This window comes from Azospirillum sp. SYSU D00513 (genome assembly GCF_017356015.1).
GTDB lineage: Bacteria > Pseudomonadota > Alphaproteobacteria > Azospirillales > Azospirillaceae > Azospirillum.
Map to the genome: position 1 here is coordinate 55,898 of NZ_JAFIQV010000009.1, position 51,335 is coordinate 107,232.

General features: G+C 68.7%; 47 protein-coding genes and 1 riboswitch (1 of these 48 cut by a window edge). Of the genes, 19 read left to right on the forward strand and 28 right to left on the reverse strand.

Annotation, left to right across the window (positions count from 1 at the left end; all coding sequences use genetic code 11):
* The 4 genes from fabI to JUB11_RS09035 all read right to left on the reverse strand — a co-directional run.
* Window positions 1-494: the 5' portion of an enoyl-ACP reductase FabI gene (gene fabI / locus JUB11_RS09020; protein ID WP_207458189.1), read on the reverse strand. 295 nt of this gene lie to the left of the window's left edge; only the first 494 of its 789 coding nucleotides appear in the window; the start codon lies at window positions 492-494; its stop codon lies off the left edge, out of view.
* Window positions 495-528: 34 nt separating this feature from the next.
* The gene (locus tag JUB11_RS09025) at window positions 529-1,782 is read right to left on the reverse strand and encodes an acetate/propionate family kinase (protein ID WP_207458190.1); all 1,254 of its coding nucleotides are present in this window, start codon (window positions 1,780-1,782) and stop codon (window positions 529-531) included.
* A 4-nt stretch (window positions 1,783-1,786) separates the two neighbouring features.
* Window positions 1,787-3,199, reverse strand: a complete 1,413-nt coding sequence (locus JUB11_RS09030; RefSeq protein WP_247886940.1) for a bifunctional enoyl-CoA hydratase/phosphate acetyltransferase — start codon at window positions 3,197-3,199, stop codon at window positions 1,787-1,789.
* Window positions 3,200-3,429: 230 nt separating this feature from the next.
* Window positions 3,430-4,632: an aminotransferase class V-fold PLP-dependent enzyme gene (locus JUB11_RS09035; protein ID WP_207458191.1), complete on the reverse strand. Its 1,203-nt coding sequence runs from the start codon at window positions 4,630-4,632 to the stop codon at window positions 3,430-3,432.
* Between the two features lie 146 nt (window positions 4,633-4,778).
* Here JUB11_RS09035 and JUB11_RS09040 point away from each other — a divergent pair, with 146 nt between their 5' ends.
* From JUB11_RS09040 to JUB11_RS33155, 7 genes are all read left to right on the forward strand, one after another.
* Window positions 4,779-5,567 carry a GntR family transcriptional regulator gene (locus tag JUB11_RS09040; RefSeq protein ID WP_207458192.1) on the forward strand — a complete coding sequence of 263 codons (789 nt, stop codon included), beginning with the start codon at window positions 4,779-4,781 and terminating at the stop codon, window positions 5,565-5,567.
* 229 nt (window positions 5,568-5,796) lie between these two features.
* On the forward strand, window positions 5,797-6,783 hold the full coding sequence (locus JUB11_RS09045; protein WP_207458193.1) for a tripartite tricarboxylate transporter substrate-binding protein: 987 nt from the start codon (window positions 5,797-5,799) through the stop codon (window positions 6,781-6,783).
* Window positions 6,784-6,870: 87 nt separating this feature from the next.
* Entirely contained in the window at window positions 6,871-7,365 is a 495-nt protein-coding gene (locus JUB11_RS09050; protein ID WP_207458194.1) for a tripartite tricarboxylate transporter TctB family protein, read from the forward strand.
* A gap of 9 nt (window positions 7,366-7,374) precedes the next feature.
* The gene (locus JUB11_RS09055; protein ID WP_207458195.1) at window positions 7,375-8,901 is read left to right on the forward strand and encodes a tripartite tricarboxylate transporter permease; all 1,527 of its coding nucleotides are present in this window, start codon (window positions 7,375-7,377) and stop codon (window positions 8,899-8,901) included.
* 89 nt (window positions 8,902-8,990) lie between these two features.
* Window positions 8,991-11,960: an FAD-binding and (Fe-S)-binding domain-containing protein gene (locus JUB11_RS09060; protein WP_247886941.1), complete on the forward strand. Its 2,970-nt coding sequence runs from the start codon at window positions 8,991-8,993 to the stop codon at window positions 11,958-11,960.
* Window positions 11,957-13,201, forward strand: coding sequence for an aminotransferase class I/II-fold pyridoxal phosphate-dependent enzyme (locus tag JUB11_RS09065; protein ID WP_207458196.1), 1,245 nt, complete (start codon window positions 11,957-11,959; stop codon window positions 13,199-13,201). Before JUB11_RS09060 ends, JUB11_RS09065 begins: the two co-directional genes overlap by 4 nt.
* Before the next feature lie 5 nt (window positions 13,202-13,206).
* On the forward strand, window positions 13,207-13,338 hold the full coding sequence (locus JUB11_RS33155; RefSeq protein WP_282189035.1) for a hypothetical protein: 132 nt from the start codon (window positions 13,207-13,209) through the stop codon (window positions 13,336-13,338).
* Here the strand turns inward: JUB11_RS33155 and JUB11_RS09070 are convergent.
* The 6 genes from JUB11_RS09070 to JUB11_RS09095 all read right to left on the reverse strand — a co-directional run bounded on the left by JUB11_RS09070 (window position 13,335) and on the right by JUB11_RS09095 (window position 20,236).
* Window positions 13,335-14,378, reverse strand: a complete 1,044-nt coding sequence (locus JUB11_RS09070) for an ABC transporter ATP-binding protein (RefSeq protein WP_207458197.1) — start codon at window positions 14,376-14,378, stop codon at window positions 13,335-13,337. The genes JUB11_RS33155 and JUB11_RS09070 overlap by 4 nt on opposite strands.
* Window positions 14,368-15,423 (reverse strand): oligopeptide/dipeptide ABC transporter ATP-binding protein, encoded by a 1,056-nt coding sequence (locus JUB11_RS09075; protein WP_207458198.1) that lies wholly within the window; start codon window positions 15,421-15,423, stop codon window positions 14,368-14,370. Before JUB11_RS09075 ends, JUB11_RS09070 begins: the two co-directional genes overlap by 11 nt.
* On the reverse strand, window positions 15,420-16,313 hold the full coding sequence (locus JUB11_RS09080; protein WP_247886942.1) for an ABC transporter permease: 894 nt from the start codon (window positions 16,311-16,313) through the stop codon (window positions 15,420-15,422). Before JUB11_RS09080 ends, JUB11_RS09075 begins: the two co-directional genes overlap by 4 nt.
* A gap of 49 nt (window positions 16,314-16,362) precedes the next feature.
* Entirely contained in the window at window positions 16,363-17,313 is a 951-nt protein-coding gene (locus tag JUB11_RS09085; RefSeq protein WP_207458199.1) for an ABC transporter permease, read from the reverse strand.
* 67 nt (window positions 17,314-17,380) lie between these two features.
* Window positions 17,381-19,000, reverse strand: coding sequence for an ABC transporter substrate-binding protein (locus tag JUB11_RS09090; RefSeq protein ID WP_207458200.1), 1,620 nt, complete (start codon window positions 18,998-19,000; stop codon window positions 17,381-17,383).
* A 39-nt stretch (window positions 19,001-19,039) separates the two neighbouring features.
* The gene (locus JUB11_RS09095; protein WP_207458201.1) at window positions 19,040-20,236 is read right to left on the reverse strand and encodes an amidase; all 1,197 of its coding nucleotides are present in this window, start codon (window positions 20,234-20,236) and stop codon (window positions 19,040-19,042) included.
* A 487-nt stretch (window positions 20,237-20,723) separates the two neighbouring features.
* Here JUB11_RS09095 and JUB11_RS09100 point away from each other — a divergent pair, with 487 nt between their 5' ends.
* Window positions 20,724-21,614, forward strand: a complete 891-nt coding sequence (locus tag JUB11_RS09100; RefSeq protein ID WP_207458202.1) for a MurR/RpiR family transcriptional regulator — start codon at window positions 20,724-20,726, stop codon at window positions 21,612-21,614.
* A gap of 9 nt (window positions 21,615-21,623) precedes the next feature.
* Here the strand turns inward: JUB11_RS09100 and JUB11_RS09105 are convergent, their stop codons facing one another.
* Window positions 21,624-22,541: an AraC family transcriptional regulator gene (locus JUB11_RS09105; RefSeq protein ID WP_207458203.1), complete on the reverse strand. Its 918-nt coding sequence runs from the start codon at window positions 22,539-22,541 to the stop codon at window positions 21,624-21,626.
* Window positions 22,542-22,714: 173 nt separating this feature from the next.
* On the opposite strand from JUB11_RS09105, the gene JUB11_RS09110 reads away from it, so the two are divergent.
* Both JUB11_RS09110 and JUB11_RS09115 read left to right on the forward strand, forming a co-directional pair.
* Complete coding sequence (locus JUB11_RS09110) at window positions 22,715-23,470, forward strand: SDR family oxidoreductase (RefSeq protein ID WP_207458204.1); 756 nt, start codon at window positions 22,715-22,717, stop codon at window positions 23,468-23,470.
* Window positions 23,471-23,504: 34 nt separating this feature from the next.
* Window positions 23,505-23,924: a cupin domain-containing protein gene (locus JUB11_RS09115; protein ID WP_207458205.1), complete on the forward strand. Its 420-nt coding sequence runs from the start codon at window positions 23,505-23,507 to the stop codon at window positions 23,922-23,924.
* Window positions 23,925-23,939: 15 nt separating this feature from the next.
* Here JUB11_RS09115 and JUB11_RS09120 read toward each other — a convergent pair whose 3' ends face one another.
* From JUB11_RS09120 to JUB11_RS09140, 5 genes are all read right to left on the reverse strand, one after another.
* Window positions 23,940-24,716: an MBL fold metallo-hydrolase gene (locus JUB11_RS09120; protein ID WP_207458206.1), complete on the reverse strand. Its 777-nt coding sequence runs from the start codon at window positions 24,714-24,716 to the stop codon at window positions 23,940-23,942.
* Between the two features lie 51 nt (window positions 24,717-24,767).
* A complete protein-coding gene (locus JUB11_RS09125) occupies window positions 24,768-25,466 on the reverse strand; it encodes an isochorismatase family cysteine hydrolase (RefSeq protein ID WP_207458207.1) in 699 nt (232 codons plus the stop codon).
* Between the two features lie 70 nt (window positions 25,467-25,536).
* On the reverse strand, window positions 25,537-26,643 hold the full coding sequence (locus tag JUB11_RS09130) for an extracellular solute-binding protein (RefSeq protein ID WP_207458208.1): 1,107 nt from the start codon (window positions 26,641-26,643) through the stop codon (window positions 25,537-25,539).
* A gap of 103 nt (window positions 26,644-26,746) precedes the next feature.
* Window positions 26,747-26,869, reverse strand: a riboswitch (guanidine-I (ykkC/yxkD leader).
* 163 nt (window positions 26,870-27,032) lie between these two features.
* Window positions 27,033-27,491 carry an RES family NAD+ phosphorylase gene (locus JUB11_RS09135; RefSeq protein WP_207458209.1) on the reverse strand — a complete coding sequence of 153 codons (459 nt, stop codon included), beginning with the start codon at window positions 27,489-27,491 and terminating at the stop codon, window positions 27,033-27,035.
* Window positions 27,488-27,925, reverse strand: coding sequence for an antitoxin Xre/MbcA/ParS toxin-binding domain-containing protein (locus tag JUB11_RS09140; RefSeq protein ID WP_207458210.1), 438 nt, complete (start codon window positions 27,923-27,925; stop codon window positions 27,488-27,490). Before JUB11_RS09140 ends, JUB11_RS09135 begins: the two co-directional genes overlap by 4 nt.
* A gap of 178 nt (window positions 27,926-28,103) precedes the next feature.
* On the opposite strand from JUB11_RS09140, the gene JUB11_RS09145 reads away from it, so the two are divergent.
* On the forward strand, window positions 28,104-28,526 hold the full coding sequence (locus JUB11_RS09145) for a hypothetical protein (RefSeq protein ID WP_207458211.1): 423 nt from the start codon (window positions 28,104-28,106) through the stop codon (window positions 28,524-28,526).
* 33 nt (window positions 28,527-28,559) lie between these two features.
* Here the strand turns inward: JUB11_RS09145 and JUB11_RS09150 are convergent, their stop codons facing one another.
* Genes JUB11_RS09150 through JUB11_RS09160 form a run of 3 tightly spaced genes read right to left on the reverse strand, consistent with a single transcriptional unit; the run spans window position 28,560 to window position 32,216 of the window.
* Window positions 28,560-29,834 carry an amidase gene (locus tag JUB11_RS09150; RefSeq protein WP_207458212.1) on the reverse strand — a complete coding sequence of 425 codons (1,275 nt, stop codon included), beginning with the start codon at window positions 29,832-29,834 and terminating at the stop codon, window positions 28,560-28,562.
* Window positions 29,831-31,030 (reverse strand): CaiB/BaiF CoA-transferase family protein, encoded by a 1,200-nt coding sequence (locus tag JUB11_RS09155; protein WP_207458213.1) that lies wholly within the window; start codon window positions 31,028-31,030, stop codon window positions 29,831-29,833. Before JUB11_RS09155 ends, JUB11_RS09150 begins: the two co-directional genes overlap by 4 nt.
* Window positions 31,031-31,034: 4 nt before the next feature.
* Window positions 31,035-32,216 carry an acyl-CoA dehydrogenase gene (locus tag JUB11_RS09160; RefSeq protein WP_207458214.1) on the reverse strand — a complete coding sequence of 394 codons (1,182 nt, stop codon included), beginning with the start codon at window positions 32,214-32,216 and terminating at the stop codon, window positions 31,035-31,037.
* Between the two features lie 143 nt (window positions 32,217-32,359).
* Between JUB11_RS09160 and JUB11_RS09165 the strand changes: the two genes are divergently transcribed.
* Window positions 32,360-33,280 (forward strand): LysR family transcriptional regulator, encoded by a 921-nt coding sequence (locus JUB11_RS09165; protein ID WP_207458215.1) that lies wholly within the window; start codon window positions 32,360-32,362, stop codon window positions 33,278-33,280.
* 545 nt (window positions 33,281-33,825) lie between these two features.
* Here JUB11_RS09165 and JUB11_RS09170 read toward each other — a convergent pair.
* The 5 genes from JUB11_RS09170 to JUB11_RS09190 all read right to left on the reverse strand — a co-directional run bounded on the left by JUB11_RS09170 (window position 33,826) and on the right by JUB11_RS09190 (window position 39,899).
* Window positions 33,826-35,211, reverse strand: a complete 1,386-nt coding sequence (locus JUB11_RS09170; RefSeq protein ID WP_207458216.1) for a dicarboxylate/amino acid:cation symporter — start codon at window positions 35,209-35,211, stop codon at window positions 33,826-33,828.
* Window positions 35,212-35,348: 137 nt separating this feature from the next.
* Window positions 35,349-35,756 (reverse strand): DUF1850 domain-containing protein, encoded by a 408-nt coding sequence (locus JUB11_RS09175; RefSeq protein ID WP_348771397.1) that lies wholly within the window; start codon window positions 35,754-35,756, stop codon window positions 35,349-35,351.
* Window positions 35,753-37,903 (reverse strand): TRAP transporter permease, encoded by a 2,151-nt coding sequence (locus JUB11_RS09180; protein WP_207458217.1) that lies wholly within the window; start codon window positions 37,901-37,903, stop codon window positions 35,753-35,755. The genes JUB11_RS09175 and JUB11_RS09180 overlap by 4 nt, the downstream gene beginning before the upstream one ends.
* Before the next feature lie 113 nt (window positions 37,904-38,016).
* Window positions 38,017-38,979 (reverse strand): TAXI family TRAP transporter solute-binding subunit, encoded by a 963-nt coding sequence (locus JUB11_RS09185; RefSeq protein ID WP_207458218.1) that lies wholly within the window; start codon window positions 38,977-38,979, stop codon window positions 38,017-38,019.
* Between the two features lie 143 nt (window positions 38,980-39,122).
* Window positions 39,123-39,899, reverse strand: a complete 777-nt coding sequence (locus JUB11_RS09190) for an FCD domain-containing protein (RefSeq protein WP_207458275.1) — start codon at window positions 39,897-39,899, stop codon at window positions 39,123-39,125.
* Window positions 39,900-40,045: 146 nt separating this feature from the next.
* Here JUB11_RS09190 and JUB11_RS09195 point away from each other — a divergent pair, with 146 nt between their 5' ends.
* The 4 genes from JUB11_RS09195 to JUB11_RS09210 all read left to right on the forward strand — a co-directional run bounded on the left by JUB11_RS09195 (window position 40,046) and on the right by JUB11_RS09210 (window position 43,986).
* The gene (locus tag JUB11_RS09195) at window positions 40,046-40,828 is read left to right on the forward strand and encodes a (Fe-S)-binding protein (RefSeq protein ID WP_207458219.1); all 783 of its coding nucleotides are present in this window, start codon (window positions 40,046-40,048) and stop codon (window positions 40,826-40,828) included.
* On the forward strand, window positions 40,818-42,242 hold the full coding sequence (locus JUB11_RS09200) for a LutB/LldF family L-lactate oxidation iron-sulfur protein (protein ID WP_207458220.1): 1,425 nt from the start codon (window positions 40,818-40,820) through the stop codon (window positions 42,240-42,242). Before JUB11_RS09195 ends, JUB11_RS09200 begins: the two co-directional genes overlap by 11 nt.
* Window positions 42,235-42,903 (forward strand): lactate utilization protein, encoded by a 669-nt coding sequence (locus tag JUB11_RS09205; RefSeq protein WP_207458221.1) that lies wholly within the window; start codon window positions 42,235-42,237, stop codon window positions 42,901-42,903. The genes JUB11_RS09200 and JUB11_RS09205 overlap by 8 nt, the downstream gene beginning before the upstream one ends.
* 90 nt (window positions 42,904-42,993) lie before the next feature.
* Window positions 42,994-43,986: an aldo/keto reductase gene (locus JUB11_RS09210; protein WP_211112475.1), complete on the forward strand. Its 993-nt coding sequence runs from the start codon at window positions 42,994-42,996 to the stop codon at window positions 43,984-43,986.
* Window positions 43,987-44,100: 114 nt separating this feature from the next.
* Here the strand turns inward: JUB11_RS09210 and JUB11_RS09215 are convergent, their stop codons facing one another.
* Window positions 44,101-45,867 carry a vanadium-dependent haloperoxidase gene (locus JUB11_RS09215; protein ID WP_207458222.1) on the reverse strand — a complete coding sequence of 589 codons (1,767 nt, stop codon included), beginning with the start codon at window positions 45,865-45,867 and terminating at the stop codon, window positions 44,101-44,103.
* A 54-nt stretch (window positions 45,868-45,921) separates the two neighbouring features.
* Here JUB11_RS09215 and JUB11_RS09220 point away from each other — a divergent pair, with 54 nt between their 5' ends.
* Entirely contained in the window at window positions 45,922-46,332 is a 411-nt protein-coding gene (locus JUB11_RS09220) for a hypothetical protein (protein ID WP_207458223.1), read from the forward strand.
* 255 nt (window positions 46,333-46,587) lie between these two features.
* Window positions 46,588-47,514, forward strand: coding sequence for a glycosyltransferase (locus JUB11_RS09225; protein ID WP_207458224.1), 927 nt, complete (start codon window positions 46,588-46,590; stop codon window positions 47,512-47,514).
* A 16-nt stretch (window positions 47,515-47,530) separates the two neighbouring features.
* Here JUB11_RS09225 and JUB11_RS09230 read toward each other — a convergent pair whose 3' ends face one another.
* From JUB11_RS09230 to JUB11_RS09240, 3 genes are all read right to left on the reverse strand, one after another.
* Entirely contained in the window at window positions 47,531-48,637 is a 1,107-nt protein-coding gene (locus JUB11_RS09230) for an MFS transporter (RefSeq protein ID WP_207458225.1), read from the reverse strand.
* 139 nt (window positions 48,638-48,776) lie between these two features.
* A complete protein-coding gene (locus tag JUB11_RS09235) occupies window positions 48,777-48,974 on the reverse strand; it encodes a hypothetical protein (protein WP_207458226.1) in 198 nt (65 codons plus the stop codon).
* A gap of 118 nt (window positions 48,975-49,092) precedes the next feature.
* A complete protein-coding gene (locus tag JUB11_RS09240) occupies window positions 49,093-49,458 on the reverse strand; it encodes a hypothetical protein (protein ID WP_207458227.1) in 366 nt (121 codons plus the stop codon).
* 587 nt (window positions 49,459-50,045) lie between these two features.
* Between JUB11_RS09240 and JUB11_RS32680 the strand changes: the two genes are divergently transcribed.
* The coding region (locus JUB11_RS32680) for a HAMP domain-containing protein (protein ID WP_247886943.1) at window positions 50,046-51,335 on the forward strand (1,290 nt) is incomplete at its 3' end.

The window sequence follows — 51,335 nt, forward strand, 5'->3', positions numbered from 1 at the left end:
ACGCCGTAATGGTCCACCACCCGCTCGGCGCCGAAATAGCTCATGCAGAAGAGCGAGCCGCCCTCGGTCATCAGCGGCTCGGCCAGCCGCGCCATGCGGATGAAGCTGTGGCAGCTCACGTCCATGGCCGCCAGGAAGCCGTCGCGCGAGCAGTCGGTGACGCGGCCGTGCAGGTCTTCCATGCTGCAGAAGGCGATGGAGTGCAGGACGATGTCCACCTTGCCCCACTGCTTCTCGACCGCGGCGAAGACCGCCTCCAGCTCGCCCTCCTGCTGGACGTTGAGGGGCAGGATCAGCTCGGCGCCGAGGCCTTCGGCGAGCGGGCGGACGTATTTCTCCGCCTTGGCGTTCAGGTAAGTGACGGCCACGTCCGCACCCCAGGCGCGGAAGGCGCGGGCGCAGCCGTAGGCGATGGAATGCTCGTTGGCGATGCCGATGACCAGCGCCTTCTTTCCGGCGAGGCTGGGCGGGGTGGGCAGGCTGGCGGTGGTCATGCTGTGTGCTCCGGGAAAAGGGTTCGTTTTCGGGTCAGGCCGCGTGGGCTTCGGCTTGCGCCGGCTCATGGGCCATCGCGGATACGGGCGCGTTTTGGCCGGTGAGCTGTTGGGTGAGCTGGCGCGTGTGGGTGGCGATCATCGCCTCCTCGTCGGTCGGGATGACCCAGACGGCGACGCGGGAGCGGGCGCTGGAGATGCGGGCGTCCTGCGTGCCGTCGGCGGCGCGGTTGGCCTCCTCGTCCAGCTCCACGCCGAGGAAGGCGAGGCGGGCGGAGACCCGCGCGCGGATCTCCGGCGCGCGTTCGCCGATGCCGGCGGTGAAGACCAGCGCGTCCAGCCCGCCCTGGGCGGCGGCGAGCGAGCCGGCCTCCCGCACGACGCGGTTCACGAACAGATCGACGGCGAGGCGGGCGCGCGGCTCCTCGCTGCCCAGCAGGTCGCGCATGTCGTTGCTGGTCCCCGACAGGCCGAGCAGGCCGGAGCCGTTGTAGAGCAGCCTGGTCACCTCGGCGGGGCTCATCCCCTCGCGCTCGATCAGGTGCAGCACCACGCCGGGGTCGAGCGCGCCGCAGCGCGTGCCCATGATCAGCCCGTCGAGCGCCGTGAAGCCCATGGTGGAGGCCACGCTGCGGCCATGGTCGATGGCGCACATGCTGGCGCCGGAACCCAGATGGGCGACGACGGTCTTCCCGGCGGCGTCCGCCGGGGAGACGCGCGCCAGCTCCCCGCTGACATACTCGTAACTGAGGCCGTGGAAGCCGTAGCGGCGGATGCCCTTGTCGGCCAGCGACGCCGGCAGCGCGAACAGCGCCTCGGCGTCCGACACCGTGCGGTGGAAGGCCGTGTCGAAGCAGGCGATCTGGGCCAGGCCGGGATGGGCTTCGGCGAAGGCGCGGATGAAGGCGAGGCTGTGCGGCTGGTGCAGCGGGGCGAGCGGCACCAGCGCCTCCAGCCCCTCCAGCACGTCCGCATCGACCAGAACCGGCTCGCGGAAGCGGGTGCCGCCATGGACCACGCGATGGCCGACGGCCACGAGCGTCTGCCCTTGCAGCCGCTGCCGCAGCCAGTCCACCAGGAAGCGCGACAGCTCGGTGCGGGTCGGCTGGGCGGCATCGTCCCAGCGGCGCTCCTCGCGGCCGTCCGGCCCGCTGGCGGTGAAGGCGGCGTGGATGCCGATGCCGGAGATCTGCCCCTTGACGATGCGCCGGGGGCGGCCGTGCGCCCAGCCGTAGACGCAGAACTTCACGCTGGAGGAGCCGGCATTGAGGACGAGGATCGCGCCCATGGGATCAGCCCTTCTTGGTGGCGGCCAGCACCGCGACCGCGCAGGAGGCGAGGCGGGTGCGGACGCTGTCGGCGCGGCTGGTGAGGATGATCGGGCATTTGGCGCCCAGCACCACGCCGGCCGCGTCGGCGTTGGCGAGGAAGGTCAGCTGCTTGGCCAGCATGTTGCCGGACACGAGGTCGGGCACCAGCAGGATGTCCGGATCTCCCGCCACGGGGGACTGGATGCCCTTGGTCGCCGCGGCGTCGCGCGAGATGGCGTTGTCGAAGGCGAGCGGGCCGTCCACGATGCCGCCGCGGATCTGGCCGCGGCTCGCCATCAGCGTCAGGGCGGCGGCGTCCATAGTAGAGGGGATCTTCTCGTTGATCGTCTCCACCGCCGACAGCACGGCGACCTTCGGCGTCTCCACCCCCAGGGAGCGGGCGAGGTCGATGGCGTTCTGGCAGATGTCCAGCTTCTCGCTGAGGGTCGGCTGGATGTTGATCGCCGCGTCGGTGATGATCAGCGGCTTCCGGTAGCTCGGCACGAACATCAGGAAGGCGTGGCTGACGCGGCGCGCGGTGCGCAGGCCGCCTTCCTTGCGGACGACGGCGGCCAGCAGTTCGTCGGAATGCAGGCTGCCCTTCATCAGCGCCCCGGCCTCCCCCGCCCGTACCAGCGCCACGGCGCGCTCGGCCGACTCATGGCTGTGCGCGGCGTCGACGATGCGGAATTGGGCGATGCCGATGCCGTGCGCGTCGGCCACCGCGCGGATCTTCTCCTCCGGCCCGACCAGGACCGGGTCGATCAGCCCGGCAGCCGCAGCCTCGGCGGCGCCGCGCAGGGAGACCTCGTCGCAGGGATGCACGACGGCGACCGGCAGCGGGTCCATCCCGGCGCAGCGCGCCATCAGGGCGGCGTGGCCGTGATGGTCGATGAGCTGCACGCCCGGAAGCTCGTGGCTGGTCCAGCGGATCTTCTCCGACGGCGCGATCACCTCGGCGTCGCCCTCGATCACCGGCTTGCCGGCGGCGTTCACCACCGTGCAGGCGAGGATGACGCGGTTCTTCTCCAGCTTTTCCTTCACCGTGACGGTCGCGGTGACGACGTCGCCGGGGCGGACCGGCCGCAGGAAGCGGAACTGCTGCCCGACATAGATGGTCCCCGGCCCCGGCAGCCGCGTGCCGAGCACGCTGGACACGAAGGCGCCGCCCAGCATGCCGTGGGCGATGATGCCCTTGAACATGCTGGCCCCGGCGTAGGCCTCGTCGAGATGGGCGGGGTTGACGTCCCCGGAGACGGTCGCGAACAGCGCGATGTCGTTCTGCGTCACCGTGTGGACCAGCCCGGCCGACTGCCCGACGGCCAGTTCGGCGTAGGTGACGTTCTCAAGCGCCGAGGTGGCTTCCGCGATGTCGGGGGTAAGGCAGCTGTCCAAAATTCGTCCTCCGGGGGTGAGCATCGCCGGGGCGATATCCCTGGCGCGGCGTGGGTACCCCAAGGGGGCCTCGCCGATGGACGCGACCATGACGAAGGTGGAGGATGGCGGCATTGATCCAGGTCATTGGTCATGCTGCGACCGCGAAAAGCCTGAAAAGCGAAAAACCCGGATCCAGAGGATCCGGGCTTTCCTTTTTGCCGCGCTCTCTCGCGGAAAGTTGACGGTGCTTATTCGGCGGCCACTTCCAAAGTGGCCTTGGCCGGTTTGGCACCGCGCAGCGATGCCATGGCGGCGAGGACGCCCCCGGCGCGGTGCGGAACGCCCGCGTCGGCGAGGCCCATCTCGACGCCGGAGAGCGCGCCCATCAGGGTCAGCTCGTTGGTCTCGCCGAGATGGCCGATGCGGAAGACCTTGCCGGTCAGCTTGCTGAGGCCGGCGCCGAGCGACATGTCGTAATTCTCGAGCACAACCTTGCGGAGGGCGTCGGCGTCATGGCCGGTCGGCATCAGCACGGCGGTCAGCACCGGCGAATATTCCTCCGGATTCGCGCAGAGGATCTCCAGCCCCCAGGCCTCGACCGCCGCGCGGGTCGCCGCACCCAGCCGCTTGTGACGGGCGAAGACGTTGTCGAGACCTTCTTCCAGCAGCATCGCGATGGCCTCGCGCAGGCCGTAGAGCAGGTTGGTGGCGGGGGTGTAGGGGAAATAGCCGTTGGCGTTCGGCTTCAGCATCTCCTGCCAGTCCCAGTAGGACCGCGGCATCCTGTTGGTCTTGGAGGCTGCCAGCGCCTTTTCCGACATGGCGGTGAAGCCCAGGCCCGGCGGCAGCATCAGCCCCTTCTGCGAGCAGCTGACGGTGACGTCGACGCCCCATTCCTCATGCCGGTATTCCGCCGAGCCGAGCGAGGAAATGGTGTCCACCAGCAGCAGGGCCGGGTGGCTGGCGCGGTCGATGGCCTTGCGCACCTCGGCGATGCGGCTGGTCACGCCGGTGGAGGTCTCGTTGTGGACGACCATGACCGCCTTGATGGCGTGGCCGCGGTCCTCCGACAGCTTCGCCTCGATCACGGCGGGATCGACGCCGTGGCGCCAGTCGCCGGAGATGAAGTCCACCTCGATGTTCCATCGCGCGGCCATCTGGCGCCACAGCGTGGCGAAATGGCCGGTCTCCACCATCAGCACCCGGTCACCGGGCGACAGCGTGTTGACGATGGCCGACTCCCAGGCGCCGGTTCCGGAGGAGGGATAGACCACCACCGGGCCGGAGGTCTGGAACACGGTCTTGCAGCCCTCCAGCACCTCGCGGCCGAGCTTGCCGAATTCGGGGCCGCGGTGATCGATCACGGGCATGTCCATGGCCCGCAGGACCCGTTCGGGCACCGGGCTCGGGCCGGGGATCTGCAAGAAATGGCGACCTTGGCGGGTGGACATCGTTTCCTCCGGTTGGCTGGCCTCGTCTGGATCAGGCCGTATGAGGCGCCATTTTGCATTCATTTTTTATGGAGGCAAGACCAAAATGGAATTCGCAGCTGTCCCGCGCCTCGACAGAATGGCGTACTAGGGCTATAGTCAGAGGCATGAACAGCGCCCCTGCTCCGGCTTCGACCCCGGCCGATTCCCTCGACGACCTTCCCAGCCCGGCGCAGGACGCCGCAGCCACGCTCGCCGCCTTCGAGGCGTCGGGCAGCGGCGGACAGGCGAAAAACCTGCATGGCGAGGTGCTGGCGCGGCTGCGCACCTACATCGTGGAGGGCAACCTCGCCGATGGCGCCCGCGTGCCCGAACGCCAGCTGTGCGAGCTGTTCGGCGTGTCGCGCACGCCCCTGCGCGAGGCGCTGAAGGTGCTGGCCGCGGAAGGGATGATCGACCTGCTGCCCAACCGCGGCGCGCGCGTGCGCGCGCTGGGGCCCGACGAGATCCGCGAGGCCTTCGACGTCATGGGCGGGCTGGAGGCGCTGGCGGGGCGCCTTGCCTGCGAGCGGATCACCGAAGCCGGGTTCGAGGAGATCGAACGGCTGCATTACGCCATGTACGGCTTCTATCTGCGGCGCGACCTCAGCGGCTATTTCCGCTGCAACCAGGCCATCCACCAGAAGATCGTCGAGGCGGCGGGGAACGCCACGCTGAAGGCGACCTACGACAGCTTCGCCAACCGCTGCCGCCGCGTGCGTTACGCGGCGAACCTCGACCGCCAGCATGACCGCTGGGGCGAGGCGATGCGCGAGCACGAGGCGATCCTGGAGGCCCTGCGCCGGCGCGCGGGATCCGAACTGGGCGACATCCTGTTCCAGCACCTGCGCAACAAGAGCGTTGCCGCGCTGGAGCAAAAGACCCAGGACCCGGAGAGCGCGCCGGCCGCGGGCTGACACGCCGGGGCGGCCGCCCCCCCTTCCCGCACCCCATCCCATTTTCGCGATTCGCCGCCGGACTGCTCACAAGAGCGACCCGCTGCCAGCGCGTGCGCATGCAAAACTTGCCACTTCGTTGGGCCAATCAACAAAGCGTTTGAATTCAAAATTTCATCGGCGTATGGATAATAGGAATGCCACACGGAGCGCGCCGCACGAACGGGGCGCCCAACCGGAGGAAACGTCGATGACACCAAGACTCGGCATTGCCCTTACCGCCCTGCTGGCCAGCGCGTCCGCCGCCCATGCCTGGGAGCCGACCAAGGCGATCGAAATCGTCGTTCCGTTCTCGGCGGGCGGCGCGTCCGACCAGATGGCCCGCACCATCCAGGGCATCATCCAGAAGAACGGCCTCGTCTCCCAGCCCATCGTCATCGTCAACAAGCCGGCCGCCGCTGGCGGCGAGGCGATGCTTGACATCAAGGCCTCGCCTGGCGACGCGCACAAGCTCATCACCACCTCCAGCGGCATCTTCATGACGCCGATGACCTCCAAGCTGCCGGTCACCTGGAAGGACTTCACCCCGGTCGCCATGCTGGCCCAGGACGCCTTCGGGCTTTGGGTGAACGGGGCCTCGCCGCACAAGACGGCGGGCGACTTCGTCACCGCCGCGAAATCCGCGAACCCGCCGCTGAAGGTCGGCGGCACCGGCGCCAAGCGCGAGGACCAGCTGCTGTCCATCGCCATGGAGAAGACGGCCGGCATCAAGCTGTCCTACATCCCGCACCAGGGCGGCGGCGCCGCGTCGGTCCAGCTCGCCGGCAAGCATCTGGAGGCCACCACCAACAACCCGGCCGAGGAGTTCGCGAACTGGCGCAGCGGCTCGACCCGCCCGCTCTGCGTCTTCTCGGAGAAGCGCATGACCTACGGCGATCCGGTGGCCGGGGACCAGTCCTGGGCCGACATCCCGACCTGCCGCGAACAGGGGCTGGACGTCAGCTATCAGATGCTGCGCGGCATGTTCATGCCCGGCAAGGTCACGGCCGAGCAGCAAGCCTTCTACGTCAATCTCTTCAAGCGCGTCTCCGAGACGGCGGATTGGAAGGAATACCTTGCCCGCAACGCGCTGGTTGCCGACTTCCGCGCCGGCGAGCCCTTCGTCGAGTTCCTGAAGGCCGACGAGAAGAAGCACGAGGCTCTCCTGTCGGAGGCCGGCTTCCTCGTCGCCAAGTAAACCCGCGCTTCCGGGGGCGCCGGCCGAAAATGGCGCGGCGTCCCCCGTGAACGAAGCGGCGCGATCGCCGGAACCGAGGAGAAACCCATGTCATCCACCGTCGCCGGGCCGGAGCGCGGCCTGTCCCGCCGGGCCGTCGAGGCCACCGTCGCGGCCTTCCTGATCCTGCTCGCCCTTCTCGCCCTCTGGGATTCCTACGGCCGGGGCGCCGGCTGGGACAACGGACCCGAGAATGGCTTCTTCCCGGCCCGCGTGGCGTGGCTCTTCCTGGGCGCCTCGGTCCTGGTGCTCGTCAACAGCGTCCGCCAGCCCGACCAGCTGCTGGTCACCTGGAAGCAGCTGGGGCTGGTCGCCCGCGTGCTGGGGCCGCTGGTCGCGTTCGTCGCCATGATCGACCATCTGGGCATCTACGTGTCCTCGGCCGTCTTCATCGTCCTGTTCATGGTGGTGGTCGGGGCGTCGCGCTGGTGGTCGATCCTGCTGACGGCCGCGATCGTCCCGGTGGTCTGCTTCCTCATCTTCGAAACGCAGTTCGGCGTCCCGCTTCCCAAGGGGCCGGTCGAAGCCCTGCTCGGCTATTGAGGTGCGCCCGTGGAAGAACTTCAGTCACTGATGGGCGGCTTCCAGGTCGCGCTTTCCTGGCACAACGTCGCCTTCATGGTGATCGGCGTGCTGCTCGGCATCGTGGTGGGCGTGCTGCCCGGCCTCGGCGGACCGAACGGGGTGGCGATCCTGCTGCCGCTGACCTTCGGGATGGACCCGACCTCGGCCATCATCCTGCTCTCCTCGATCTATTGGGGAGCGCTGTTCGGCGGCGCCATCACGGCGGTGCTGTTCAACATTCCCGGCGAGGCCTGGTCGGTCGCGACCACCTTCGACGGCTATCCGATGGCGGTGAAGGGCCGCGCCGGAGAGGCGCTGACCGCCGCCTTCACGGCCTCCTTCATCGGCGCCGTCTCGGGCGTCGTCCTCATCACCTTCGTGGCGCCGCTGATCGCCGAATTCGCTCTGCGCTTCGGGCCGGCGGAGTTCTTCGCGGTCTTCCTCCTGACCTTCTGTTCCTTCATCGGGATGGGCAAGGACAACAAGGCGAAGATCGTCATCGCGCTCTGCCTGGGCTTCCTGCTCGCCGCCGTCGGGCTCGACACCATCTCCGGCGACCTGCGCATGACCTTCGACGTCACGGAGCTGATGCGCGGTTTCGATTTCCTGGTGGTGGTGATCGGGCTGTTCGGCGTCAGCGAGATCATGCTGTCGGTCGAGGAGGGGCTGCAGTTCAAGGGCAGCAAGGCGGCCATCGACCTGCGGGTCGTGCTGCGCACCTGGGCCAGCCTGCCGCGCTACTGGGCGACGCTGGTCCGCTCCGCCGTGGTGGGCATGTGGATGGGCGTCACGCCCGGCGGCGCCATCGCCGCCTCCTTCATGGGCTACGGCCTCGCCAAGCGCTTCTCGCGCAATTCGGCCAATCTCGGCCAGGGCGAGATCGAGGGCGTGCTGGCGCCGGAGACGGCCGCGCACGCCGCCGGCACCAGCGCGCTGCTGCCGATGCTGGCGCTCGGCATCCCCGGCTCGGCCACGGCCGCCGTGCTGCTCGGCGGGCTGATGATCTGGGGGCTCCAGCCCGGCCCGATGCTGTTCGTCGAGCAGAAGGACTTCGTCTGGGGGCTGATCGCCTCGATGTATCTCGGCAACTTCGCGGGGCTCGTCATCGTGCTGGCGACGGTGCCGCTCTTCGCCGCGATCATGCGCATCCCCTTCTCAATCGTCGCGCCGATCATCCTGATCGTCTGCGCGATCGGCGCCTACACCGTGTCAAACTCGACCTTCGACATCTGGCTGATGCTGGTCTTCGGCGTCGTGGGCTACGTGTTCAAGAAGCTGGACTATCCGCTGGCCCCGCTGGTGCTGGCGATCGTGCTCGGCGACCGCGCGGAGGACGCCATCCGCTCGGCCCTGATCGGGTCGGTGGGCGACCTCGGCGTCTTCTTCTCCAACGGGCTGGTCTCGACCCTCATGGTGCTGTCGCTGGTCCTGCTGCTCTGGGGTCCGCTGTCCAGCCTGCTGGCCAGCCTTCGGGACGGGCTGGGCGGGTCCAGGACGCCCCGCTCGGCTCCCTGATCATGGTTTGAACGATGGGGCGGCTGGAAGGGTCGCCCCTTGCCTGCCGGGGTGCCACCCCCGGTTTTTCAGTCAGAGGAATTCGAGGCATGCTGATGCACCGCACACCCACCCGGCCCAGGAGCGGCCCGCGCAACGTCTCGCTGGAGACGACGCTCGCCAAGGCGCTCGAGGGCGAGGTGCGGTTCGACGATTTCACCCGCGGTCGCTATGCGACGGACGCCTCCATCTACCAGATCATGCCCGAGGGCGTCGCCTACCCCAAGACCGAGACGGACATCGCGGCGGCGCTGCAGATCGCGCGCGAGCATGGTGTTCCGGTGATCGCGCGCGGCGGCGGCACCTCGCAGAACGGCCAGCCCATCGGCGCCGGCCTCATTCTCGACCTCAGCCGCCATTTCAACGGCATCCGCTCCTACGACCCGGCCTCGCGCACGGTGTCGGTGGCGCCGGGCATGGTGCTGGAGCATCTGAACGCGCGGGTGAAGGCCGACGGGCTGTTTTTCCCGGTTGAGCCATCCACCGCCAGCCGCTGCACCTTCGGCGGCATGACCGGCAACAATTCCAGCGGCGCGCGGTCGCTGCGCTACGGCAAGACCGTGGACAACGTCCTGGCGATGCGCGCCATGACCTATGACGGGGAGGGCTTCGGCCTGGGCCTCCGGGACGGCTCCTATGGCGGTGCCGGCGGCGGCGTAACGGGATCGGCGCGCATGCAGCGCCTGATGGACTCCATGCTGGCGCTGGCCGACCGGGAGCGCACGGAGATCGAGAGCGTCTTCCCGAAGGTGCAGCGGCGAGTCGGCGGCTACAACCTCGACGAACTGCTGCCCGCCGCCCCGAACCTCTCGCACCTGCTCGTCGGGTCGGAGGGAACGCTCGCCATCGCCACCGAGGTGACGCTGAAGCTCTCCCCCCTGCCCGTCCACCGCGTCATGGGCGTGTGCCATTTCCCGAGCTTCCGCTCCGCCATGGAGACGACGCGCCATCTGGTGGCGCTGGACCCGACGGCGGTCGAGCTGGTGGACAACAACGTCCTGGTGCTGGGCGCCGACATCCCGCTGTTCAAGCGCACGCTGGCCGACATTACCAAGGGGCAGCCCAACTGCCTGCTGCTGGTGGAGTTCGCCGGCGAGGATCTCGATGCGCTGCGCGGCGATCTGCGGCGGCTCGACCAGTGCATGGCCGATCACGGCTTCGCCGACGCGGTGGTCGAGGTGGTGGAGCCGCCGCGCCAGCGCCAGGTCTGGGACGTGCGCGAGGCCTGCCTGAACATCATGATGTCCATGAAGGGCGACGGGAAACCGATCTCCTTCATCGAGGACTGCGCGGTGCCGCTGGAGCATCTCGCCGACTACACCGACGCGGTGACCGAGCTGTTCGCCAGCCACGGCACGCGCGGCACCTGGTACGCCCACGCATCGGTCGGCTGCCTGCATGTCCGCCCGATCCTGAACCTGAAGGAGGAATCCGGCGTCCGCGCGATGCACGAGATCGCGGAAGCCGCCTGCGACCTCGTCCGCAAGTTCAAGGGCTCCCACTCCGGCGAGCATGGCGACGGCATCTCGCGCTCCGAATTTCACGAGAAGATGTTCGGCACGCGGTTGCTGAAGGCCTTCGAGGCGGTCAAGGACGGCTTCGACCCGGAGAACCATCTGAACCCCGGCAAGATCGTCCGCCCCTACCGGATGGACGACCGCAGCATCATGCGCTTCGCCCCCGGCTACGAGGTCAGCGAGCCGCGCCGGACGGTGCTGGACTGGTCGGAGTGGGGCGGCCTCGGCGGTGCCGTCGAGATGTGCAACAACAACGGCACCTGCCGCAAGATGAACGCCGGCACCATGTGCCCGTCCTACCGCGTGACCAAGGACGAGCAGCACGTCACGCGCGGCCGGGCGAACTCCCTGCGGCTCGCCATCTCCGGCCAGCTCGGGCCGGACGCCTTCACGTCGGAGGCGATGAAGGACACGCTGGCGCTCTGCGTGTCCTGCAAGGGGTGCAAGCGCGACTGCCCGACGGGCGTCGACATGGCGAAGATGAAGATCGAGTTCCTGCACCACTACCACAAGCGCCACGGGCTGCCCCTGCGCGAGCGGCTGATCGCCTATCTGCCGCGCTACGCGCCGGTGGCGGCGGCGCTGGCCCCGCTGCTGAACCTGCGCGACCGCATCCCGGCGCTGGCCCGGCTGACGGAACGCTGGCTCGGCTTCAGCGCGCGCCGCACCCTGCCGCAATGGCGCCGCCCCTGGAAACAGGAGGGGCGCTTTGCCACGGCGGCGGACGTGCTGGGCGACGGGCGGGATCTCGTCCTGTTCGGCGACACCTTTAACCTCTATTACGAGCGCGAGAACCTGGAGGCGGCCGAGCGCGTGCTGCGCGCCGCCGGCTACCGCATCCACAAGGCGGCACCGGTCCAGGGCAGCCGGCCGCTCTGCTGCGGGCGCACCTACCTGTCGGCCGGCCTCGTCGATGAGGCCCGCGCGGAGGCCCGGCGCACGGTGGACAGCCTCGCGCCCCTGGTCGCCAGGGGTGCCCGCATCGTCGGGCTGGAGCCCTCCTGCCTCTTCACCTTCCGGGACGAGTTCGGCTCCCTCCTACCGAAGGAGGAGGTGAAGCCGCTGGCCGATGCCGCCCTGCTGTTCGAGGAGTTGCTGGCGACCGACATAAAGGCCGGAAAGATCACGATCCCGCTGCGGAACCAGGGCGGGCGCACCGCCCATCTGCACGGCCACTGCCACCAGAAGGCCTTCGCCGCCATGGGAGCCGTGGAATCGGTGCTGCGCTCGGTGCCGGGGCTGGAGGTGAAGCCGATCGAATCCAGTTGCTGCGGCATGTCCGGCGCCTTCGGCTACAACAAGGAGACCATCGACGTCTCCTTCGCGATGGGCGAGCTGTCGCTCTTCCCCGCCCTGCGCAAGGCCGGCGTGGACGACCTCGTGGTGGCCGACGGCACGAGCTGCCGCCACCAGATCCACGACGGCGTCGGACGCGAGGCGGTCCATGTCGCGCGCGTGCTGGACCAGGCGCTGGCACCTGAACAGGATCGGCCGGCCTTATGACGGAGGATCCGGTCCGCGCGGCGGAGGAGCTGCTGGCGGAGGCGAGGGCGTCCGCCCCCGCCCATCCCCGCCGTTTCCTGAACCTCTATGCCGGCGCCAACCTGCCGAGCGCCGCCGTTTCCGGCGCCTACGCGCCGGAGCTGAGCGCCTATCCGGCCATGGGGCCGAGCTTCCGGAAGGAGCAGCCGGGAACGGAACTCGTCTCCCGGTTGGAGGTGGCGGTGCGCGGCCTCGCCCGCCGGCTCTTCGCGGCGGGATGGGCGGAGCCGCGGCTGCCGAGCTGCACCCTGGCGAATCTCGCCGTCTTTCACGCCTTCTCCCGGCCGGGCGACCTGCTGCTCGGCCCCGCGGCGGAGCATGGCGGGCATCTGAGCCAGCGGCAGGGGGGAACGCCCGACCTCGCGGGCCTGCGCTGCGAGACCCTGCCCTTCGACCGGGAATCCTGCACGCTGGACGGGCCGGCGGCGGCCCGCATGGTCCGGGAACGGCGGCCGCGCATCGTGCTCCTCGGCCGCAGCATCATGCTGAAGCCCGACGATATCCGGCCCGTCGTGGAAGCGGCGCGGGAGGCCGGCGCCCTGACGATGTTCGACGCCGCCCATGTCGCCGGGCTAATCGCCGGGGGAAGCTTCCCCAACCCGCTGGAGCAGGGCGTCGACGTCATGACGATGTCCACCTACAAGACCCTGCCCGGCCATCCGCAGGGACTGGCTGTCGGGCGCGACCCGGCCCAGGGCGAGCGGCTGGCGGAGCTGCTCGACCGGCGTTTTCTCGCCAACTACAACGCCGGGCGCCTGCCCGCCCTGCTCGCCATGCTGCTGGACGTGGCGAAGCACGGCGTTACATACGCTCGGCGCGTCTCGGACTGTTCATCGGCACTGGCGGCCTCGCTCCGCGCCCTCGGCCTGCCCGTCCTGGCGCCGGAGAGCGGGACCCTCACCCACCAGATCCTGCTGCCCATCACCGACGGCATTGAGCCGGGGGAGATTCTGGCGCATCTGGAGCGCTGCGGGATCGTCACGGGCTCCTGCGCCAACCCCGGCGCATCGACGCGGAACGCCCTGCGGATCGGAACCCAGCTCGTCGCCCATTTCGGGGCGGAGCCGGAGGACATGGACGGCATCGCCACCCTTCTGCGCGACGCCTTGGCCGCCCGGGACGGTGCGGACACGGCGCAGGCGGCGCTGCACGAGCGGGCCTGCGCGCTCGCGGAAATGCTCTTCGCCCGCCGTTCCCCATAGAAGAAGTGGCACGCTCTCCGCAGCGGGCACGCCCCTTTCCTGAGGGCAGCTTCGCCATGCACATGCGGGAGGCGGGCGACGCGCGGGACTGCGAGGAGTTCCCGCTGCCGGAGCCGGTGGAGATCGTGGCGGGTTAATCGGCGACGGCGGTTGCCCCCGCCATGGCCTTGGCGCGCACGCAGCGGGCCATGCGGCCGGGTTCCAGCCAGACCTCGGGCGGCGAGGCGGTCAGGGTGCTGCCGTCGCCGTAAGGGCAGCGCGGGGCGTAGGCGCAGCCGGGCGGCAGGGCCGTCAGGTCGGGGGGCGCGCCGGGGATGGTGTCCAGCGGGCGGCCGCGCATGTCGCCCTGCACGGTGGAGGCGAGGAGGCCGGCCGTGTAGGGGTGGCGCGGGTCCTTCAGCACCTGGCGGGCGCTGCCGAGTTCGACGAAGCGGCCGGCGTACATCACGGCGACGCGGTCGGCGGTTTCCGCCGCCACGCCGATGTCGTGGGTCACCAGGATCACCGCCATGTCCAGTTCGGCCTGGAGCTGGCGCAGCAGCAGCAGGATCTGCATCTGCACCGTGGCGTCGAGCGCCGTGGTCGGCTCGTCGGCCAGCAGGAGGCTGGGGTTGCAGCTCAGCGCCAGGGCGATCATGGCGCGCTGGCGCATGCCGCCGGACATCTCGTGCGGGTAGGCGTGGAGGCGCCGTTTCGCGGAGGGGATCTGCACCTTTTCCAGAAGCTCCAGCGCGCGGCGTTCCGCCTCGGCGGCGCTGGTGCCCTCGTGGCGGACGATGGTTTCCGCGATCTGCTGGCCGATGGTGTAGACGGGGTCGAGCGCCAGCATCGGTTCCTGGAAGACCATGGAGATGGCCTTGCCGCGCAGCCGCTCCATGCGGCGTTCGGGCAGCCTGTAGACGTCCTCCCCGTTCAGCAGCACGCTTCCGGCGACACGGCTGCGCCGTTCCGGCAGGAGGCGCATCAGGGCGCGGAGCGTGACGCTCTTGCCCGAGCCGGATTCGCCGAGCAGGCAGAGCAGCTCGCCGCGCTTCAGGGTGAAATCGACGCCGTTGATGGCGCTGGCCCGGCCGCGCGGCGTGTCGAAGGACACGGTCAGGCCGGAGACGGAGAGGAGCGGCGCGGCGGCGGCGGGAGCGGCGTCGGTGGCTGCGGCGGGGATGGATTCAGGCGGCATGGGCGGCCTCCGGGTGGCCGGATTGCGGGTCGTGCAGGTGGCAGGCGGCGGCTTGGCCCCCGCCGAGGTCGAGCAGCGCCGGCTCCACGGCGGCACAGACCGGGGCGGCGTGCGGGCAGCGGGTGCGGAAGCGGCAGCCCGAGGGCGGGTTGATGGGGTTCGGCGGGTCGCCCTGGAGCGGCACCGCCATGGTGCGCAGGTCCGGGTCCATGGACAGGCGGGCGGAGAAGAGCGCGCGGGTGTAGGGGTGGGCGGGCCGGCCGTAGATGGCCTCCACCGGCCCGACCTCCGCCACCTTGCCGAGATACATCACCAGCACGCGGTCGGCGATGTAGTGCACGACGTTCAGGTCGTGGGAGATGAAGATGTAGGTCAGGTCGAACTGGTTCTTCAGCTCCACCAGCAGGTTCAGCACCTGCGCCTCGACCGACTTGTCGAGCGCCGACACCGCCTCGTCCAGGATCACCAGCCGGGGGTGCAGGGCCAGCGCGCGGGCGATGTTGACGCGCTGGCGCTGGCCGCCGGACAGCTCGTGCGGGTAGCGGCGCAGGAAGCTCGCGGGGTCGAGCCCGACGCGGCCCAGCAGGTCGCCCGCCACCTCCGTCGCCTCGCGCCGCGACACGCCGTGCACCATCGGCGCGAAGGCGAGGCTGTCGGCGATGGTCAGGCGCGGGTTGAGCGAGGCGTAGCTGTCCTGGAAGACCATCTGCATGCGCCGGCGCAGGTCGCGCAGGGACAGGCCCGTGCGGGTGCCGACCGCCTCCCCGTCGAAGGTGACCGATCCGGAATCCGGCTCGATCAGCCGCATCAGCAGCCGGGCGGTGGTGGACTTGCCGCAGCCGGACTCGCCGACCACCCCCAGGGTCTCCCCCTTGGCGACGGAGAAGCTGATCCCGTCCACGGCGCGGGCGACGGGCTTCGGCCCGAGGAAGCCGCCGCGCAGGGGGAAGTGCTTGGTGAGGTTCTCGACGGACAGCAGGGGCTGGCGCGGGCCGCCGAGGTCGGGGACGGGGTCGAGCGGGTGGACCGGATGGAACGCGCTCACAGCTTCACCTCCATGGCGGTGCGCAAGCCGTCGCTGGCGAGGTTGCAGCAGATCGAGGTCACGAAGATCAGCAGGCCCGGCAGCACCGCCACCCAGGGCTGGACGTAGATGGCCTGGCGCAGCGTGTTCAGCATCAGCCCCCATTCGGCCTGCGGCGGCTCCACCCCCAGCCCGAGGAAGCTGAGGCCCGAGGCCAGGATGATGCAGACGCTGACGAGGCCCGAGGCGTAGACGAAGATCGGCCCCAGCACGTTCGGCAGCAGATGGACGCGGATGATGGTGAGGCTGCCCGCACCCGACGCGCGGGCGGCGTCCACGAAATCCATGCCGCGCACCTGGGTCGTCACCGTCTCCGCGATGCGGGCGAGCGGCGGGATGAAGACGATGGTCAGCGCGACGATGGCGTTGGTCAGGCCCGAGCCCAGCGCGCCGGAGATGGCGACCGCCAGCAGCACCGAGGGGAAGGCGTAGAGCACGTCGATGGTGCGCATGATCGCCATGTTCAGCCGGCCGCCGAAGAAGCCCGCGGCGATGCCCAGCAGCCCGCCGATGATCAGCGCGTTCAGCACCGGCAGGATGCCCATGACCAGCGACATGCGCCCGCCATGCAAGAGGCGGGACAGCATGTCGCGCCCCAGCTCGTCGCTGCCCAGCGGGTAGTTCGGAGTGCCGATGGGCCTCAAACGGCGGATCATGCTGGCCTTGTAGGGGTCGGCGGGCGCCAGCAGGTCGGCGAAGACCGCCGACAGCACGATCAGCAGCAGCACCGCCAGGCAGGCCATGGTGACGGGATCGCGCCGCAGGCGCCGCCCGACCATGGTCCAGTAGCCGGGGGAGCGGACCGGCCGGGGCCGGGCCGGCGCCGGGGATGAGGCGGCCGTTGCGTCCAAGGGAAGTCCTCCGTGGATGGGCCGGAATAGGGTACGGGGAGAATCTGGCTCAGGAGCGGCGCATGCGCGGGTCGAGTGCTGCCTGCGCGATGTCCACCAGAAGGTTCAGCAGCACGAAGAAGAGGCCGAGCATCAGGATCGTGCCCTGGAGCAGCGGGATGTCGCGCTTGAAGATCGCCTCGTTCAGCAGGAACCCGGTGCCGGGCCAGGAGAAGACCGTCTCGATCAGGATCGAGCCGCCCAGCAGGTAGCCGAACTGGAGGCCGAGCACCGAGACGATCGTCGGCGCCACGTTGCGCACGACGTGGCGCAGCACCGGCCCGCGCCCCAGCCCCTTGGCCCGCAGCGCCTGCACGAACTCCTGCTGGAGCACCTCGGCGACGGTGGCGCGGACGGAGCGGGCGACGATGCCCATGGGGATCACCGACATGGTGATCACCGGCAGCACGGCGTGCTTCAGGTGCGTCGTGGTGAAGCCCCAGCCCTCCCCGCCCGGCGCCATGCCCATGGCCGGCAGCAGGTTCAGCTCCACCGCCATGACGATGACCAGGACCATGCCGAGCCAGTAGTGCGGCACGCTGACTCCGATCACCGTCACCAGCGTCGCGAGCCGGTCGGTGAGGCCGCCCCGGTGCCAGCCGGCCAGCGCCCCCAGCAGGATGCCGGAGGTGAAGCCGACGATGGCGGCCCCGACCGAGAGGATCAGCGTGTTGCCGAGCGCGCGGCCGAGGTCGGCCACCACCGGCCGGCCCGTCGCCACCGACTGGCCGAGGTCGCCGGTCAGCACATTGCCGAGGTAGATGAGGTACTGCACCGGCAGCGGCCGGTCGAAGCCGTAGGCGCGGCGCAGGGATTCCACCACCTCCGCCGGGGCGTCGGGGCCAACCACCGCGTTCAGGGGATCGCCGGGGGCGATGTGCACCAGGGCGAAAACCAGCAGCGTCACCCCCAGCGCGATGGGCACGATGTAGAGGATGCGGCGCAGGATGTAGGCGAACATGGCGGGGCTCCCCACGGGCGGCCCCGCCCGCTGCCGGACGGGGCGTGGCCCGGCTTTACTGGACGCTTTACTGGACGGTGACGCCGGAGAGGTCGAGGAACCAGTTCCGGGCCTGGACGAAGCCCTTGACCTTCGGGGACATGGCGCGCGGGGCCACGTCGTGCACGACCCAGAGGAAGAGCGCGTCGTCCACCATCTTCGCGTGAAGCTGGCCGAGGATCTCCGCCTGGGCCTGCGGGTCGAAGGCGTTCTGCGCCTTGGACACCAGCGCGTCCATCGCCGGGTCGGCGTAGAAGCCCCAGTTCACGCCGTTGGGCGCGTGCAGGTCGCTCTTCACGAAGCGGACGAAGGCGTTGAAGGGATCGACCGTGGCGTAGCTGAAGTTGATGATGGAAGCGCCCGCGTTCTGCTCCGCCTTGGCGCCGGCGCGCCAGCGGTTGATGAGGGAGGTGATCTCCATCACCTCGAACTCCAGGTCGATGCCGATCTCCGCGAGGTTCTGCTGGATGAACTCGTTCATCGGCAGGGGCAGCATCTGGCCGGAGCCGCTGGGGGAGATGATCGCCTTGGTCTTGATGCGCTTGTCCGGGCCGTAGCCGGCCTCCGCCATCAGTTTCTTCGCGGCCTCCAGGTCATACTTGATGTCGAAGGAGGGCTTGCCGAACCAGGCGCTGTCCGCGACCACATGCCCCTTGGCCGGCACCGCGAAGCCGCCCAGCAGCTCGCCCAACCCCTCGCGGTCGATGGCGAGGTTGGCGGCCTTGCGCACGCGGACGTCGTTCCACGGGCTGTCCGGCAGGCGGCTCAGGTGATAGGGCCAGACATGCGGGTAGGGGTTGGAGGTGATCGTCATGCCCGAGGACTTCAGCCGGTCGATGGTGTCGGGCGGCGGCGCCTCGACCAGATCGACCTGGCCCGACAGGAGGGCGGCGGTGCGGGTGTTCGCCTCCGGCATCGGGATGAGGATCAGCTTGTCCAGCTTCGGCACGCGGGCGGCGTCCCAATAGGCCTTGTTCGGCGCCAGCTCGGCGCGCTCGCGCGGGACGAGGCTGGTGAGCTTGAAGGGGCCGGTGCCGGACGGCTGGGCCGCGAACTTCGACCAGTCCTTGCCGACCGCCTCGTATTGGGCCGGGCTCGCCATCAGGATGAAGGAGAGCTGGTAGGGCAGGAAGGAGTCCGGCGCCTTGGTCGTGAACTCGATGGTGAGGTCGTCCACCACCCGGTAGGAGGCGACCGAGGCCGCGCGGAAGCCGACCAGCGAGGCCTGGCGGGCGTCGAAATGCGGCGCGTCCTTGTTCAGCAGCTTGTCGAAGTTCCAGGCGACCGCCTTGGCGTCGAAGGCCGAGCCGTCATGGAATTTCACGCCGGGCCGCAGCTTGAAGGTCCATTTGGTGGTGTCCTGCGGGTTCGCCTCCCAGCTCAGCGCCAGGCCCGGCTTGATGACCGAGGGCTTGTCCGCCGCGGTCAGGTCCCAGTTCACCAGCCCGTCGTACATGGTGTAGCCGGAGAAGCGGAAACCCTCGAACCCGTTGTCGGGCGAGCCGTTGGTCAGCGGGATGTCTGCGGCGGTCATGCCGATGCGCAGCACGCCCTGCGCCCGCGCGTCGGCCGCCGGCAGAAGGGCCGAGGAAAGGGCGACCGCGGCGGCACCGGCGAGAACGAGGCGTCTGGTGAAGCGGAGCGTCATGAGGAGCGTCTTTCCTTGGCACGGATGGTGGAGGGAAATTCAGGCGCGGATGGCGGAGAGCGCATCGGCGAGGCGGCTCGCGGCCGACAGCAGCAGGCGGTCGGCGCCGGGGGCGGCGATCAGCCCCAGCCCGACCGGCGCGCCTCCGACCCGGACCGCCGGGATGTTGACCTGCGGCAGGCCGGCGAGGCCCGCTGGGCAGGTCAGCCGCTGCGCGCGGAAACGGTAGGCTTCCAGCACCGCGTCCGGGTCGTCGCGCCGGGGCGGCGGCGAGGGCACGGTCGGCAGCACGGCGATGACGCCGCCGGCCAGCGCCGCGCGCAGATGCTCGGTGACCCGGGCCCGGACGGCGGCGGCCGGGGGCACCAGCTCGTCCGGCAGGTCGAGGGCCGCCTGGAAACGGTCGGCGAGGCCGGGGCCGAAGGTCGGGCGGGTCTCGCGGATCCAGGGGCCGTTGCCGCGCTTCAGCTCCGCCATGGTCAGGGTGCGCGTCGCCGCGAAGGCATCGGCCAGCGGCAGGGGCGCCAGCCGGCCGGCCCGCCCCGCCATGCCGAAGACGGACTCCACGATCCTCAGCACCGGGGCGAAGGCCTCGCGCACCTCCGCGTCGGACTCCTCGAAGGCGTCCTCCGGGACCATCAGGCCGGTCACGGCCGCCGGCGCGCCGGGTTCGTCCGGCGGCAGCAGCGCCTCGCCGAGGGCGGCGAGATGGGCCGGGCTGCGCGCGAACCAGCCGACCGTGTCGAAGCTCAGGGCCAGCGGCACGACGCCCTCAAGGGAGATGCGGCCGTGCGTCGGGCGGATGCCGAACAGGCCGCAATGGCTGGCCGGCACGCGCACCGACCCGCCGGTGTCCGTGCCGAGCGCCACGTCCACCGCCGCGCCCGCCACGGCCGAGGCCGAGCCGTTGGAAGAGCCGCCGGGCACCCGGTCGGGTGCGGCGCTGTTCAGCGGCGTCCCGTAATGGTGGTTCCGGCCGTTCAGGCTGAAGGCCAGCTCGTCGGTGTGGGTGACGCCCCGCACCGTGGCCCCGGCGTCGAGCAGCGCCTGGACGGCCGGCGCGGTGCGCGGCTCCGGCGCGTGGGTGCGCTTCCAGTCGGGGTTGCCCGCCCCGGTCACCCGGCCGGCGATGGCGTAGAGGTCCTTCACCGCGACCGTCAGGCCGGCGAGCGGCCCGGAGGCGGCGCCGGGAATCGTCAGGTCCGGGTCGATGAAGGCGTTGAGGCTGTCGCTCACGGAGTTTTCCCCGGCTTCGGAAGAGTCTGGGCGTTGCCGCCCTGCCCTTACGAGACCAGCCCGGTTCGGCCCGCGTCAATGAAAAACTGAAACTTTGGTTTCATTGTTCTCAATGCAAGAACCGCATGTTTCATAAGCGGATTGCATCGCTGTTGGGCAGGCGGCCGACAGAAGCCCCTTTGCCGCCCGCACGGGAAAAAGGCTTTCCCGCAAAACGCTTCCCGTGCAAAAGGAAACTTCAGGCTCGGTCCGCACCGCCTTTGGAACAGAATATTGCCGGAAAGCCGGAGCATGGTGTTGCATTGCAACATCTTTGCGCAAGCAAGCAGGTCGAGTTTTTCTTCTTCGAGAGATCGACGTGAAGAACCGACATGCCCAAGAGGCGGGCAGATGGCATCTCCGCAACGGAAAAGGACGGACGGCCACCCCAGGGACCCTGCCGTTTCTCCGGTTGCAAAGCCCGAAACGCGCGTTTCATAGTGGATGCATGACCGCCACCGATTCCACGGACGGGCCGGCGCCGAACATCGAGCGGCGCATCCTGGACCTCTACGACCAGCTCACCATCAGCGAACGCAAGCTCGCCAAGGTGGTGCTTGAGTTTCAGGACAGCCTCGCCGCCTTTTCGGCGACGGAGCTGGCCGACCGCGCCGGCGTGTCGAAGGCGACCGCCGTGCGCTTCTTCCGCCGGCTCGGCTACGAGAGCTACAACGAGGCGCGCGTGCAGGCCCGCGACGCCGCCGACCTCGGCTCGCCGCTGATGGAGCTGCTGGAGACGGAAGGGCCGGCATCGGCACCGAACACGCTGAGCGCCCATCTCGGCCAGGATCTCCAGAACCTGACCCGCACCATCGAGGGGCTGCGCTCCGACACGCTGAACGAGGCGGTCACGGCGCTGGCCGAGGCGAAGCGGGTCTGGGTGGTGGGATTCCGCGAATCCCGCGCGCTGGCCGTCTACGCTCGCGCCCTGCTGGTGCAGCTGAAGCCGGACGTGCGTCTGGCGCCGGCCGGCGACCTGTCCTTGGTCGAGGATCTGGCCGACCTCGCCCCCGGCGACACGATGCTCGTCCTGGGGTTCCGCCGCCGCCAGCAGGGGCTGCTGGACGCCCTGAGGGCGGGACGGGACGCGGGCGCCCGGACCATCCTGCTGACCGACCCGACCGCCGCCCGCAGCGCCGGCCTCGCCGGGATCGTGCTGCGCTGCTACACCCGCAGCGTGTCGCTGTTCGATTCCTACGTGGCGCCGATGAGCCTGCTGAGCCACCTGATCAGCCGCCTCGCGACCGCGCTGGGCGACGAGGCGGTGGAGCGCATGGACCGGATGGAGCGCATGCACGGCCAGCTCTCCACCTTCGCCCTGCGGCCGGACGAGGATTGAGGGCGCCCCTCACAGGCTCCGCCGGAAGGCCGAAGGCGACATGCCGGTGACCTTCCGGAAGCTCGCAGAGAAGGAGGAGGGGGTCTGGTATCCCACGGCGAGCGCGATGCCGGTGATCGGCATCTCGGGGTTGGCGAGGAGCTGACGCGACCGGCCGATCCTCAACGCCGTCAGCCATTCATGCGGCGTCTGGCCCGTGGCTTGCCGGAAGGCCGTGCAGAAGTGGAACCGGCTCAGGTTCACCAGCCCGGCCAGCTCATCGAGCAGGATCTCCCGGTCGAGGAACTCCCGCATGAAGGCCGTCACCTTCCTGACCTGCCAGTCCGCCAGCCCCTTGCGTGGGACCTGCCGCTCCCGCGCTCCGAGGGAGGAATGCGCACGGACCAGCTGCATGCACAGCAGTTCGACCGCCTGCTCCACGAACAGGGAGGAGGCCGGATCGCCGGTCCCGGCCTCGTGACCCAGCAGTTCGAGGATCCGCGCCCCGGCCGCATCGTCGAAGCAGATGCGGCTGACCAGTTCGATGCGTTGCCCCTTCCCGGCCACCTCCGCCAGGGATTGCAGGCGCTCGTCCGGCAGGTACACGTGCGAGACCTCGATCGGCGCCTCGATGTCCCAGCGCCCGTCCTGCCCTTCCGGAATGACCGTGACCGCGCCGGGCCGCGTGCGGCCGGCCAAGCGCCTCGCTCCCTGCCGCCAGCTGGCCTCCTGCGAGGCGCCGTAGAAGGTCATGATGACGTGGCCCGACATGGCGGGCAGCGTGTCGTGCAGCTCGCCGTGCCGCCAGCGCCGCGTCAGCCGCGTGCCGCCGCGAAGGGCCGCCTCCATCAGGGCCGGGGGGCTGTCGAGATGCTCGGTCATCGCGTCGGGCGCGCTGGCCGGCGCCGCGTCCGCGGCGGAGACAGGCCTGTTCGCGATCCTCGACATGACCAGCAGCCCCGCCTTTCCGCCCGCAGCACTTCGGAAAGCATGCCTCCGGGCACGCGCCGCCGCAAGAATGGAAAAGTCGCCGCAACCGCCCGAAAGCGCGCGTCCGGGGTTCCCGCTACCGTCTCCCTCGATCCGGCCCGTCGGGGCCTCGCAATCCAGGGAACAGCACCATGTCCAGTTCGAAGAAGATCGTCGTCATCGGCGGAACCGGCCTGATCGGTTCGAAGACGGTGGCGCTGCTGCGCGCGGCCGGCCAGGAGGTCCTCGCGGCCTCCCCCAGCTCCGGGGTGAACGCCCTGACCGGCGAGGGGTTGGACCAAGCCCTCGCCGGGGCGCATGCCGTCATCGACGTCTCGAACCTCATGTCCTTCGATGCCGACGTCATCATCCCGTTCTTCGAAACGTCCAGCCGCAATCTGGCCGAGGCCGGCAGGAAGGCGGGCGTGGGCCACCACGTCGTCCTGTCGATCGTCGGCGTGGACAGGCTGGACGCCCAGCCCTACCTCCGGGCCAAGGCCGCGCAGGAGAAGGCCGTCATGGCGTCCGGCCTCCCCTACACCATCGTCCGCGCCACCCAGTTCTTCGAATTCATCGCGGGCATCGCCGACGGCCATACCGTCGACGGAACGGTGCAGGCGCCCGACGGCCTGTTCCAGCCGATCGCGGCCGACGACGTGTCCCGGATTCTCGCCGAGACCGCGCTGGGCGCGCCGCTCAACGCCGTACTGGACATCGCCGGCCCCGACCGGGCGCCGTTCGAAACCATGCTGCGCGAGTATCTGCGGCTGGCCGGCGACGCCCGGCCCGTCGTCACCGAACGCGGCACCGCCTATTTCGGCCAGCCCATCTCCGAAACCTCGCTGGTGCCGCTCTCCACGCCCCGCCTCGGCGCGACCGGCCTGAAGGGCTGGTTCGCCCGCACCTAGCGCATCCGCGATCACTCACACAGGGAGCATCCCCATGAAGACTCTTTTCCTTGCCCTCCTGCTCTCCGCCCTTCCCTTCCAGATGGCGTCGGCCCATGGGCCGGAAACCAGGGGGGCCAAGGTCACGCAGGTCTACCGGCATCCGCTGCCCGACCTGCCGCGCAAGAGCATCGTCGGCATCCTCGTCGAATACGAGCCGGGCGGGCGGAACGCCGCGCACACCCATGCCCGGTCCGCCATCATCTACGCGACCGTCCTGGAGGGGGCGGTGCGCAGCCAGGTCAATGGCGGGCCGGTGCAGGTGTTCAAGGCCGGCGAGAACTTCACCGAGCTTCCCGGCGACCGGCACGACGTCAGCGAGAACGCCAGCGACACGGCACCCGCCAAGCTGCTGGCCGTCTTCGTCGTCGACAGCGACGACACCGTCCTGACGGCGCCGCTGCCGCGCGAGTGAACCGGCCCGCGTGACTCAGGCGGGCCTCTTGCGGTCCAGATAGGCGGTCGTCAGCTCCACCAGACGGTCGCGGCCGAAGCTCGGGTCGTGGCCGGCGTGGACGACGGTCACGGGAAGGCGGCGCAGCCGCTCCATGGTGCGCAGATAGTCATCGACGTCGGCGCCGGGGATGTCGTCCAGAAGCGGCCCGTCGTAGATCGCGTCGCCGGAGAAGAGGGTTCCGGAGGAGGCCTCCCACAGCCCGATGCCGCCCGGCGAATGGCCGGGCAGGTGCAGGATCTCGAAGCGGCGGTCGCCGAGATCGACGCTGTCGCCCTCCTCCACCACGATCACCGGCTTGGCCGGCCGCACGCTGTAGCCGTCGAGGTCGTAGCCGGCGTGCGGCAGGGCGGTGATCAGCTCCTCCCCCACCTCGTAGCCGGCGTCGCGGAACTTCCGCACGTCGTCGGCGCTGAAGTCGCGGGTGTGCAGGGCGGCCCAGCCGTTCGGATCGCGCAGGCTGTCGGCCTCCAGCCGGTGGACCAGGCAGCAGTCGAACTCGTGATGGCCGCCGACATGGTCCAGGTGGGTGTGGGTCGCGGCGGCGATCACCGGCTTGTCGAACAGGGCGCGCGCGGCCTCGCGCAGGCTGGCGACGCCGAGGCCGGTGTCCACCAGCAGATCCCGGTCGCGGCCGCGCACGTGCCAGATGTTGCAGCGGAGCAGCGGCACGACGTGCGGCTCCCACAGAAGCGTGATGGCGTCGTCGATCCGGCGCATCTCGAACCAGCGTTCGGCGATCTGGACGGGCATGGGAGAGTTTTTCCTGTGTATGTCCGGACGGGGGTTTGGTTCGACGGGCGGTCAGGCGATGGCGGAGAGGAGCGCGCCGGCGGTCGTCACCGCGCCGAAGATGCCGCCTTCCATGGTGACGCTGCGCAGCGCGGCCTCGTGCAGGGCCGGCTCGACCGCGGCGCAGGCGTCGGCGAGCAGAAGGCACTCGTAGCCGAGTTCGACGGCGGCGCGCAGGGTGGAATGGACGCAGACGTCCGTCGTGACGCCGCACAGCACCAGCCGGCGGACGCCGCGCGCCCGCAGGATCTGGTCCAGGTCGGTGGCGTGGAAGGCGCTGTAGCCGGGCTTGTCGATCACCGGCTCCCCCGGTTCGGGCGCCAGCTCCGGGATGATGTCCCAGCCGGGCTCGCCGCGCACGAGCAGCCGGCCCATCGGCCCCTCCGCCCCGATCCCGATGCCGGCCCGCCGCGACCGCCACCGCTTCAGCGGCGACAGGTCGGACAGGTCCGGCCGGTGCCCTTCCCGCGTGTGGATGACGGTGCCTCCCCAGGACCGCACGGCGTGCCGCACGGCCTGGATGACTGGCACGATCCGCTGGACCGGCGCGATGTCGTAGCCCATGGAGGCGACATAGCCGCCGGGATGGCAGAAGTCGCGCTGCATGTCGATGACCAGCAGCGCGGTCGAGCCCGGATGCAGCGCGCCGTCATGCGGCCAGGAATAGGGATCGGCCTCGACGTGGCGGGCCGGGGGGGTGTTCTGGTGCATCGTGAGCGTCTTTTGAAAAGGGGAAACCATGCGGCGAGCGCCCTCTCCCGTCCCCGGGAGAGGGATGGACTCACCCCACGATCATCTCGGTCCACTTCTCGTTCAGCCAGTCCATCTTCGCCTGGTAGAGGTCGTAGCGCGGGACGATGGCCGGGATGTCGGAGGAGACGGCGGCGAACTCCGCGTCCGTCAGGTCGGTCGTGTGGCGCGGAACGATGGGGGCGGTGCCGACCTTGCGCGACAGCAGCGCCTGGGTGGCGGGGCGGCTCATGAAGTCGATGTAGGCGTGGGCGAGGTCGAGCTTCTTCGAGGCGCGGGTGACGGCCCAGCTTTCGCTGGCGTTGATGCCGCCCTCCTTCGGGAAGCTCGAGCGGACCGGGTAGCCCTCCGACGCGGCGATGCCCGCGACGTCGTGATAGTACTGTCCCATGGGCAGCTCGCCGGACTTCAGCGCGGCCTCGAACTGGGCTTCGTCGCGGTACCAGAGATTCACGTTGCCCTTCAGCTCGGCGAGCTTCTTGAAGCAGTCGAGCTGCCCGGCCTCGGTGTCCAGGTGCCCCGTGCCACCGAAGAAGGTGGCGGCGGTGACCTCCAGGAGGTTGGAGTTGGTGACCAGCGCCATCAGGCCGATCCGGCCCTTGTTGGCGGGATCCCACAACGCCGCCCAGCTCGCCGGGGCGTCCGGATAGGTCTTGCTGTTGGTGACCAGCGTCGTCCAGACGGACACGGCACCCATGCCGGCGACGCGGCCGTCCGGGTATTTGTTGACGAGGTGCGGCAGCACATGCCCCGCGTTGGGAAGCCGGCCCGGGTCGAGCGGCGCCCAGAGGTCCGTCGTCATGCCCTTCAGCATGGCGACCTGCGCCATCATCGACACGTCGGCGGGCGCCTGGCCCGCGCGGGCGGCCTGTTCGAGCTGGACCAGCCAGGCCTCGCCCGCGGGTGCGGCGACGGACTCCACCGCGATGCCCGTCGCCTTGGTGAATTCGGGGAAGACATGCTGGTCGAAGGCGTCCTTGAAGTAGCCGCCATAGACGGCGACCCGCAGCGATTTCTCCTGCGCGCGCAGGATGCTCGGAAAGCCGGTCACCGCCGCCGCAAGGGCACCGGCCCCCGCCAGCACCGAACGGCGCGTCACGCCGGCATCCATGGTCCGCTTACCCGTCGCCATGCTCATCGATCCTCTCCCTCGCCGGCCGGGCTGTCCCGGACGGAGCGTTGAAAAAGGGAGTTCGCAGGCGTTGGGGGAGTCCCACCGGAGCTGCAATCTCCGCGTTCGGACCTCCCGGGCTTTTGTCCCGCCGTGTGCCTGCCCGCTGTTCACCGGACAGGGTGCCGCTCTCGGACCAGACACCGGACCCGCGCGACAGCGCGGCCCGGCCGGAACCCTAGCGGCTCATGCCGTAGGAGTTGCAAGCGCAATGCCAGCGTGTGGCGGGGTGGCGGGAAGGGCGGTTTCGCTGGGGGATCGAGACGGCGGGGGTGCAAGGCGCGGCGTGCGGACGCCGGCGTCCTGCTTGATTTTTGCCCAGTGCGTGAGGGATGAGCAAAAGATTGGCGGACGCTTCAGCCTTTCACGACATGGAACAGGCGGCGGTCGAACGGCGCCAGCCGCGAGGAGACGATCCGCGCCTTGGCCGCGTCCGGGTGAAGAGGGTTCAGAAGGATGTTGTGGACGTCCGGCATGATCGCGCTCGGGACGCGCAGCAGCGCGGACGCGCCCTCGGCCAGCCATTGGTCACCGATGGCGCGCGTAAGGGCTTCCCGCTCCCTCCAGTCCTCGGGCAGGTCCGGGCAGTTGGCCGGAAGCACGCCGTCATCGACCTCCACCGTCAGCAGGCGGTAACCGTCGGGGAGGTCGGCGGGCGAGGAAATCTCCTGATGAACGAGGATCTCCAGCGAGGCGCCGGGGGCGGATTCGGCGAGATAGACGATGGGCCGGCCCCGGTTGTGCCAGCGTGCGCCGGCCCGCAGCCCGCCGATGCCCCGCAGGTCGGCGGGATTGCTGATCCTCCACAGCTTCAACCGAAATAGCCTTCGTCGATCTGGATCAGGGCTTCCTCGACCAGCCTAGCGCCGAGTTCCGTCTCGAGCACGTCCATCGGCCTTTCGCCCTCGAAGCGGCGCTTGGGCGTGGTCAGCCAAGCCAAGGCCTTGTCGCGGCTGTCGAAGACCACCTCCGCGAGGGCGAGAATGCTCGCCGTGCGATAGGCGCGCTCGCTTTCCTCCAGGGAGAGCGCTTCGCCCTTCTGCCGGCGGTGCTCCAGAGTGCGCCTTGGAATGATCCGGCTCAGCACGGCCTGATCGACGCCGGCGGCCTGAAGGGCGGCGATGGCCGGCGGTTGCAGCCGATTGCGGACAAGGCGCATGGCCTCGAAGTCGGAAGACGGTGCCCTGTCCAACCCCAGCATGCCAGCCGCGATGGAGCGTTGCCGGTCAGCGAGCGGTGCGGTGTTCATGGCGGCCCCCTCTGCGCAAGATGCCATGATTAACGTGGCATCTTGCGCAGGGAGCGTCAAGGCGTACGGCGCCTGGCGCACCGGAGAGCTGCATCGGAACCCGCTATGCCCCTTGCAAGTGGGGATGATAGGTTCCCCACCCGACCCCTCGCCTGGCAAAAAGCAGACAATCTTCATCATGACGTCCGAACAGAAATCCAGCGCCCAGGCTTCGTCCAGGACGTTCATCGTGGCCGCAATCGTCGTGATGGCCGTGTGCGTCGCGGCTGGCTTGTACATGACCCAACGCAGCGGCTCTCAACGCGCCTCGGCGGAGTTGGCCTATCTGTCGCACGAAGCGGCGACCAGCGCCGCCTTCAGCGAAAACCGGGCGGAAGGCGAGTGGCTGGGCAGCTGCCTGAAATCGACCATGAGCGGGAGACGCTCCTGCGATCCCGCGCAGTTGTCGGATCGGCTTGCCTTCTGGCAGGCACGCTTGCCGAACCTTCCGGCATCCGCCTTGCCGGCCGATTTCTGCGGTCGCGTCGCGAACGCAGCGGCACAGGCAAGCGCGGAAGTCCGGGAGAAACACGCCGTTCTTCAGAGCATCTGCGTCCGGTGACCGGCCGCGCCGCCACCGAAGCACCGCTTCTCGTCACGCGCCGGCCAGCGCCCGCGCCACCGCCGCCGAGGCAACCAGCACGCGCCGGTCGTCGCCCGGCCGGCCCACGGCCTGCACGCCGACCGGCTGGCCGGACGGGCCGGTCAGGCCCGGCACGTTGACGGACGGGGCGCCGAGCAGGGTCCAGACGCGGCTGAAGACCGGGTCGCCGGTGGCGTCCAGACCCTCCGGCGCCTCGCCGGGCGCGCTGGGGGTGAGGAGGACGTCGAGGTCGCCGAGGACGTCCGCGAAGCCGGAGCGAGCCTCCGCCGCCAACGACTTGGCGTCGTCGTAGGCCTCCGGCGCGACGGCCCAGCCGGTCTCGATGAGGTCGCGCAGGCGGGCGCCCAGCCGGTCGGGGTTGGCCTGGGTTTCCGGCGCGAAGGTCCGGGCGCATTCATAGGCCATGACGGTCTTCTGCGCCTCGAACAGGCCGCGCCACCCCTCCGGCAGGGCGACCTCCCGCAGGTCGAAACCGGCGGCGCGCAGGCGGCGGGCGGCTTCCTCGATCACGGTTTGGGCTGCGGGGGTGGCGGCGTGCCATTCGTGGGTGCGGCAGAGGCCGATGCGCGGGCGGACGGCCTCATCCGCGACGCGCAGGTTCGGGCGGCCGGTGAGGACGGAGGCGAAGAAAGCCGCGTCCTCGACCGTGGCGGCGAGGACGCCGACCGTGTCCAGGCTGTCGGCGAAGGGGCGCACGCCGGTGCGGTCGATCAGCCCGAAGCTGGGCTTGTAGCCGGCAACGCCGCAGAAGCTCGCCGGGCGGACGACCGATCCCGCCGTCTGGGTGGCGAAGGCCAGCGGCACCATGCCGTCGGCCACCGCCGCCGCCGAGCCGGAGGAGGAGCCGCCGGGCGTGCGGCCGGGGTCATGCGGGTTGCGGGTCTTGCCGGGCTGGAAATAGGCGAACTCGGTGGTCACCGTCTTGCCGAGGATCAGCGCGCCCGCCCGCCGCGCCAGCGCCACGCAGGCGGCGTCGCGCGCCGGGCGGTGGTTCGCGTAGATCGCCGAGCCGTAGGTCGTGGGCATGTCGCCGGTGTCGATCAGGTCCTTCACCCCGACCGGCAGCCCCTTCAAGGGTCCGCTCGCCGAACGGTCGTTGAGGCGCGCCGCCTCCAGCACCCGGTCGGGGTCCAGATGTTGCCAGGCCTGCACCGCCGGCTCGCGCTCCGCGATGCGGTCCAGGCAGGCGCGGGCCAGCGCCTCGCAGGTCAGGCTGCCGTCGGCGATGCGCCGGGCGGCGTCGAGTGCTGTCGGAATGCGGGTCATGGGGCGTCCTCGCTGTTCGTGTCCCTGGCCAGCACCTCGTCCGTGTGCTGGCCGAGGGACGGCGGCGCGCCCCAGGGGCCGAGGGGGGTGGCGGAGAAGCGCAGGGGGTTGCGCACCATGGGCACGGTCGTCCCGTCCTCCAGCGCCGCCTCCACCCGCAGGCCGCGGGCGAGCACCTGCGGGTCGGCGAAGAGCTGGTCAATGGTGTTGATCGGGCCGCAGGGCACCCCGGCCCGCTCCAGTTCGGCGATCCACCAGTCGCGCGGGCGCGCGGCGATCAGTTCCGCCAGCAGGGGCACCAGCACGGCGCGGGCGGCGACGCGCGCGGTGTTGGTGGCGTAGCGCGGGTCGTCGGCCAGCTCCTGCCGGCCGGCCACCGTTAGGAAGCGGCGGAACTGCTGGTCGTTGCCGACCGCAAGCATCAGGTGGCCGTCCGATGCAGCGAAGGCCTGGTAGGGGCAGATGTTGGGATGCGCGTTGCCGAGCCGGCCGGGCGCCGTGCCGGACACCAGGAAATTGGCGGCCTGGTTGGCGAGCATCGCCACCTGCACGTCGAGCAGCGCCACGTCGATGTGCTGCCCCTCGCCCGTGCGGTCGCGATGGGCGAGGGCCGCCAGCATGCCAGACGCGGCGTACATGCCGGTAAAGAGGTCCACCACCGCGACGCCCACCTTCATCGGCTCGGCCCCGGGCGCCCCGTCCGGCTGGCCGGTGACGCTCATCAGCCCGCCCATGGCCTGGATCATCGCGTCATAGCCGGCGCGGTCGGCGTAGGGGCCGTCCTGCCCGAAGCCGGTGATGGAGCAGTAGACGAGGTCCGGCTTCACCGCCCGCAGCGAGGCGTAGTCGAGCCCGTACTTCTCCAGCCCGCCGCGCTTGAAGTTCTCGACCACCAGGTCGGCCGACGCCGCGAGGCGCCGCACGGCCTCGGCCCCGTCCGGCGTGGTGAAATCGATGGCGACCGACTTCTTGCCCCGGTTGGCGCAGGTGAAATAGGCGGCCATGCCCGCCGTCCCGGATTCGGCGTCCGGCGGCGTCACGAAGGGCGGGCCCCAGGCGCGGGTGTCGTCGCCGGCACCCGGCCGCTCCACCTTGATGACCTCGGCGCCGAGGTCGGCGAGGAACTGCGTCGCCCAGGGCCCGGCCAGGACGCGCGACAGGTCGAGCACACGCAGGTGCGACAGCGGACCGGCCATCGGGTCAGCCCGTGAAGGCCTGGATGCCCGTCTGGGCGCGGCCGAGGATGAGGGCGTGGATGTCGTGCGTGCCCTCGTAGGTGTTGACCGTCTCCAGGTTCACCATGTGGCGCATGATGTGGAACTCGTCGGAGATCCCGTTGCCACCGTGCATGTCGCGCGACAGCCGGGCGATGTCCAGCGCCTTGCCGCAGTTGTTGCGCTTGATCAGCGAGATGATCTCCGGCGACCAGCTGCCGTCGTCGATCATGCGCCCCACCCGCAGGGCGGCCTGGAGGCCTAGCGCGATCTCCGTCTGCATGTCGGCGAGCTTTTTCTGGATCAGCTGGTTGGCGGCGAGCGGGCGGCCGAACTGCTTGCGGTCGAGCGTGTATTGCCGCGCCGCGTGCCAGCAGAACTCGGCCGAGCCCATGGCGCCCCAGGCGATGCCGTAGCGCGCCTTGTTCAGACAGCCGAAGGGGCCGCCGAGGCCGCTGGCGCCGGGCAGCAGGTTCTCCTCCGGCACGAAGGCGTCGTCGAGCACGATCTCGCCGGTGACGGACGCGCGCAGGCTGACCTTGCCCTCGATCTTCGGGGTGGAGAAGCCCTTGGTCCCGCGCTCCACCACGAAGCCCTTGATCTTGCCCTCATGCGCCTCCGACTTGGCCCAGACAACGGCGAGATCGGCGATGGGCGAGTTGGTGATCCACATCTTCTGGCCGGTCAAGCGGTAGCCGCCGTCCACAGCGACGGCGCGGGTGCGCATGCCGCCGGGGTCGGAGCCGAAGTCCGGCTCGGTCAGGCCGAAGCAGCCGACCATCTCGCCGGTGGCGAGCCGGGGCAGCCAGCGCGTCTTCTGCTCCTCCGAGCCGTAGGCGTGGATCGGGTGCATGACGAGTGAGGACTGCACGGACATGGCGGAGCGGTAGCCGCTGTCCACCCGCTCCACCTCGCGGGCGATGAGGCCGTAGGCGACGTGGCTGACGCCGGCCCCGCCATACTCCTCCCCGATGGTGGCGCCGAGCAGGCCGAGTTCGCCCATCTCCGTCAGGATCTCGCGGTCGAACCGCTCCTCCCGGAAGGCGGAGAGCACGCGGGTCTGGAGCTTCTCCTGGCAATAGGCGCGCGCGCTGTCGCGGATCAGCCGCTCCTCGTCGGAGAGCTGCGCGTCGAGAAGAAACGGATCGTCCCAAACCATGGCCTTCATCGCGCGGCTCCATCCCGGTCGTGTCGTTTCGCCCCTGCGGGGCGGCATGGGCGGAGTCTGGCCGCCTCTTGCCCAGAAGGCAAAGATATCTTAACGATCCCCACCATAACGATCCGGTATGGCTTCAGGAAAGGGCCGCCCCCATGGACCTGCGCCGGATGCGCTATTTCGCCGCCATCGTGGAGCATGGGTCCATCTCCCGCGCCGCCGAAGCCCTGCGCGTGGCGCAGCCGGCGCTGAGCCTGCACCTGAAGCGGCTGGAGGAGGAGCTGGGCACCCAGCTCGTGCTGCGCACGCCGCGCGGCATCGTCCCGACCGAGAACGGCCGGCGGCTGGCGCAGCGGAGCGCCGCCCTGATCGAGGAGATCGAGGCCCTGCGGGCGGAGGTGCGCGGGCTGGAGGCCGAGCCCGCCGGCCCGGCGGTGGTCGGAATCCCGACCTCGCTCGGCCCCCTGCTGACCGTGCCGATGGCGATGGAGGTGCGCCGCCGCCATCCGGCCGTCCAGCTGCGCATGGTGGAAGGGCTGTCCGGCCACATGCTGGAATGGCTGCGGCTGGGCCAGGTGGATTGGGCGCTGGTCTTCGGGGACGAGCCGGCCGGAGGGCTGGAGACCGAACCGGTGGTGCGGGAACGGCTGGGCCTCGTCGCTCCGCTCGGCGATCCCCTGCTGGCGGGCCGGGACAGCATCGGCGTGGCGGAACTGGCCCGCCTGCCCCTGATCCTGCCGGGCCGCCCGCATGGCGTGCGGGAGGAGACCGAGCGCGCCGCCCGGGCCGCCGGCGTGGCGCTGAACGTCGTGCTGGAGATCGACGCGCTGGAGCAGATCAAGTCGCTGGTCGCGGAAGGCGCCGGCTACACGGTGCTGTCCGCCCGCGTCGCCCGGCACGGCGCTGACGCCCCGCGCCTGACCAGCCTGCCCATCGCCGCCCCGGCCATCGAGCGCAGCATCCAGCTCGCCCACGCCGCCCACCGCCCCCTGCCCCTGGCCGCCCGCGCCGTGCGGGCCATCGCGCGGGAGCAGCTGGCCGCGCTGACGGTGGAGGGGCGCTGGCGGGAGGGGTAACTAGCCTTTGATTAAATTATATAAAATGCCTATTTAAAGCAGTGTTTGGCCCAGCTATATAGCGATCATTTGTCGTATGAATTTGAAAGAAATTGTTTCTGGTTGTTGCCCCCTTAACCTTCCATGAGGGACTTTTGCGATACCGCCTACCTATCTATTAAGAACATCATCACTATGACTGTCCTTATTGGCCTCAATATATGACCCTTTAACCCCGGACAATCTTGGATAAACGATGGCTATGTAATCTATTAACATTTGCGCAGACTGGACAGCATCAAGCACGCTTGTGTATGGAAGAGGGGAGTAATGTGGCGCTTCTCGAAATGCGGGTGGCACATTTTCTGGCACGAAAACAAAAAACTCCCCTGCCTCGCTCTTAATAACTTTTATTCCTGTCAAGCCCTCAACCCACACATTTGTATTCATTTTGCTTTTCCTGCCTGAGTATAAGGTCCTTCATAAAGCATATGTGTTTTGGCAAAAGAATGTTACACAAAACACAGGAAATTTCTACCCTCCTTTACCGCTCATACGATCCTCCCCTACCGCCGCTCGAACCGCGTCACCGGACCCGCCGGTTTCGCGTGGGCGTTCTCCTCCTTGACCAGCAGGTCCTCGGGGTTGTCGGCCTCCTCGTCGGTTTCGTTGTCGAGGTGGCGGCGCATGCGCTCGGTGTCGAGCGCGCCTTCCCATTTCGCCACCACGACGGTAGCGACGCCGTTGCCGATCAGGTTGGTCAGCGCGCGGGCCTCCGACATGAAGCGGTCCACGCCGAGGATGAGGGCGATGCTGGCGACGGGGATGGTGCCGACCGAGGCCAGCGTGGCCGCCAGCACAATGAAGCCGCTGCCTGTGACGCCGGCCGCGCCCTTGGAGGTCAGAAGCAGCACGCCGATGATGCCCAGCTCCTGCGCCAGCGTCAGGTCGGTGTTGGTGGCCTGGGCGAGGAAAATCGCGGCCATCGTCAGGTAGATGCAGGTGCCGTCCAGGTTGAAGGAATAGCCCGTCGGGATGACCAGGCCGACGACGGACTTCTCGCAGCCGAGATTCTCCATCTTCGCCATCATGCGCGGCAGCACGGATTCGGACGAGGAGGTGCCGAGCACGATCAGCAGCTCCTCCTTGATGTATTTGATGAACTTCAGGACGCTGAAGCCGGCCATGCGGGCGACGGCACCGAGCACGAGGAAGATGAAGATCAGGCAGGTGGCGTAAAAGGCCAGCATGAGCTGGCCGAGCGAGACCAGCGTGCCGACCCCGTATTTGCCGATGGTGAAGGCCATCGCCCCGAAGGCGCCGATGGGCGCCACGCGCATGACGATGCCGACGATCTTGAAGAAGACATGCGCCGTCTGGTCGATGATGCCCAGCAGCGGCCGGCCCCGCTCGCCCAGGCTGAACAGCGCGAAGCCGAACAGCAGGGCGAAGAACAGGACCTGGAGGATCTCCCCCTCGGCGAAGGCGCCGACCACCGTGGAGGGCACGATGTGCAGGATGTAATCGACGAAGCCCTGTTCGGACGCCTTGGCGGTGTAGCCGGCGATGGAACCGGCGTCGAGCGCGTTGACGTCCACGTTCATGCCGGCGCCGGGCTTCCACAGATTCACGACGAGCAGCCCGACCACCAAGGCCAGCGTCGTCATGACCTCGAAATAGATCAGCGCCTTGATGCCGACGCGCCCGACCTTCTTCATGTCCTCCATGCTGGCGATGCCGTGCACGACGGTGCAGAAGATGATCGGGGCGATCAGCATCTTGATGAGCTTGATGAACAGGTCGCCGAGCCATTTCAGGCTCTCGCCGAACTGCGGATAGAAATACCCGACCAGCACGCCCAGCACGATCGCGCACAGCACCTGGACATAGAGGTGATGATAGATCCTCGACGGCTTCCGGCCGTGCGGCGCGGTCGTGCTGGCGGGCTGCATGGCGTCCCCGGAATGCGTGCGGTTCTGGAGGGGGCGTGGACGGCAGCCCGGCAGGGCCGGGCAGCTTCTCACGTCACGCTCTCAACCGGGGGACGCCGCACCGGTTCCTCCGTCCCGACGCCGACCCGCGGCTACGGCTAAGGGCAGGCGTACAGCGCCAGGGGACGGCCGGGCGGGCCGGCCAGTTCGGCGAGCGGGCGGCAGGTTCCCCACGAACAGATGCGGTAATCGGCGGTGAAGCCCGAATTGGCGAGGGTCAGCCGGTCGAGCGGCGGCAGCTGGGGGCGGTAGACCCAGGCGCCCTCCACCAGACGCGCGCCGTCCGGCACCTCCATCCCCGCCCCGCTTCCGCGCACCCGCGCCTCCACGAGGCGGAGCTGCCCACCGGAAATGCGCCAGTCCTCCCGCCACTCGATCCGCTCGACCGAATGGGTCCAGGCCAGGGAAAAGGCGTCGCCGGGGAGGCGGGCCAGGGGCGGACCGCCGGCCGCCTCCCCCGGCCCGGCCGCCGCCAGGGCGATGCAGAGGGCCGCGGCCGCGCTCACGCGGCCCGGTCGGCGGGCGCACCCGCCGGGAGCCTGCGCGTGCGCCACCAGTGGAAAGCGATGAAGGCGGCCGACAGCGCGAGGCCGATCTCGTCGGTGATCGGCAGGGCGACCACCAGAAGGAAGGCCGCCGCCGTGGCCCAGAGCCGCTCGATCACCGTCAGCCGCCCGCGCAGATAGCCGATGGAGGCCGCACCCCACAGTCCGATGGAGATCAGCGCCTTCACCGTCACGTAGGCCGTGTCGGTAAGATCGCCGGCCTGAAGCATCAGGCTGGGCGCGTAGACCGCCATGAAGGGCACGACGAAGCCGGCGATGGCGATGCGCAGGCATTGCAGGCCGATCTTCAGCCCGCTCGCCCGGGCGATGGGCGCGGCGGCGAAGGCGGCGAGCGCCACCGGCGGGGTCAGGTCGGCCATGATGCCGAAGTAGAAGACGAACATGTGGCTGACGATCAGCGGCACGCCGAGATCGAGCAGCGCCGGCCCGACCAGCGAACTGGTGATGATGTAGTTGGGGATGGTCGGGATGCCCATGCCCAGCACGAGGCAGGTCAGCATGGTCAGCACGAGGCTGAGGAACAGGCTGCCTTCCCCGATCGACACGATGACGCGCACGAAGTTCGAGCCCAGCCCGGTCAGAGTCATGGTGCCGATGATCACGCCGACGAGCGCACAGGCGACGCCGACGCTCAGCGCGTGGCGGGCGCCGTCGGCCAGGCTTTGCAGCGCGAGGTCGAGCGTCGCGCGGCCGCCCCGGGTGAAGAGGTTGACGGCGATCAGCGCCGCGATCAGCGCGTAGACCGCCGTGATGCCGTATTCGAAGAAGGCCGAGGCGGCGAAGCCCAACGCAACCCAGAAGAGCATGCGCAACGCCATCGGGCCGAGCAGCGCCGTGACCGAGCTTCCCAGCACGATCAGCACCGTCAGGCCGAGGCCCACCGTGCCCGCGAACAGGGGCGTGTAGCCGGAGAAGAGGAGCCAGACCAGCACCGCCAGCGGCAGCACAAGGTACCATTTCTCGCGGATCGCCTTCAGCGGGCTGGGGCAGTCCTCCTTCGGCAGTCCCATCAGGCCCAGGCGCCCCGCCTCCAGATGAACCATCCAGAGGACGGTCGCGAAGTAGAGAATCGCCGGGATGATGGCCGCCTTCACGATCTCCGAATAGGGGACGTTGATGGTCTCGGCCATGATGAAGGCGACCGCCCCCATCACCGGCGGCATGATCTGGCCGCCCATGCTGGCGGTCGCCTCGACCCCGCCCGCGAAGGCCGGGCGGTAGCCGAAGCGCTTCATCAGGGGGATGGTGAACTGGCCGGTCGTCACGACGTTGGCGACGCCGGAGCCGTTGATCGTGCCCATCAGCGCCGAGGAGACCACGGCCACCTTCGCGGGACCGCCGCGCTGGTGGCCGACGGTGCCCATGGCGACGTCGGTGAAGAGACCGATCATCCCGGCACGTTCCAGGAAGCTCCCGAACAGGATGAACAGGAAGATGTAGGTGGAGGACACGAAGGTCGGCGTGCCGTAAATGCCCTCGGTGCCCAGGAACATCTGGTCGATCACCTGGTCGAAGCCGTAGCCCCGGTGGTCGAGCGGTGCGGGCAGATACTCGCCGAACAGGCCGTAGGCGAGGAACAGCGCGCAGATGATGGGAAGCGCCAGCCCCATCATGCGCCGCGCCGCCTCGAACACCAGGGCGAGGGCGGCCATACCGACCAGGATGTCGGCGGTGCTGGGATCGCCGGCCCGCATCAGCAGGTCGTGTTCGAAATACAGGTGGTAGAGACTGATGACGAACCCGGCGGCGCCGAGCGCCCAGTCGAGCCAGAAGGGGCCGCCGCGGCCGCCGCGGAGCGACGCGCACAGCCCGAAGGTCAGCAGCAGCAGGAAGCCGACATGGAGCGACCGCACCACCAGGCTCGACAGGGGCGTGTAGGAGGCCGTGTAGACCTGGAACAGCGAGAAGGCCACGGCGATGGCGAAGATCACCTTGCCGATGCCCGTCGCCCGGTCGGGAGGACCGGCGTGCAGCGGGTTGCCCGCGGCACCTTGGCCGCCCGGCTGGTGGACGGCGTGCTGAAGGGTTTCGGCGTCGGCCTCGGCGCCGCTTGGGGTGCCGGCTTGGGCGTCGGTCTGGGCCGCCATGCGGCATCACTCCGGAAACATGCGGGAAAGGGGCGCCGAGAAAGCGCGGGGTACTGCCATCACGGGCGCCGCCCCCGGACGGCTGGTCCGGGGGCGGGCCGCTCCGGGTCCGGTCAGCGCAGGACGCCGACTTCGCGGAAGTACTTCTCGGCGCCGGGATGCAGCGGGATCGGCATGCCCGTCGTGCCGTTCTCGCGCTTGATGTCCTTGGCGGCGGCGTGGGCCGACGCCAGCGTGCCGAGATTCTCGTACATGGTCTTGGCCATCTGGTAGGCCAGCTCGTCGCTGACGCCGGAGTGGGTCACCAGGAAATTGACCACGGCTGCGGTCGGAACGGGCTCCTTCTGGCCCTCGTAGGTGCCGGCGGGGATGGTTTCCGAGACATAGACCGGGTTGCCGACGCCGGCGACGACCTCCGGCGGGATCGGCACGATGGTGATCGGGTTGGTCGCGGCGAGATCGCGGATCGAGGCGACGCCGAGCCCCGCTGATTGCAGCGTGGCGTCGATCTGGCGGTTCTTGACCAGCTCGACCGATTCCGCGAAGGGCAGATACTCGACCTTGCCGAGATCCTCGTAGGTCAGCCCGGCGGCCTTGAGGATGGCCCGCGCGTTCAGCTCGGTGCCGGAGCGCGGAGCGCCGACCGACACCCGCTTGCCCTTGAGGTCCTGCAGGGTCTTGATGCCGCTGTCGCCGCGCGCGACGATCTGGATGTAGTTGGGATAGATGTTGGCGAGCCCGCGGATCTTCGTCAGCTTGCTCTTGAAGCCGGCCTCCTCGTCCCCCGCCCAGGCGGCGGCGACGGAATCGCCCAGCGAGAAGCCGATCTCGCCCCGCCCCTGCTGGAGCAGGTTCAGGTTCTCCACCGACGCCTTCGTCGCCTGGACCGAGGTGCGGGCGCCGGGGATCTTGTCGGCGTAGATCTTCGACAGCGCGACGCCCATCGGGTAGTAGACGCCGCTGGTGCCGCCGGTCAGCACGCCGACGAACTCGTCCGCCCTGGCGGACCCGGCGCCCGGAACCGCCGCGCCGACGGCCATGACGGCTGCCACCGCCGCAAGGAGCATCCTCCTCATCCTCAACCTCCCCATTCATGGTTCTTCTGCTTGACCATGAGGAGGGTAATTGTCGCTGACGCAAATTGCCAGACGGAACGGCAATCCGTGACACCGCGCAATCCTCGGTAGGCCCGGGGCCGCCCAGTCCGGCCAGGCCCGGCTCAGGCCCCCGCCCCGCCGTCAATGAGGTCGCTGCGGCCGATGCGCTGGATGGAGACGGCCAGCCGCGCCTCGTCCTGGCGGATGGCGCGGAGCGTGCGGACGGTGAAGTCCACATGGGTCTCGGCGGCCGCTCGCGCCGCCTCCGCCTCGCCGGAAAGGACGGCGCCGGCGATGGCGAGATGCTGGTCCAGCAGCGCCTCGCGCACGCCGGGGCGGGTGTAGAGCTGGGCGCGGTTGTAGAAGACGTCGTTGCGCAGCAGGGTCGAGAAAGCGCGCATGGTGTGGAGCATGACGCGGTTGTGCGCGGCCTCGTAGACGGCGAGGTGCAGGTCGGCGTCGGCGTCGGCCTCCTCGCTGTGGTCCTCCTGGGCGTGGGCGGCGCGCATGCGTTCCAGCACGGAGCGGATCGCGGCACGGTCCAGGTCGGTGGCGCGGCGGGCGGCCAGTGCCGCGGCCGTGCCCTCGATGGTGCCCCGGAATTCCAGATAGTCGAAGGTGGTCTCGGGATGCGACTGGAGCAGTGCGGCGAGCGGTTCCATCAGGGGGGTCAGGAACTGGGCGATGTGGGTGCCGGACCGGCCGCTCACCAGCAGGCCGCGCTGCTCCAGCTTGGTGATGGCGTCGCGCAGCGACGGGCGCGAGACGTCGAGCTTCAGGGCCAGCTCGCGTTCGGGCAGCAGCTTCTCGCCCGGGCGCAGCACGCCCTCCAGGATCAGCCGCTCCAGATGCTCGGCGATGGCGTCGGCCAGCTTCGCCGGCTTGATCGACTGGTTCATGCCCTCCGTCCCCGTTCCGCTGCCCGGTCCGCCCACGATGCGCAGGCGGCGGCCGATAGGCAAGCCGATTTGCCAAGGAAGCAGCTGGTAAAATCTTTTGTCCGTCACTAATCTGTTGGGGAGACGGACAGAGGAGCAGCAAGGGCATGTCCACCGCACCCGCCACCACCGGCACCGGCACCGGGACGATCCCGCGGCCGGACACGGTCTATTATTTCGGCACCTGCCTGGTGGACCTGTTCTACCCCGACGCCGGCATGGCCGGAATCGAGCTGCTGCAGGCGCAGGGCCTGCGCGTCGTCTTCCCGCAGGGGCAGAGCTGCTGCGGCCAGCCGGCCTACAATTGCGGGCACCGGGACGAGTCCCGCAAGGTCGCGCGCGCCCAGCTCGACCTCTTCCCCGAGGACTGGCCCATCGTCGTGCCGTCGGGCTCCTGTGCCGGCATGATGAAGACGCACTATCCCGACCTGTTCAAGGGCGACCCCGATAGGGCCAAGGCGGAAAAGGTCGCCGGCCGGGTGTGGGAGCTGACCCAGTTCCTGGTCCAGGTGCTGGACGTGAAGCTGGAGGACAAGGGGGAGCCGGTGCGGGTCACCTGGCACGCATCCTGCCATTCGCAGCGCGAGATGGGCGTGCGGGACGAGCCGAAGGCCCTGCTGCGCCAGCTCGGCAACGTGGAGCTGGTGGAGCTGACGCGGGAGCGGGAATGCTGCGGCTTCGGCGGCACCTTCGCGGTGCGCCACCCGGAGATCTCCGCCGCGATGGTCGGCGACAAGATGTCGGACATCGAGGGCACGGGCGCCTCGACCGTGGTGTCGGGCGACTGCGGCTGCCTGTTGAACATCACGGGTGCGCTGGAGGCCGCGGGCAAGCCGGTGCGCGGCACGCACATCGCCGAATTCCTGAAGGAGCGGACCAGTGGCCGTTGAGAACGTGAATTTCGCCGCGGCGTCCAGGAAGGCGCTCCAGGACCCGCAGCTGCGCGCCAACTTCCGCCGCGCCATGGACGGGCTGGTGACCAAGCGCGCCGCCCAGTTCGCCGACGCCAAGGAATGGAACGGCGTGCGCACGCTGGCGGCGTCGGTGCGCACGCGGGCGCTGGCGAAGCTGCCGGAACTGCTGGAGCAGCTGGAGGCCAACCTCACCCGCAACGGCATCCAGGTGCATTGGGCCTCCACGACCGACGAGGCGAACGCCATCGTCCTCGACATCATGCGGCGCAACGGGGCCACGCTCGCCGTGAAGGGCAAGTCGATGGTGTCGGAGGAGATGCACCTCAACGCCTTCCTCGAGGAGCACGACATCGAGGTGGTGGAGGCGGATCTGGGCGAGTACATCGTCCAGCTCGACCGCGAGATGCCGTCCCACATCATCATGCCGGCGATCCACAAGAACACCAAGCAGATCGCCCAGCTTTTCCGCGAGAAGATCAAGGACGCGAAGTACACCGAGGACGTGGGCGAGCTGACCGACCTCGCCCGCCGGGTGCTGCGCCGCAAGTTCGCCACCGCCGGCGTCGGCATGTCCGGCGTCAACGTCGCGGTGGCGGAGACCGGCACGCTCTGCCTCGTCGAGAACGAGGGCAACGGCCGCATGTGCACCACCGTGCCGCCGGTCCACATCGCCTTCATGGGCATCGAGAAGGTCGTGGAAAAGCTGGAGGACGTGGCGCCAATCCTCAGCATCCTGCCGCGCTCGGCCACGGCGCAGCCGATCACGACCTACTTCAACATGATCAGCTCCCCCCGCAAGCCGGGCGAGAAGGACGGGCCGCGCGAGATCCACGTGGTGATCCTCGACAACGGCCGCTCCTCCATCTACGAGGACGAGGAGCTGCGCAACACGCTCCGCTGCATCCGCTGCGGCGCCTGCATGAACCACTGCCCGGTCTACACCCAGGTCGGCGGCCATGCCTACCAGGCGCCCTACCCCGGCCCGATCGGCAAGATCCTGATCCCGCAGATCGAAGGGCTGGAACGGCGGGGCGAGATGCCGCACGCCTGCACCATGTGCAACGCCTGCGTCGAGATCTGCCCGGTGAAGATCCCCATCGTGGAGATCATGGGCCGGCTGCGCACGGAGGCGGTCAAGAAGGGCGGTCACGTGAAGGGCGCCGGCGCGCGGGCGAGCGCCAGGGAGGACGCGGCCTGGAAGGGCTGGGCCGCCATGTATTCCTCCCCCCTGGCCTACCGGATGGCGAGTGCTTTGATGGCGAAGCTCGGCAACGCGGCCCCGGCCAGCCTGCCGCTGCTTAAGGAATGGACCAGCGCCCGCGTGAAGCCGCGCTTCGCCGGCCGCACGCTGCACGAGATGGCCCGCAAGAAGGGGATCCCCGATGCCTGACGCCCGCAACAGCATCCTCTCCCGGCTCCGGGCCTCGCGCGACGCCAACGGCATCGCCCCCCAGGCGGCCCCGCCGTCGGACTTCACCCCGCTGGCGGAAAAGAAATGGGACCCGGCGGAGCGGCTGGACCGCATCCGCCGGCTGATGGAGGCGGTCCACACGGAGTTCCTGGAGACCACCGAAGCGGAGTGGCCCGCCGCCGTGCGCGGATTCCTGGAGAAGGAAGGCCTGAACAGCCTGCTCTACGCCCCGGCGACGGAGGCGGGCGCGCGGCTCGCCGCCGAATGGGGCGAGGGCGGGCCGGAGCTGGTGCCCTATGACCGTCCGGTGGAGGAGTTCAAGGAGCGGCTGTTCGACGGGGTGGACGCCGGCGTCACGACGACGCTCGGCGCCATCGCCGACACCGGCAGCCTGATGCTGTGGCCGAGCGCCGACGAGCCGCGGCTGATGTCGCTGGTCCCGCCGATGCATCTGGCGCTGCTGAAGGCCGACGCGCTGTACGACAGCTTCTGGCAGGTCCTGCGCGAAAAGCGCTGGGCCGACGGGCTGCCGACCAACGCGCTGCTAATCTCCGGCCCCAGCAAGACGGCGGACATCGAGCAGACGCTGGCCTACGGCGTGCACGGGCCGAAGCGGCTGGTCGTCGTGGTGGTCCGGTAGGACGGCCCGACGCAAGGCCGGCTTGACGCCTGGGGCCGCGGGGCGTAACGACTCCGCCCACGTCAACACCCCTGACAGGAAGGCAGCAGCATGCCGATTGCGACGCGGCGCTTCGGGCGCACGGACTGGACCGTTTCGGAGATCGGCTTCGGCGCCTGGGCCATCGGCGGCTCCTGGGGCGGCGTGTCCGAAGAGGATGCCAAGCAGGCGCTGCACGCCGCACTCGACGCCGGCACGAGCTTCATCGACACCGCCGACGTCTATGGCGACGGCCGGTCGGAGCGCATCATCCGCGACGTGCTGAAGGAGCGCGGCGGCGAGCGGCCCATCGTCGCCACCAAGGCCGGCCGGCGGCTCGACCCGCATGTGGCCGAGGGCTACAACCGCAAGAACCTTGAAGCCTTCATCGACCGCAGCCTATCCAACCTCGGCGTCGAGACGCTGGACCTCGTCCAGCTCCACTGCCCGCCGACCGAGGTCTATTACCGGCCGGAGGTGTTCGGGGCGATGGATGACCTCGTCGCCGCCGGCAAGATCCGCTTCTACGGCGTGTCGGTGGAAAAGGTAGAGGAGGCGTTGAAGGCCATCGCCTACCCGAACGTCGCCTCGGTGCAGATCATTTACAACATGTTCCGCCAGCGCCCGGCCGAGCTGTTCTTCGAGCAGGCCGCGAAGCGGGACGTCGGCGTCATCGTGCGCGTGCCGCTGGCGAGCGGCATGTTGACTGGCAAGCTGACCGCCCACTCCTCCTTCGAGGCCGACGACCACCGCAACTTCAACCGCCACGGCGAGGCCTTCGACGTCGGCGAGACCTTCAGCGGCGTGCCCTACGGCGTGGCGCTGGAGGCCGTGGAGGCGCTGCGTCCGCTGGTGCCGCAGGGTGCGACCATGGCGCAGGCGGCGCTGCGCTGGATCCTGATGGAGCGGGCCGTGTCCGTCGTGATCCCCGGCGCCAAGACCCGCGCCCAGGCCGAAGCCAACGCCGCGGCGAGCGGCCTCGCCCCGCTGCCGGCGGAGACCATGGCGAAGGTGCGGGACATCTACGACCGCCTCATCGCGCCGCACGTCCATCACCGCTGGTGAGGGGCCGGGGGCGAAGTGCGATTGGCGAAGCTCCTAAGCACCTGAAACAGGTGGCGCCGGCATACCCTTGCGGGTAAGCCGGCGCACTATCCATCCGACAGGAGCGGCCAAACCTCAGCGAATGTTCGTGTTGGAAGATTTCGTGAGAGCGTCACGGGAAGTGGAAGCGGGATCGACAACCATCTGGGCTGGATCGGTCGGCAACCCAAGTTCTGCCGGGGGCGTCATATCCTTTTCGAAGATGTCATTAGCAATTGCGATCCCCAGAGGAACGCCGCCGATGGGAAACTGACCCTCCTCCCCACTTCTTGTGCCGGTCGTTTTATAATTGACAGCCTTTGAGTCTCTGTAAACCGTTGATCCATCCGGATTGGTTGTTTCAATGACGTCCTCGGATGCAAAAGCATCAAAGCGCCAATGCACGCCCAGGAACACGCGGCTGGCGCCATTCTCAAGGATCGCATCCCAAAGACTTTCAAAATGGCGGACCACGCGCGTCCGCACATCACCGGGTTGATCCTGGATGGGCGTGTCCTGACTGTAGGGCTGATGCAGATCGCGACTGATGCCGTTGAGTTCGTCCGAGACGAACGCAAAAGCGATCTCGTCAGGCCCATTTGCGTCGAATTGCAAGTCGCGCTCTTTTTTGTAAAACAGGCGGGTTATTTGGAAAGCGGCTGCACCAAAGGTGGCGTGCCCCGACGGATAGGCCGGGAAAGGTGGCTTGAAGGAGATCTTGTTCGTGTTTGTTTCAGGCGCGCCGAGCGCCTCCCAGAACGGATCGGCATCCTTGTCCAGTTCCTTTTTTCTTCCGTTCTGTTGTTGTGCGCCCGGCCCCGACGCGGCATCGTGCTCTCGGACGCCAGTGAGCGGACGCCAGTACTCGAAATGGTATTTTTCTCGCCACGCGATACGCCCGGCATCCGCCATCGCCACGTTCACCAACGCCAGAAGACGCACGAACTCGGCGGTTGTCTTCCCAGGGGCGGCGTCTGCCTTAACTTGGCTCCATGCGATCTGCCGGACGATCTGATTGTACAGGCGAGGCGGAGTGCCGATCAGGTTTGCTCCGTCATAAGCCCAGAAGAGAGCTGCCACCGTCTGATCGGCACTGCGCACCGTCTTCGGACGCCCGGGGGCGCCGCCGAGCGCCACGACCTCGCGGACCGCCTCCTGGTATTCATCATCATCCTTCGGTGGATCGGCGAGTTTATGCTGTTGATGCGTCGCGAAGGGACGCGTCGTCGTGCCGTAGAAGGGACCGTGATACATTCTTACCGGTTTTTCCGGTCCGGAGGGATTGTTGGGATCGACGGGCAAGAGCCGGACAGGATTGAGAGGTTCGTCCCGGAAGAAGAAGCGCCCGCTCTTGGGTTCGTATCGGCCGGAGTCGGCCCCCGGCTCACCGGGCCGCACACCCAAGATTTCGAGAATTTTCCTGGCGACCCTTGCCCCGAACCGATAGCTCACCGAGAGTGTATCGATATGTTTCGGGTAGTTGTCGATTTGATTCTTGAGATGCGCAAGAAGGGTATGGTTCGCGAGAACCGAAATGCCCGCCCCTCCGCGAGAATAAAGATCATCCAGGACGGTGATGGCCGCCCCCGCCATGGCCTGTTCCGCGTCCTCCGCTGTCTCGCCCGCGTCCAGCACCGGTTCCAGGCCGGGCAAATAGGGTTTGTATCCTTTATCAATGGCGAAATAAGCGTCGTGGATTGCCAAATGCAACAGGCCTAGCGCCCGAGAACTCATTGTCGGTCCGGTTTGCGGTCCATTGAGCGAATGAGTCACCCTGTTCATTTCCAAGGCCACATGGTTCCAATAGAATATAGGGTGCTTATTGAGTTCAGAAGGCTCTTCAGAAGTGTAAAGCGGCAGCATGTTCACATCCTTTCATTTTGATCAGCAAAATGCTTCCAAAGGAGCGACACAGATTTGATTTATTTGCGCAGAAGATTCTCAGAGTCCATTTCCATTCTGGAAATGCATACAAATGAGCGCATTTCTTCCCGCGCCTTTTTTACGCTGCCACCGATCAAACTGAAGATCAAGCCTTCATCTTTCTACATGCTCCGGAAATGCTCGCTTGGATCTGTTCTTCAGCGGCCACATAAGGCAAAGAACCACTCATATCAATGGCACCCCTCACCAATGACGGATTTTTTGTTTCTGTATGTTGGTATTTTTATTTCCATGGCCGGAACAGCTGTGCCAACTGCGCTTCCGCAGTCTCTCGGATTAGAAGATGATGCTTTCGCGGCCGGATTGAACCGAGAGGCTAAAGGGAAAGACGCATCTGCAACGTCGAGAAACCACGAAAGGGCATATGAATGGTGCGGTGGCTGACATCGCATCCCTGGCGAGCAGAGACCGAAGCCGAAGCCGCGTATTTCAAGGAGCGAATCGCTTGCATCATGCCAATGCTTTGATTTCCGCACTTTCGGCGGAAATCTTGCCCGTCCCATTCATGTCAGCCCTGGGAGCAGGTACGTTCTTCGAAACCCTTACAGAGCCAAAAGGCCACATGACACGCTTGAATGGCCAAGGAGGGATTGTGCGCGCCAATTTCTGCACCGATCAACACAGCCGGGGCCGCTGACCATGGGCCGTATCCTTTTCGTGAGCGGCGCGCCGCCGGACGGGCTGGCCGGCGGGGTGAAGGTCGTCCACCGCCATGCCGAGCTGCTGGCCGGGATGGGGTTCGACGCCTGGGTCGTGGCGCCACTGGGGCGGCCGGTCTGGTTCCGCTCGCGCGCGCCGCTGCTGGACGGGAACCGGCTGCGCGTCGGGGCGGAGGATGTCCTGGTGTTCGGGGAGGAGATGGACCGCGTCTTCACCGCGGCACTCGCCCTGCCCGGCCGGCGCGAGCTTTACTGCCAGAACCACCATTACCTGCTGCATGACCGTCTGGGGGAGCGCGGTCTCGCCGAGGCCGGCTTCCACGGCGTCTACGCCGCGAGCCGGACCATCGAAGGCTTCCTGGAGGGGGTCATGCGCTGGCCCGGCGCCGACGTCGTCGTGCCGCCCATCGACCCGGCCCTGTTCCGGCCGGGGGCCAAGACGCTGCGCATCGCCTGTCTGCCGCGCAAGCTGCCGGAGCAGGCCGCCTTCATCCGCGCGGTGTTCCGGCGCATGAACCCGGATCTCGCCGGGATCGAGTGGGTGGAGATCGCCGGCCGGCACGAGGAGGAGGTGGCGGAGATCCTCGCCGGCTCCGCCGTCTTCCTGTCGCTCGCCCGCCGGGAAGGGCTGGGCATGGCGGCGCTGGAGGCGATGGCCGCCGGCTGCGCCGTGGTGGGCTTCCACGGCATGGGCGGGCTGGACTACGCCACGGCGGAGAACGGACGCTGGTTCATGAGCGACGAGGCGCTCTCCTGCGCCGCCGCCCTGGCCGAGACGGTGCGGGGGCTGGAACGCGGCGACCCGGCCGTATCCGCCATGGTGGAGGCCGGCCGGGTCACGGCGGCCCACTACGCGCCCGGCCGGGTAGAGGCCCAGCTCCGCGCCCATTTCGGGGCGCGCGGCTGAGGGTTCGCGGCTTTCCTTACGCCTTCCCTTCAGGGCTCACCGTGCCCAGGCGCGCCTGACGCCGCCAGACCATGGCGAGCAGGACCCCGACGATGCCCATGAACAGGGAGAAGGCGGCGATGACCGACCGCGTGCCGTCGAAGCTGGCGGAAAACACGCTCACGGCCAGTCCGGCCAGGGGCTGCGACAGGTTGTTCAGCGCGATGATGACGCCCGTCGTCTTTCCATAGTCCTGTGGAGGGATCACCTCCTGGCGGGCGCCGCGGATGTAGACGTTGAACATCTTGTCGAAACCGATGATCAGCAGGAAACCGGCGGCATAGAGCCATGGAGCCGTCGCCAGGGCCGTGAGCAGCCCGCCGCACAGGACCAGCGCATAGGACCACGCCCCCAGCCGGGACAGGGACGCGGCGCTGTTCGCGACGAAGACGAGGATGAGGACGGTGGCCACCGCCCCGGCGGTCTGCAACGCGGCGTAAGTGAACTCGGTCCCCCCGTGAAGGCCGGTCACCATGGCGGCCGAAGTCGCCAGAGTCACGCCGATGACCAAATTCAGCGCCGCCGCCAGCAGGACCAGCCCTTTCAGCCTTGGCCGGTGCAGGATGTGGAGGAAGGGCGTCTTGAACGCCTCGAACCAGGGCCCCGGCTGCGCTGGCAACGCGATGTTTGGCTGCGCCGCGCGTTGCCAGCCGGCCAGCGCGGCGTCCGCGGCCAGGAAGACCGCCGCCGTGCACAGCACCACCGTCTCCCAGGACAGCAGCACGAACAGCAGCGACGCGGCGAGGGGGCCGAGGATCGTGCCGAGCTGGTCGGCGATCTGCGTGTAGGACAGCACCTTCTTGAAGGGTTGGGCGGAGAAGACCTGCGGCAGCATGACCTCGCGCGCCATCACGCCCTGCGTGGTCATGACGCCGCAGACGGTGGACAGCGCGATCAGCCAGCCGATCCCGCCGGACAGGGCGTAGGCGCCGACCCCGCCGACGCAGACGGCGGCCCGCAGGATCTGGCTGACATGGAGCAGCCGCAGCGGGGACAGCCGGTCGCACAGGACGCCGCAGAAGGGGAAGGCCACGAAGCGCGGCAGGAAGGAGGAGAGGAAAAAGGAATGGTCGCTCGGGCGCATGGGCCATCTCCTGGGGGCGCCGTGCGGCGACGCCCTTCCCAGGCTGCAATAGCACGGAGCGTCCCATGCTCCACCCCCAAAGAGCGGCTGCGTTCGATCCCGTGCGCGTCCTACCGGTGGTGCCGGAGCCGTCCGGAGATCAGGACGGCCTGCAAGGGACGCGTTCCGCTCCGGCAGCCTGCCGCTTCAGGAAGAGATGACGCGCAATCGGTTCCAGCGTATCGAACACGTCCTCGTTGGTCAGGCCGTCGCGGCGCAGCAAGCTCTGCACCGCCGGGTCGTCGAGGAGGGAAACGACGCGGCGGCGCCAGGGCTGGTGGGGTCGCTGTGTGGTCATCGTGCTCTCCCTTGTGGATGCGCTCCGGACGGTGCCGGGCCGCTGTGGATGGTTCAGAAGGCGGGGACCCGGAAGCCCTGCGGGACAGGCAGGACCCGGCGGGCCGGCCCGCACCGCATCAGTGGGCTTCGGGGCGGAGCCCGGTCACGGTACCGGGGACTGTGGCGGCTGCGGCACCGGGAGCGGCGACCACGGCGGAAGCCTGGACGGGTGCGGCGACCGGCAGGCCCAGCTCGCCGCGGGCAAAGTTCAGGAACCGCTGCGCCTTGGCCTCGTCGCCCAGCCGGTAATAGCCCTCTGAGGTGTTGAGGCTGATCACCGCGGACTCGCGGTCGTCGCGGTCGGTGATCGCGGAGGCGTTGTTGACCACGGCGGCGCGGGTCTCGCGGAGCTGTGCTTGGAAGCCCTCGGCGGCTTGGCTCAGGCCGGAGGCCAGGAGGGCGGCGGAGAAGGCTGCAGTGGCGAGGAAGGTCTTCGTGTTCATGATGTCGTCTTTCCTGTTCGGGTGCCCGATGACGTATACGCCACGATCCTGTCGCGCGCGATATTCGCGTGCTGTCGAAAGGTGCGTGGCAGCCATGCAGGATCATCATGGGCGATCTTATCGTGAGCGATTTTAATGGCGGCTTTCCGGCCCGCACCCCTGCCCCAGCGCCTGTTCGTCGTCGGCGTCATAGAAGATTCCGCCTACCGGTAATATTCCTGGGACAAGACAAGAGAAATTTCCGCCATCACCCTCCGATAGAAAGTCATGGCGGCAACTACCCTGCGCAGGCTTACGCGGAAGGTCATATTTCTGCGCGCCATCTAGCTTGCCCCGGAAGGCTCGTGATAAAGCGGTAAGACTTGGATTTCGGCCGCGCAGGTCCGGGATTTTAGCCAAGGGAATCCTATGGTTTGCGGGTCTGCGCGTCTTTCTGATTTCGATTTGCCTGTAAAGGTTGCGTCGCCCCGGCGGGGCACGGTGCTGGATGTTGAAAACGGGCCGGATGGGGCCCGGTGTTTGGGAACCATCTTGGGAAACGTGGGCGCCTGCAGACGGCGCCCGGCTGCAAGCGGAATGGATGCACGATGACGGCGACGACGGTTGATGCCCTGGATCCGAAGACCCTGCTCCTGGCGTTGCGGCAGTTCCGCAAGGGCGATTTCTCCGTCCGGCTCCCGCTCGACCTGACCGGGCTGGACGGCGAGATCGCCGGCGTCTTCAACGACGTCGTCGAGATGAACGACAACCTGACCAAGGAGGTCAGCCGGCTCAGCGTCGCCATCGGCAAGGAAGGCAAGATCAGCCAGCGTGCCAAGCTCGGCAACGCGTCGGGCGGCTGGGACACCTGCGTGGACAGCATCAACACGCTGGTCACCGACATGATCCAGCCGACGACCGAGATCGCGCGCGTCATCGGCGCCGTCGCCAAGGGCGACCTGTCCAAGAACATGGCGCTGGAGATTGAGGGCCGGCCGCTCCAGGGCGAGTTCCTGCGCACCGCCAAGAACGTCAACACCATGGTGGAGCAGCTCGTCTCCGTCACGTCCGAGCTGACGCGCGTGGCGCGCGAGGTGGGCACCGACGGAAAGCTGGGCGGACAGGCACAGGTGAAGGGCGTTGCCGGCACCTGGAAGGACCTGACCGACAACGTCAACATGATGGCCGCCAACCTGACCGGACAGGTGCGAAACGTCGCGGAGGTGACGACGGCGGTCGCGAAGGGCGACCTGTCCAAGAAGATCACCGTGGACGTGAAGGGCGAGTTCCTGGAGCTGAAATCCACCATCAACACCATGGTGGATCAGCTCAACAGCTTCGCCTCGGAAGTGACGCGCGTCGCGCGCGAGGTGGGCTCGGAGGGCAAGCTGGGCGGCCAGGCGCGGGTGGAGGGCGTGGGCGGCACCTGGAAGGACCTGACCGACAACGTCAACATGATGGCGGCAAACCTGACCGGCCAGGTGCGAAACATCGCGGAGGTGACGACGGCGGTCGCGAAGGGCGACCTGTCCAAGAAGATCACCGTCGACGTGAAGGGCGAGATCCTGGAGCTGAAATCCACCATCAACACCATGGTGGACCAGCTCAACAGCTTCGCGTCCGAGGTGACGCGCGTCGCGCGCGAGGTGGGTTCGGAAGGAAAGCTTGGCGGTCAGGCGCGGGTCGAGGGTGTGGGCGGCACCTGGAAGGACCTGACCGACAGCGTGAACATGATGGCGGCCAACCTGACCGGTCAGGTCCGCAACATCGCCGACGTGACGACCGCCGTCGCCAACGGCGACCTTTCGAAGAAGATCACCGTCGACGTGAAGGGCGAGATCCTGGAGCTGAAATCCACCATCAACACCATGGTGGACCAGCTCAACAGCTTCGCGTCC

Bases quoted from the DNA above. Each gene is read 5' to 3' on its own strand.
- JUB11_RS09025 (WP_207458190.1), bottom strand. From the start codon at position 1,782: ATGGGCGCGATCCTCGTCCTCAATGCCGGCTCCTCCAGCGTGAAGTTC.
- JUB11_RS09035 (WP_207458191.1), bottom strand. From the start codon at position 4,632: ATGTCCACCCGCCAAGGTCGCCATTTCTTGCAGATCCCCGGCCCGAGC.
- JUB11_RS09040 (WP_207458192.1), top strand. From the start codon at position 4,779: ATGAACAGCGCCCCTGCTCCGGCTTCGACCCCGGCCGATTCCCTCGAC.
- JUB11_RS09045 (WP_207458193.1), top strand. From the start codon at position 5,797: ATGACACCAAGACTCGGCATTGCCCTTACCGCCCTGCTGGCCAGCGCG.
- JUB11_RS09050 (WP_207458194.1), top strand. From the start codon at position 6,871: ATGTCATCCACCGTCGCCGGGCCGGAGCGCGGCCTGTCCCGCCGGGCC.
- JUB11_RS09060 (WP_247886941.1), top strand. From the start codon at position 8,991: ATGCTGATGCACCGCACACCCACCCGGCCCAGGAGCGGCCCGCGCAAC.
- JUB11_RS09065 (WP_207458196.1), top strand. From the start codon at position 11,957: ATGACGGAGGATCCGGTCCGCGCGGCGGAGGAGCTGCTGGCGGAGGCG.
- JUB11_RS09070 (WP_207458197.1), bottom strand. From the start codon at position 14,378: ATGCCGCCTGAATCCATCCCCGCCGCAGCCACCGACGCCGCTCCCGCC.
- JUB11_RS09085 (WP_207458199.1), bottom strand. From the start codon at position 17,313: ATGTTCGCCTACATCCTGCGCCGCATCCTCTACATCGTGCCCATCGCG.
- JUB11_RS09090 (WP_207458200.1), bottom strand. From the start codon at position 19,000: ATGACGCTCCGCTTCACCAGACGCCTCGTTCTCGCCGGTGCCGCCGCG.
- JUB11_RS09100 (WP_207458202.1), top strand. From the start codon at position 20,724: ATGACCGCCACCGATTCCACGGACGGGCCGGCGCCGAACATCGAGCGG.
- JUB11_RS09105 (WP_207458203.1), bottom strand. From the start codon at position 22,541: ATGTCGAGGATCGCGAACAGGCCTGTCTCCGCCGCGGACGCGGCGCCG.
- JUB11_RS09110 (WP_207458204.1), top strand. From the start codon at position 22,715: ATGTCCAGTTCGAAGAAGATCGTCGTCATCGGCGGAACCGGCCTGATC.
- JUB11_RS09115 (WP_207458205.1), top strand. From the start codon at position 23,505: ATGAAGACTCTTTTCCTTGCCCTCCTGCTCTCCGCCCTTCCCTTCCAG.
- JUB11_RS09120 (WP_207458206.1), bottom strand. From the start codon at position 24,716: ATGCCCGTCCAGATCGCCGAACGCTGGTTCGAGATGCGCCGGATCGAC.
- JUB11_RS09125 (WP_207458207.1), bottom strand. From the start codon at position 25,466: ATGCACCAGAACACCCCCCCGGCCCGCCACGTCGAGGCCGATCCCTAT.
- JUB11_RS09130 (WP_207458208.1), bottom strand. From the start codon at position 26,643: ATGAGCATGGCGACGGGTAAGCGGACCATGGATGCCGGCGTGACGCGC.
- JUB11_RS09140 (WP_207458210.1), bottom strand. From the start codon at position 27,925: ATGAACACCGCACCGCTCGCTGACCGGCAACGCTCCATCGCGGCTGGC.
- JUB11_RS09145 (WP_207458211.1), top strand. From the start codon at position 28,104: ATGACGTCCGAACAGAAATCCAGCGCCCAGGCTTCGTCCAGGACGTTC.
- JUB11_RS09150 (WP_207458212.1), bottom strand. From the start codon at position 29,834: ATGACCCGCATTCCGACAGCACTCGACGCCGCCCGGCGCATCGCCGAC.
- JUB11_RS09155 (WP_207458213.1), bottom strand. From the start codon at position 31,030: ATGGCCGGTCCGCTGTCGCACCTGCGTGTGCTCGACCTGTCGCGCGTC.
- JUB11_RS09160 (WP_207458214.1), bottom strand. From the start codon at position 32,216: ATGAAGGCCATGGTTTGGGACGATCCGTTTCTTCTCGACGCGCAGCTC.
- JUB11_RS09165 (WP_207458215.1), top strand. From the start codon at position 32,360: ATGGACCTGCGCCGGATGCGCTATTTCGCCGCCATCGTGGAGCATGGG.
- JUB11_RS09170 (WP_207458216.1), bottom strand. From the start codon at position 35,211: ATGCAGCCCGCCAGCACGACCGCGCCGCACGGCCGGAAGCCGTCGAGG.
- JUB11_RS09180 (WP_207458217.1), bottom strand. From the start codon at position 37,903: ATGGCGGCCCAGACCGACGCCCAAGCCGGCACCCCAAGCGGCGCCGAG.
- JUB11_RS09185 (WP_207458218.1), bottom strand. From the start codon at position 38,979: ATGAGGAGGATGCTCCTTGCGGCGGTGGCAGCCGTCATGGCCGTCGGC.
- JUB11_RS09190 (WP_207458275.1), bottom strand. From the start codon at position 39,899: ATGAACCAGTCGATCAAGCCGGCGAAGCTGGCCGACGCCATCGCCGAG.
- JUB11_RS09195 (WP_207458219.1), top strand. From the start codon at position 40,046: ATGTCCACCGCACCCGCCACCACCGGCACCGGCACCGGGACGATCCCG.
- JUB11_RS09205 (WP_207458221.1), top strand. From the start codon at position 42,235: ATGCCTGACGCCCGCAACAGCATCCTCTCCCGGCTCCGGGCCTCGCGC.
- JUB11_RS09210 (WP_211112475.1), top strand. From the start codon at position 42,994: ATGCCGATTGCGACGCGGCGCTTCGGGCGCACGGACTGGACCGTTTCG.
- JUB11_RS09215 (WP_207458222.1), bottom strand. From the start codon at position 45,867: ATGCTGCCGCTTTACACTTCTGAAGAGCCTTCTGAACTCAATAAGCAC.
- JUB11_RS09225 (WP_207458224.1), top strand. From the start codon at position 46,588: ATGGGCCGTATCCTTTTCGTGAGCGGCGCGCCGCCGGACGGGCTGGCC.
- JUB11_RS09230 (WP_207458225.1), bottom strand. From the start codon at position 48,637: ATGCGCCCGAGCGACCATTCCTTTTTCCTCTCCTCCTTCCTGCCGCGC.
- JUB11_RS09235 (WP_207458226.1), bottom strand. From the start codon at position 48,974: ATGACCACACAGCGACCCCACCAGCCCTGGCGCCGCCGCGTCGTTTCC.
- JUB11_RS09240 (WP_207458227.1), bottom strand. From the start codon at position 49,458: ATGAACACGAAGACCTTCCTCGCCACTGCAGCCTTCTCCGCCGCCCTC.